Genomic DNA, 48,483 nt, shown 5'->3' on the forward strand with positions numbered 1-48,483 from the left:
GGCGGTGACCATCGCCGTTGACCTCGTCGCCGCACAGCTGGTGATGACCTGGTGGTTCCCGGACACGCCAGGCTGGATCTGGAGCGCCCTGTTCCTGGCGGTCATCTTCCTGCTGAACTACATCTCCGTGCGCGGCTTTGGCGAAGCGGAATACTGGTTCTCTTTGATTAAAGTGGCAACCGTCATCATCTTTATCGTCGTCGGTGTGGCGATGATCGTTGGTATTTTCAAAGGGGCCGAACCGGCGGGCTGGAGTAACTGGACAATAGGCGATGCGCCGTTTGCCGGGGGCTTCTCGGCGATGATTGGCGTGGCGATGATTGTCGGCTTCTCCTTCCAGGGCACCGAACTGATTGGCATTGCGGCCGGTGAATCCGAAAACCCGGAGAAGACCATCCCGCGCGCGGTGCGTCAGGTGTTCTGGCGTATCCTGCTGTTCTACGTGTTCGCGATCCTGATTATCAGCCTGATCATTCCGTATACCGACCCAAGCCTGCTGCGTAACGATGTGAAAGACATCAGCGTCAGCCCGTTCACCCTGGTCTTCCAGCACGCGGGTCTGCTCTCTGCGGCGGCGGTGATGAACGCGGTGATCCTGACGGCGGTACTGTCTGCGGGTAACTCCGGGATGTACGCCTCTACCCGCATGCTCTACACCCTGGCCTGCGACGGTAAAGCGCCGCGTATTTTCTCGAAACTGTCTCGCGGTGGCGTGCCACGCAACGCGCTGTATGCGACCACGGTGATTGCGGGTCTCTGTTTCCTGACCTCCATGTTCGGCAACCAGACGGTCTACCTGTGGCTGCTTAACACCTCTGGTATGACGGGCTTCATTGCCTGGCTGGGCATTGCCATCAGCCACTACCGTTTCCGTCGCGGGTACGTCAAGCAGGGTCATGATCTGAATAATCTGCCGTACCGGTCAGGGTTCTTCCCGCTGGGGCCGATCTTCGCCTTCGTTCTGTGCCTGATCATTACCCTGGGCCAGAACTATGAGGCCTTCCTTGCGGACACCATTGACTGGGGCGCCGTCACGGCCACCTATATCGGCATTCCGCTGTTCCTGATCATCTGGTTTGGCTACAAACTGACGAAAGGAACGCGCTTCGTTCGCTACAGTGAAATGGATTTCCCGGAACGATTCAAACAATAACCGCACTTCCTCTCTTTTAGCCCGCTCAATCGAGCGGGCTTTTTTATGGGCAGATCAGAAGCTGTAAGTCATGCCAACGGTATAGCGACGGCCATCCAGCACGGTGTCATACGTATCGTAATCAATCTGCTTATCGAGCACGTTATACACACCGGCAGTAACCAGCAGGTTTTTGTTGGCGTTGTAGCGCATACCGACATCAACCTGAGTGTAGGACGGTGTGCCCTGAGACATAGACGTGCGGCTCAGGTACTCAGACGTTTTACCGCGCAGGTTCAGACGGCTCCAGAAGCCGACGTCGGGCGTCGCCTGCCAGTCCAGGGTGGTGTTGAACATGTGTTTTGGCATTTTGTTCAGTGGCTTGCCGGAGAACTGGCCGCTCTTCTGCTCGGATTCCGTATAGGTGTAGTTTGCAGTCCAGTTCACATCGCGCGTGATTTTCCAGCCGAACGAGGACTCCACACCGCGCATATTGGCTTTGTCCACGTTGACGCGATCGCTGACGAAATCATAGCTATGATCGCCAATCGTACAGGCGGGATCGGCGCTGCTGTTACAGCGGCGAACTTCCGTAATCTTGTCCTTGAAGTCGGTATTAAACAGCGTTACGCCGGCATTCAGGTTATCGTTGTTATCCCAGAGCAGGGCGAGCTCTTCGCTCAGGCTCTTCTCTGGTTTCAGATCCGGGTTGCCAACGATGATACCGTCAAGACGGCCGCCACCCGTTACCTGGCCCCAGCTGGCAGACGACTGACGCAGATCCGGCGCACGATAGCCAGCAGAAACCCCGCCTTTCAACGTCCACTGATCGGCCAGGTGCCATACGCCGTAACCGCGAGGCGTCCAGTTCGTCCCGTAGTTTTGGTCTTTATCCATACGCAGGCCGCCGGTCAACGTAAAGCTTTCCGTCATTGACCATTCATCTTCGGCAAACAGGGCCCAGCTCCAGCGCGTCAGTTTGTTCAGGCCGTCAGCAGCTTCCAGCTGATTACCCTTGTCGCGCAGTTTCTCATAGCGGTACTGCCCGCCGAGGGTCAACGTATGATCGCCGAGGAAGATCTGGTTCTGGTTGTTAAAGGTGGTGTTGTAGGAACGCATTTTGCGACCTGGATTATTGGTCTCTTCCTGCTGGATATAGCTGGTGGTATTGAAGTCGTCGTAATAACCACTGTGGGTTAACGAGTAGGTCGTGTGCTCATAGCGCGAGTCGCTTTTGGTATTTGGCGTACAGGTTGTTCCCCGGCAGGTTTCAGCTGCTTTCGACATCCCCGGGGTGCTGTTTCTGTCCTGAAGCTCGCGAGCAAAGTCGAGATCGAAATCGTTCTTCTCGTCCGGCGTGAAGTTCAGCGTAATGCCACCGTTACGCATTTTCTGCTCGTTATAGCCGTTCACGATTTTATCTTCTGCGCGGCGTGACAACAGCCCCGTCACTTTTGCACCCAGCAGCCCGTCAATCAGGGGACCAGAAGCGTAGGCGTTGGTCTGGAAGATATCGCCGGAATCATGGTTTTCCTGGAAGGTTGCATCGCCATGCAACGAACCGGTCCAGGCTTTGGTGTTCGAGACTTTTTTGGTAATGACGTTAATGACGCCACCCATAGCATCGGAGCCGTAAAGCGAGGACATCGGGCCGCGGATGACCTCGATGCGCTCAATGGACTCCAGCGGCGGCAGCCAGCCTTGTTCAATACCCGAGTTGTCGCTGTTGGGGCGGGTGCTTCGCGTACTGACGCGTTTGCCGTTCACCAGGAACAGGGTGTACTGAGAGGCCATGCCGCGAATACTGATATCACTGCTACTTCCACCGCCGGTGACGACGACGCCCGGGACATCTCTCAGGGCATCGGTAACATCACGGTAGGCTTTATCTTCAATCTGCTGTTTTGAAATCACAGAGATGGAGGCGGGGGCATTCTGGATCTTTTGTTCAAAACCCGTCGCGGTAACGACAACGGTATCCTGATCGGCTGCGTGAACGAAGGGGGAACATGTGGCAGCGCCAATGGCGACGGCCAGGAGCTTAATGCGTGGTATTGTCATTTGTACATTCCGTATAAAAATGAAAAAAACTCCATCGGGATAACCCTGAGAACTGTATGTTTTTGTCTTGTAAGAACTCTTTGAGATGGAGAAGAGCCTGGAATTGTACAAAAGAATGTAGAATTGTAAACACAAATGATAATTGAAATCATTTGTGTTTGAGTGAGGGCGACGGAAAACAGGCTGGATTCAAGCGGATAGGATTATGTAAATGAGGGGAAAGGCCCGACAGGCGAGAGGCTATCGGGAAAAAGCTGTATTTACGCGAACAAATGTGTCGCATGGAAGCGAAGATGATCTTCAATAAAGGACGCCATAAAGTAATAGCTGTGATCGTATCCCGGCTGTATGCGCAGAGTCAGCGGCCAGTCCTTCTGGCGCGCGGCTTCCGCCAGCAACGCAGGCTGTAACTGCCCGGCGAGGAACTGATCGGCATCACCCTGATCCACCAGCATCGGGATAGCGTCTTCTGGCTGGCTTGCCAGCAACAGCGCACAGCTGTCCCATTCCTGCCATTTCTCTGCATCCTCACCCAGATAGTGCGTGAAGGCTTTTTGCCCCCACGGCACCTGCGTTGGGTTCACAATCGGCGCAAATGCGGACACGCTGGTGTATTTCCCCGGATTTTTCAGCGCCATTATCAGCGCCCCGTGGCCACCCATCGAATGTCCGCTTATCGCGCAGCGCTCGCTGACCGCGAACTGAGAATGCACCAGGGCAGGCAGTTCATCGCGAATGTAGTCATACATGCGGTAATGGCTCGCCCAGGGTTGTTCCGTGGCGTTGAGATAGAACCCGGCGCCTTTACCCAAATCGTATCCGGCATCGTCGGCCACGTCATCGCCACGCGGGCTGGTATCTGGCATCACCAGCGCAATGCCCAGTTCGGCAGCAATACGCTGGGCACCCGCTTTGGTGGTGAAATTTTCGTCGTTGCAGGTCAGGCCTGAAAGCCAGTACAACACCGGTGGATTGTCCGCAGGGGGCAGGAAAATGCTGAACGTCATAGCACAGTTCAGCGTGGTGGAGTCGTGCCGCCAGCGCTGCTGTCGACCTTCAAAACAACGATGCTCTTCGAGCAGTTCCATGCAGGGCTCCTTATCCGAAAGACTATTCATAAAACGCATAATACAGAGTTTTCATTGACCTGTGAGCAACTTTCACTTTCGCAGGACGGCGAGATGTTGCATCATAAATTTACTTTTCTTTAACAATTGGAGCGATCATGGCGCTGCGTATCGCGCTCAGCGGATTTGTGGTTCTGGTCGTGGCGATGGGGATAGGGCGCTTCGCCTTCACGCCTCAGGTGCCGCTGATGATTGCCGCCGGGCAACTCACGCTTACCAGCGCGGGGCTGGTGGCGGCAATGAACTACCTGGGCTATCTGGTGGGGGCATGGGATGCTATGCGCGCTCATCGCTTCGTTGAAACGCGTCTCTGGCTTGGCATCACTGGCGCGGTGGCGCTGACGCTGCTCTCTGCGGCGGCAGATAATGCTGTCGTTCACGGTCTGCTGCGCTTTGTGATCGGCTGCATGAGCGGCTGGTCGATGGTGCTGATTGCCGCCTGGACCAACGAGCGGCTGGGGCAGCTGGGCAAGCCGGGGCTTAGTGCAGCCGTCTTTGCCGGACCCGGGGCCGGCATCGCCCTGAGTGGCCTGCTGGCGGTCTATATTCAGGCGAGATCCCTGTCTGCCGGCGCGGCATGGCAAATCTACGGCGTACTGGCGTTGGTGCTGATTGCGCTGGTGGCGCGCTACCTGCCGCGCGCGGGCCAGCTTCATCGCCCCGGTACCGCGCCTGAGCCGTTGCTGCTGACTGCAGATCTCAGGCGTCTGGTCTGGAGCTACAGCCTGGCAGGGTTCGGCTATATCCTCCCTGCGACCTTCCTGTCGCAAATGGCGGCGGTGCGTTTCCCGGGCAGCCTGTTTGCCCAGTTTGTCTGGCCAATATTTGGCGCCGCCTCGGTGGTGGGGATTGCGCTCAGTATTGCCCTGCGGCATACATCAAGCGCTAACCGCAGGCTGGCGATTGTTCTCTGGTTACAGGGGATAGGCGTGCTGGCGGCCTGGCTGCTGCCGGGCATTGGCGGCTTGCTGACGGGTGGGCTGCTGGTGGGCGGCGGGTTCCTCTGCGCCGTGCAGCTCTCTCTTCTGTACGGTCGCGAGCTGGCGCCAGATCATACGCGTTATATGGCGGGACTGCTCACCACCGGGTATGCCATTGGTCAGCTGATTGGTCCGGTCACGTCGGCACTCTCGACCTGGCTCACGCACCGGCTGGAACCTGCGCTGGGGCTGGCGGGGATCGCGCTGTTCGCTGGCGGAGCGTTAGTCTGGAACCGTCAGGCTGAAAGGCAACAGCAATTGCAATAATTATCGACGTGAATACTGGATTATGTGCGTCGCCTCACGCACAATGAGCGCACACTTTTGCCACAACGAGGGCAAAAGACGCCACACCTGCAGGAGAAAAGAATGTCATCACTCAGTAAAGAAGCAGCCCTTGTCCATGAAGCGCTGGTTGCGCGCGGTCTTGAAACGCCACTGCGCCCGCCCGTGCAGGAGCTGGACAATGTTACCCGCAAGAGTCTGATCGCCGGCCATATGACGGAGATCATGCAACTGCTGAATCTCGATCTGAGCGACGACAGCCTGATGGAGACGCCGCACCGCATCGCGAAAATGTACGTCGACGAAATTTTCTCCGGCCTGGATTACGCGAACTTCCCGAAAATCACCGTCATTGAAAACAAGATGAAGGTCGATGAGATGGTGACGGTACGCGATATCACGCTGACCAGCACCTGCGAGCATCACTTTGTGACCATCGATGGTAAAGCGACGGTGGCCTATATTCCAAAAGATACGGTCATTGGCCTGTCCAAGATCAACCGCATCGTGCAGTTCTTTGCCCAGCGTCCTCAGGTGCAGGAGCGTCTGACGCAGCAGATCCTGACCGCACTGCAAACCCTGTTGGGGACTAACAACGTGGCGGTGTCTATCGACGCGGTTCACTACTGCGTGAAAGCGCGTGGCGTGCGTGATGCAACCAGCGCGACTACCACCACCTCGCTGGGCGGCCTGTTCAAATCGAGCCAGAACACTCGCCAGGAGTTTCTGCGCGCCGTGCGCCACCACAACTAATCAGACAGGGCAGGGACCATGGAGCGAAACGTCACGCTCGATTTTGTTCGCGGCGTCGCCATTCTCGGTATCCTGCTGCTGAATATCAGCGCCTTCGGTCTGCCGAAGGCCGCCTATCTGAACCCTGCGTGGTATGGCGACATCACGCGCAGCGACGCCTGGACGTGGGCAATCCTTGATCTCTTCGCACAGGTTAAATTTCTGACCCTCTTTGCGCTTCTGTTTGGCGCGGGACTTCAGCTTCTCCTCAAACGCGGTACGCGCTGGATCCAGTCGCGTTTAACGCTGCTGGTTATCCTCGGTTTTATTCACGGGCTGCTTTTCTGGGACGGCGATATTCTGCTCGCGTATGGTCTGGTGGGCCTGATTTGCTGGCGGCTGATCCGCGACGCGCCCGGTGTAAAAAGCCTCTTTAACACTGGCGTGATGCTCTATGTCATGGGACTGGCCGTGTTATTGCTGCTTGGCATGATCGCTGATGCTTCCACCAGTCGTTCGTGGATCCCGGATGCGGCCAATCTGCAATATGAGCAGTTCTGGAAGCTGAAAGGCGGCATAGAAGCGATCGGCAACCGGGCCGATATGCTCGGCGATAACCTGCTGGCGCTGGGGGCGCAATACGGCTGGCAGCTGGCGGGGATGATGCTGATGGGCGCAGCCCTGATGCGCACCGGCTGGCTGAAAGGAGAATTTAGCCTGCGACACTATCGTCTCACAGGCGCTGGCCTGGTACTGCTCGGCGTGATGATTAACCTTCCGGCGGTGATCTTACAGTGGCATCTTCAGTGGGATTACCGCTGGTGCGCGTTCCTGTTACAGCTCCCGCGAGAGCTGAGCGCGCCGTTCCAGACCATTGGCTATGCGGCGCTGATCTATGGCTTCTGGCCCCGGCTTTCTCGCCTGTGGATTGTCAGTGCGGTGGCCTGCGTTGGACGGATGGCGTTAAGCAATTACATCCTGCAAACGCTGATATGCACCACGCTTTTCTACCGATTCGGCCTGTTTATGAAATTCGACCGCCTGACGCTGCTGGCGTTTGTTATTCCGGTCTGGATTGTTAACGTGGTGTTTTCAGTTATCTGGCTGCGTTTTTTCCGCCAGGGCCCGCTGGAGTGGGTATGGCGACGGTTAACCGCCCTTGCGTCGGGCGTGTCATTGCGTAATACATCCAGATAACGATCTGGATCACAATCATTAACAAAACGGATGTAAGCGTTTTCATCTGTGTGAGCTTCTTCACGTAGTCTCCTCTCTCTCGCTGCCAGAATAGCCACCTTGCTAAACACAGGGGGTGTCTGTGAGTTGCTGCAATCCTTTTAAGGGTGGTGAATATGATCACCATTCGTGACGTCGCCCGCCAGGCGGGTGTTTCTGTTGCTACTGTCTCCCGCGTGCTGAACAACAGTGCGCTGGTCAGCCCTGAAACGCGTGAAACCGTAATGAAAGCCGTGACCCAGCTGGGGTACCGGCCAAACGCCAATGCTCAGGCGCTGGCGACGCAGGTCAGCGATACCATTGGTGTCGTGGTGATGGACGTGTCGGACGCCTTCTTCGGCGCGCTGGTCAAAGCGGTGGACGTCGTTGCCCAGCAGCACCAGAAATATGTGCTGATTGGCAACAGCTATCACGAGGCTGAAAAAGAGCGTTATGCCATTGAGGTACTGATCCGCCAGCGCTGTAACGCCCTGATCGTGCACTCTAAAGCCCTGAGCGATGAAGAGCTGGCCGGGTTTATGGAGCAGATCCCCGGCATGGTACTGATCAACCGTATCGTCCCCGGCTACGCGCACCGCTGCGTCGGTCTGGATAACATCAGCGGCGCGATGATGGCGACGCGGATGCTCATCAGCAACAGCCATCAGCGCATTGGTTATCTGGCCTCCAGCCACGGTATTGAAGACGACATGATGCGCCGCGAGGGCTGGCAAAACGCCCTGAAAGAGCAGGGCATTGCGCCGCTGGAAAGCTGGGTAGGTACCGGTTCGCCGGACATGCAGGGCGGTGAAGCAGCAATGGTGGAACTGCTGGGGCGTAATCTTCAGCTGACGGCCGTGTTTGCCTATAACGACAGTATGGCGGCAGGTGCGCTTACCGCGCTGAAAGATAATGGCATTGCGGTGCCGCAGCATTTATCGCTGATCGGCTTTGACGATATCCCGATTGCCCGTTACACCGATCCGCAGCTGACAACGGTGCGTTACCCCATTGCGTCGATGGCGAAACTGGCGACAGAGCTGGCGTTACAGGGGGCGGCAGGGCTGTTAGATCCTGACGCAACGCATTGTTTTATGCCGACTTTAGTACGCCGCCATTCGGTCGCTATCCGACAAACTGTGGCTCCGATCACTAACTGATAACATCACGTGATGTAACCGTTTTCAATCTGTGAGTAAATTCACAGTATCTTAACAAGCCGCTGTCTATGATGTCAGCGTTTTAGGGGCTGAAACACAATGTAACGGTGATTATTCACTTTTACCGTTACCAGCATGCCTCAAACAACGAATAAAACGCATTTCTGGAGCGTTACCGAACACGGAAGCTGGACATTTTATAAGTGAACTTCGGCGATCAGTAACGTTTTATTAACATCTGCCCGCCGACCGTTTTTCACAAGAACTACCCTGCATAAAAAAAACCGGAGATACCATGAATAAGAAGGTGTTGACTCTGTCTGCTGTCATGGCAAGCATGCTTTTTGGCGCAGCAGCACACGCAGCGGATACCCGTATTGGCGTGACTATCTATAAATACGACGACAACTTCATGTCCGTTGTGCGTAAAGCAATTGAAAAAGATGCTAAATCAGCGCCAGACGTGCAGCTGCTGATGAATGACTCCCAGAATGACCAGTCTAAACAGAACGATCAGATTGACGTTCTTCTGGCAAAAGGCGTGAAAGCGCTGGCTATTAACCTGGTTGACCCGGCTGCGGCAGGTACGGTGATCGAGAAAGCACGCGGCCAGAACGTGCCGATTGTCTTCTTCAACAAAGAGCCTTCCCGTAAAGCGCTGGACAGCTACGATAAAGCGTATTACGTGGGTACTGACTCCAAAGAGTCCGGGATTATCCAGGGCGATCTGATTGCGAAACACTGGGCGGCGAACCCAAACTGGGATATGAACAAAGATGGTCAGATTCAGTTCGTTCTGCTGAAAGGCGAACCGGGCCATCCGGATGCTGAAGCACGTACCACCTACGTTATTAAAGAGCTGAACGACAAGGGCCTGAAAACCCAGCAGCTGGCGTTAGACACCGCAATGTGGGACACCGCTCAGGCGAAAGATAAGATGGATGCGTGGCTCTCTGGCCCGAACGCCAACAAAATTGAAGTGGTCATCGCCAACAACGATGCAATGGCAATGGGTGCTGTTGAAGCGCTGAAAGCACACAACAAATCCGCCATTCCTGTATTCGGTGTGGATGCTCTGCCAGAAGCGCTGGCGCTGGTGAAATCTGGCGCAATGGCCGGTACCGTGCTGAACGATGCTAACAACCAGGCGAAAGCCACCTTCGATCTGGCGAAAAACCTCGCTGATGGTAAAGGCGCTGCTGACGGCACCAGCTGGAAAATTGAAAACAAAATCGTTCGCGTTCCTTACGTGGGCGTAGACCAGTCCAACCTGGCTGAGTTTATCGGTAAATAAGTTATCTGAATTGTCTTCACTGGGCGCAATTCGTTGCGCCCTTTTATAACGCGATATGCGAGGCCAACAAGGTATAATTATGGTCAGCACAACTACTCAGTCGTCCGGTGAATACTTGTTGGAAATGACCGGTGTTAACAAGTCATTCCCCGGTGTTAAGGCGCTCGATAATGTTAATTTAAAAGTTCGTCCTCACTCTATTCATGCGTTAATGGGTGAAAACGGTGCGGGTAAATCAACATTATTAAAATGCCTTTTTGGGATCTATCAAAAAGATTCTGGCAGCATTCTTTTTCAGGGAAAAGAGATCGACTTCCATTCAGCGAAAGAAGCGCTGGAGAACGGTATCTCGATGGTACACCAGGAATTAAACCTGGTTCTGCAACGTTCAGTTATGGATAATATGTGGTTGGGCCGCTATCCAACCAAAGGTGTCTTTGTCGATCAGGATAAAATGTATCGCGACACCAAAGCCATTTTCGATGAGCTGGATATTGATATTGACCCGCGCGCACGCGTCGGGACATTATCCGTTTCCCAGATGCAGATGATCGAAATTGCCAAAGCGTTCTCCTATGATGCGAAAATCGTGATCATGGATGAACCGACATCGTCATTGACGGAAAAAGAGGTTAACCACCTTTTTACCATCATCCGTAAGCTGAAAGATCGCGGCTGCGGCATTGTCTATATCTCACATAAAATGGAAGAGATCTTCCAGCTGTGCGATGAAATTACCATCCTGCGCGATGGCCAGTGGATTGCCACCCAGCCGCTGGAAGGGCTGGACATGGACAAGATCATCGCCATGATGGTTGGCCGTTCATTGAACCAGCGCTTCCCGGATAAAGAAAACAAGCCGGGCGAAGTGATTCTGGAGGTGCGTAACCTGACCTCACTGCGTCAGCCGTCCATCCGCGATGTCTCTTTCGATTTGCACAAGGGCGAGATCCTTGGTATCGCAGGGCTGGTGGGCGCTAAGCGCACCGATATCGTGGAAACCCTGTTTGGTATCCGTGAGAAAGCCGAAGGCACCATTACCCTGCACGGTAAGAAAATCAACAACCATAATGCCAACGAAGCCATTAATAATGGTTTTGCGCTGGTGACGGAAGAGCGGCGTTCCACCGGTATTTACGCTTATCTTGATATTAACTTTAACTCGTTAATTTCTAATATTCGCAATTACAAAAACAAGGTCGGGTTGCTGGATAATTCCCGCATGAAGAGCGATACCCAATGGGTGATTGACTCCATGCGCGTGAAAACGCCGGGCCACCGCACGCAAATTGGCTCACTCTCGGGAGGGAACCAGCAGAAAGTCATTATTGGTCGCTGGCTGTTAACCCAGCCTGAAATACTGATGCTGGATGAACCTACGCGCGGTATCGACGTGGGTGCAAAATTCGAGATTTACCAGCTGATCGCAGAGCTGGCGAAAAAAGATAAAGGGATCATTATTATTTCTTCCGAAATGCCGGAATTGTTAGGGATCACAGACCGTATTCTGGTTATGAGCAATGGTCTCGTTGCCGGTATTGTTGAAACCAAAACGACAACGCAAAACGAAATTTTGCGTCTTGCGTCTTTGCACCTTTAAGATCAGGGGCTCCTCATGAGTGCGTTAAATAAAAAAAGTTTTCTCACTTATCTGAAAGAAGGCGGTATTTACGTTGTTCTTTTAGTCTTGCTGGCGATAATTATTTTCCAGGACCCAACGTTCTTAAGTCTGCTGAACTTAAGTAATATTCTGACCCAGTCTTCCGTACGTATTATCATCGCACTGGGCGTGGCAGGGCTCATCGTTACCCAGGGGACAGACCTTTCGGCAGGGCGCCAGGTGGGTCTGGCGGCGGTTATTGCGGCAACCCTGTTGCAGTCGATGGAAAACGCCAACAAGGTGTTCCCGGAGATGGCGACCATGCCGATTTTCGTGGTTATCCTGATCGTATGCGCCATCGGCGCGGTAATTGGCCTGATTAACGGCATCATCATTGCTTACCTGAACGTGACGCCATTCATCACCACGCTTGGCACGATGATCATCGTTTATGGTATCAACTCCCTGTACTACGATTTCGTCGGCGCGTCTCCAATCTCTGGCTTCGAAAGCGGCTTCTCGACCTTCACGCAGGGGTTTGTTGCGCTGGGCAGCTTCCGTCTCTCCTATATCACCTTCTATGCGCTGATTGCGGTGGCGTTCGTCTGGATCCTGTGGAACAAAACCCGCTTCGGTAAAAACATCTTTGCTATCGGGGGTAACCCGGAAGCGGCGAAAGTCTCCGGCGTCAACGTGGCTCTGAACCTGCTGATGATTTATGCCCTGTCCGGTGTGTTCTACGCCTTCGGCGGGATGCTGGAAGCAGGCCGTATCGGCTCTGCCACCAACAACCTCGGTTTTATGTACGAGCTGGATGCGATTGCGGCCTGCGTGGTCGGCGGCGTCTCCTTCAGCGGCGGCGTGGGTACCGTGCTGGGCGTGGTGACCGGTGTGATCATCTTCACCGTGATCAACTACGGCCTGACCTACATCGGCGTGAACCCGTACTGGCAGTACATCATCAAGGGCGCGATCATTATCTTCGCGGTTGCCCTGGATTCACTGAAGCACGCGCGTAAGAAATAAGTTCTTCAGAATGGAAAGGCCCGCTCACGTAGCGGGCCTTTTTTTGCCCGGTGGCGCGACGCTTACCGGGCCTACAAAATCGCGATCGTAGGTCGGGTAAGGCGAAGCCGCCACCCGACATCAGTTATTACTTCTTCTGCATTTCCAGCAGCTGCTCCGGCGTAACCGCCGGATAGCCTTGCGCATTTTCAGGCACTTCGTGCATCGTTGGGATCGGCACCAGCGGGCCTAAAAAGCGCGGTTCACGTTTGAACAGATACAGGTCAGCCAGCGCGCCAAAACGGGCGCCAAACTCGCGTACGCGCACGCTCAACATATCCTTTGGCGACGGCACGGCGTAGCACTGGGCCTGGATCCCCATATGAAGGGCGATAAACAACGCCCGCTCGCAGTGGAAACGCTGGGTGATGATGATGAAATCGTTGGTGTCGAACACCTTGCGGGTACGCACGATGGAATCAAGCGTGCGGAACCCGGCGTAGTCGAGCACGATATCGGCCGGGTCGACGCCTGCGGCAATCAAATCTTTGCGCATCGTCACCGGCTCGTTATAGCTTTGCAGGGCGTTATCGCCGCTCAGCAGCAGATAGTTCACCTTGCCGCTGTTATAGGCGTTCAACGCGCCCTGAATACGATATCGGTAATACTGATTGATGACGCCGGTGCGGTAATACTTGGCGGTGCCAAGCACCACGCCAACCTGGCGGTAGGGGAGGTCCTGTAGGTCATCAAAAATGTAGGGAGCTGTTTTCCAGCTCATCCAGCGGTCGAGACCCAGCACGATCAACAGCAGTATGCCGACCAGGACAGACAGGCTGTAAAACACGCGCTTTAACATGCAGATGGCTCGTACCGATGATGAAATTTCCCTCAGGCTACTGTACCCGCCTGGTTAGCGCAAGAAACAGCGATTCAACTGAGGGGTTTTTCGTCAGACTGGCGGGCAAATTTGCCCGCCGAACAGATTATGCCAGCAGCACGCGGTCGATGGTTGAACAGCCCAGCGCTTTCAGCGTGGCTGCGGTCGCGTCCCACTGGATCAGCGGTGCATCGGCCTTTTCAGCGAGGATCGCGCGCTGAATATCCGGGTAGTCATACCCGTTCAGGCTGAGCAGGTTCAGGGCGCCCTGGAGCGGAGGCAGCGTCGGGTTAAACGCGGCGTTCTCTGCATAGCTGCCGGTGAAGATGCGGCCGTCGCGGCACTGAAGGGCGACGCCGCTTGGTGATTTGCTGTATGGCGTGTGGCTTTTATTGGCGGCGGCAATGGCCGCTTCGCTGAGCGCATCCCCTGAGAGCGCGTAACCGTGGTCCTGCTCGTCCATCAGCAGGGTTTTGATCTCAAGATCTTTAGGGCCAAAAGCATCCGGCAGGTAATCACCCAGCGTATGCGGCGCGCGTCCCGGCAGGTTGATACGCAGTTCAAGACCGCTGTTCAGCTCATTCATAAACTGGCGGCAGTGGCCGCAAGGGGTATAGTTGACGGTGATGGCGCGCAGGGCCTTTTCGCCGCGCAGCCAGGCGTGACTGATGGCACTCTGCTCCGCATGAACGGTTTGCTGCATGGTCGCACCGAGAAACTCCATGTTCCCGCCGAAGTACCAGGTCCCGCTCACGCCGCGCGCAATTGCGCCTACGTTAAAATGGGAAAGGTCAGCGCGGGCGCAAGCAGCCGCCAGCGGCAGCAGGGCGAAAGCCAGCGCGTCTTCGTCCAGCCCCGTTGCCTGTTTAAGCGTCGTGACCTGATCTGCCGTCAGCAGGGCGGGGAAATGCGCATCCGCCAGAACCGGAGCCAGGGCTGATTGCAAATTCTCTGCAAGCTGAGAGAAAGCAGCTTGAAAACGTGGATGCATGACGTTGCCTCATCAAGGTTAATGGATCGGTAGTGTACGGAGCCGTACGGCCTTTATATGTGATCCAAATCTCATTATGTATGCAACTTATGAAATGAAAATGAAATTTGCGCGACGCATCGCAAATTTTAGCCCATTACTGCCAGAATAATCGGGAAGATAAACGGCGCGAGCAGGGAGGTTATAATCCCGCAGATCACCAGTGCCAGCGAGCTGAATGCCCCTTCCTGATAATCCAGCTCCGCGCAGCGTGCGGTGCCCAGCGCGTGCGAGGCGGTACCCATCGCCAGACCGCGCGCCGCTTTGGTCCGGATTTTCATGATATTCAGCAGCGTATGACCAAACACCGCGCCCAGGATACCGACGAAGATCACGCACACGGCGCTGATGGCCGGAATGCCGCCGATGCTGCCGCCCACGGCCATGGCAATCGGCGTAGTAACGGATTTAGGCAGGATAGAGGCGGCGATCTGCGGCGATGCGCCCATCAGTAAGGCCACCGAGGTACCGGTGATCATCGCAACAAGGCTACCCACAAAGCAGATGGTTATGATGGATTTCCAGCGCGCGCGGATCTGATGCAGTTGCTCATATAAAGGAAACGCCAGCGCCACCACGGCAGGCTGCAACAAATCGTTGAGGATCTTGCTCCCGGCGAAGTAACGTTCATAAGAAATGCCGGTGAGCAGCAGAAAAGGAATAATCACCACCATGGCGACCAGCAGCGGGTTGAGCAACGGCATTTTGAAACGAACCGCAAGCTTACGCGCAGCAAAGAACACCACCAGGGTTAACGGCAGGGACCACCAGATATTCGCCATCATTTTTTTGTTTTCTCCCCAATGACCTTACGTTCGCCATGCACAATGTGTGAGCTCCAGCTGACGACCAGGAAAACCACCAGCGTACTGATGGCGCAGGAGACCACTATCGGGCCAAACTGCGCCTTAAGCACATCGTAATACTGCATAACCCCAACGCCGATAGGCACAAAAAGCAGGGCCATATAGCGAATGAGAACGAAGCACCCCGGGTTGACCCATTTCGCGGGCAGCACCTGTAATGCCAGCAGCACAAACAGGATCAACATGCCGATAATGCTACCGGGGATGGTAATAGGCAGCAGCGACGCGATAAAAATGCCGGCGTACAGGCAGGCATAAATCAGGACGAAGGCGCGAAGGTATTGCCAGATAGTATTCAGTGATTTGCTCATGGTGAAAGTCCTTGCTGAGACGTATTCATCATACAATTAAACCTGAAAATGTGCCACGGATCACATCATGAATTTTGGGCATACCAGACATTCCAGAATGGAACGCCGGGCTTTCAACATACATAGAGAGCAGCTACTATAGCGCGTCTTTTTTCACAGGTACTCAGAATGCGTGTTTTACTGGCCCCGATGGAAGGCGTGCTCGACTCTCTTGTGCGCGAGCTGCTTACCGAGGTGAACGATTACGATCTCTGCGTGACGGAGTTTTTGCGCGTGGTCGATATGTTGCTGCCAGAAAAATCATTTTATCGTCTCTGTCCGGAACTGCATCGTCAGAGCCGCACCCCCTCCGGTACGCTGGTGCGCGTCCAGCTGCTCGGCCAGTATCCTGAGTGGCTGGCGGAAAACGCCGCCCGCGCGGTAGCGCTTGGCTCGTACGGTGTCGATCTTAACTGCGGCTGTCCGTCAAAGCTGGTCAACGGCAGCGGCGGCGGGGCGACGTTACTCAAAGATCCGGAATTGATTTATCGCGGCGCAAAGGCCATGCGTGAGGCGGTGCCATCGCATCTACCGGTGACGGTCAAAGTGCGTCTGGGATGGGACAGCGGCGACAGGCAGTTTGAAATTGCCGACGCGGTGCAGCAGGCGGGCGCCACCGAGCTGGTGGTGCACGGGCGAACCAAAGAGGATGGTTATAAAGCCGAGCGCATTAACTGGCAGGCGATTGGCGAGATCCGCAGACGGCTTACTATTCCGGTGATTGCTAACGGCGAAATCTGGGATTATGAGAGCGCGCAGGCCTGCCTCAAAGAGACCGGCTGTAATGCCGTGATGATTGGCCGCGGTGCGCTGAACGTGCCGAACCTCAGCCGGGTGGTGAAATACAATGAGCCGCGGATGCCGTGGGCGGACGTGGTGAAACTCCTGCAAAAATACACGCGGCTGGAAAAGCAGGGCGATACCGGGTTGTATCACGTCGCGCGCATTAAGCAGTGGCTGAGTTATTTACGGAAAGAGTACGACGACGCGCTGGGATTATTTCAGGAGATCCGTACGCTACAGACGTCGGCGGATATTGCCCGTGTGATCCAGTCGAAGCACTGAGTGAAGTGTGAATACGTTTGCCCGGCGCGGAGCCGGGCAAACGTATCAGAAAATCATTTTGAATACGCCGGTTACCACCAGCAGCCCTATCAGAAATATAATCAAAATAGCCCACAATAATATTTTCATTCGCCTCTCCTGCGTATGTCTGTCGTCAGTAAGTGTAGCAGTCAATTCATAATTGGTATGAATAGGTGAAATTAAATCATTCGCTTGGGGAATAAATTTCCGGATATGAAAATGTATAACAATATGCGGATTGCCACGCGTTACTAAAAAACGGAACGTCAGTAAGCGTAAGTTGCGCCTTTATTTTTTTTGAGTTTATGGCGTAATGAAACGTTCTCTTACTTTATCTCTGAGTGCTCCCCTTATTTTTATGCTGTCCGCCTGCGCGCCGGAACATGCCACGGTGTCTCCAGTGAAAACGCAAGCCGCCGCCGCTGCTGTAAATACCCAACTAAGTCATGCCGACTGGCCAAAAAACGAATGGTGGAAAGATTTTAATGACCCTCAGCTTAACGCGCTGATTGCTAAAGCGCTGGCGGATGCACCGGATATGCAAATTGCCCGGCAGCGCATCACCCTGGCAGAAGCACAGGCGAAAGCCGCTGTCGCTGCTGATGGTCCACAAATGGATTTTTCCGCAGATGTGGAACGGCAAAAGATGTCGGCAGAGGGGCTGATGGGGCCATTCGCCCTGACTGACCCGGCGGCGGGGACAACCGGACCCTGGTACACCAACGGCACCTTTGGTCTGACGGCCGGATGGGATCTGGATTTATGGGGTAAAAACCGCGCCCAAATTGAGGCCCGCATCGGTAAAGTGAATGCGCAAAAAGCGGAGCTGGAGCAGACCCGACAGCTGCTCGCCAGCAGCGTCGCGCGGCTGTACTGGGACTGGCAGACCGAGGCCGCGGTGGGTGACGTGCTCGCGCAGATCAAACGGGAGCAGGAAAATATCATCGGTGCCGATCGTGAGCTTTATCAGCACGGCATTACCTCCTCGGTGGAAGGCGTTGAAACAGATATCAATGCCAGCAAAACCGATGAACAGCTCGCTGACGTGCACGGCAAAATGAAGGCCATTGAGGCGCGTCTGAATGCATTGACCAATACCCCTTCAGTCACGCTCGCCCGGCATGCCTTACCTGACGCAGAGGCGTCGCTGCCGTCAATGCTCGGTTATGAGCTGCTGGCTCGCCGCCCGGATTTGCAGGAGGCGCACTGGTATATCGAAGCGTCCATGAGCGAAGTGGATGCCGCCAGAGCCGCGTTCTACCCTGACATCAATTTGATGGCGTTCTTGCAGCAGGATGCATTGCACCTTAGCGACCTGTTCCGCTCATCTGCTCAGCAAATGGGCGTAACCGCGGGTCTGACGCTGCCAATTTTTGACAGCGGTCGGTTGAATGCGAACCTGGATATCGCCCAGGCGCAAAACAACCTTTCCGTGGCGAACTACAACAAGGCCGTAGTGGACGCCGTAAACCAGGTTGCCCGGACGGCCAGCGAAGTGGAAACCCTGACCGCCAAAAATCAGCACCAGCAGCAGATCGAAAAAGATGCGGCGCGCGTCGTTGCGCTGGCACAGGCGCGCTTCAGCGCGGGGATCATTGCCGGCTCGCGGGTGAGTGAAGCAAAAATTCCGGCGCTCAAAGAGCGTATTGCCGGGTTGATGCTGAAAGGTCAGTACGTGGATGCTACGCTCCAGCTCACCTCCGCGCTGGGTGGCGGATATCATCACAGCTAAAATCGCGCATTATCTATACTTACCTCTTTGCAGATTTTCAGGAGGTGAGTATGACGCGAGTCGCAATTGTTACCGCATCGGATTCAGGAATTGGCAAAACGACGGCCCTGATGCTGGCCGAACGCGGGTTTGATATCGGGGTGACCTGGCATTCAGATGAGGAAGGGGCGCTGGCAACCTGCCGTGAAATTGAAGCGCGCGGGCAGCGTGCCGAGGCCATCCAGCTCGACTTAAGCAATTTGCCGGAAGGCGCAAAGCCCATTGAAACCCTGATTACGCGTTTCGGGCGGCTGAATGTGCTGGTTAACAATGCCGGGGCGATGAACAAAGCGCCATTTCTGGACCTGTCGTTTGACGACTGGCGGCACATATTCACCGTTGACGTGGACGGCGCGTTTCTCTGCTCGCAAATCGCGGCGCGTCAGATGGTGAAGCAGGGAGAAGGGGGGCGGATCGTGAACATCACCTCGGTGCATGAACATACACCATTGCCGGACGCCAGCGCCTATACGGCGGCCAAACATGCCCTGGGCGGGTTAACAAAATCGATGGCGCTGGAGCTGGTTAAACATAAGATTCTGGTGAACGCCGTTGCGCCTGGTGCGATCGCCACGCCGATGAATGATATGGACGACAGCGAAGTGAAAGAAGGCTCAATGCCGGAAATCCCGCTGGCACGGCCAGGGCATACGAAAGAAATAGCCAGCCTGGTGGCGTGGCTGTGTGACAGCGACGCCAGCTACACCACCGGGCAGTCGTTTATCGTCGACGGTGGTTTTATGCTGGCGAATCCGCAGTTTAAGCCAGCATAATAAACATTCCCCTCACCCCAGCCCTCTCCCCAAAGGGGAGAGGGTGTATAGAGTTCCCTCTCCCCTTTGGGGAGAGGGGTAGGTTGAGGGGCAGCAGGCCGCACTCACTCTTCATCCCGCCGCTTTTCACGATGCTTGAGCCACAGCCGTACCCCAATCACCACCGCAACAACCAGGATCAACCAGGCCCAGTGTTTAAGATGCTGATCGAGATTATGCAGCCACGGGCCTATCACTTCGCCACCCACGTAGCCAAGCGTGGTAAAAATCAGCGCCCAGGCAATCGCCCCGATAATGTTCAGCGGCAGGAAAATTTTCGGCGGTAAGCGGCTCGCGCCAATCAGTATTGGCCCAATGATGCGAAAGCCATACATAAAGCGGGTGCCAATCACAAACATATAGGGATGCCGCTGGATAAGCCGCTGAGCACGACGAATTTTCTTTTGATGCTTAGCAAAACGTTGTAAAAGCGTCGGACCAAAGCGCAGACCCAGAAAGTAGAGCAGCTGGTCGCCAATCATACCGCCCAGTGCGACGGCGGCGACCACCAGCGGGAATTTCAGCAATCCCTGATGTGCGGCCACTCCGCCCAGCAGCGTGATGGTTTCACCCTCTGCCACGCTGCCGATGACCAGCGCGGCGTATCCATATTGTTCAATAAGACCGTTGATATCCATTAAGTAAATGTCGTCTCCCTTACTGTGCCTGCGTTAATCATATACCCCATCCATCAACCACGCGGCAATCAACGGAAATTTCCCACTGTACATAAAATAATCTAAAGCCTGCATTATACTTTAGCTATCGCTGACGGGCCGACAACAAGGGGGCGTTATGAACCATGTCTGGGGACTTTTCTCCCATCCCGATCGTGAAATGCAGGTCATCCGTAACGAGAACGAAACGGTCGCGCATCACTACACCCACCACGTCCTGCTGATGGCAGCGGTGCCGGTGGTCTGCGCGTTTATTGGTACTACGCAAATAGGCTGGAACTTTGGTGACGGCACCGTGGTTCAGCTTTCCTGGTTTACCGGACTGTACCTGGCCATTCTGTTTTATGGCCTGATGCTGGCCGGGGTGGCGGTAATGGGGCGGGTCATCCACTGGATGGCGCGCAACTATCCGCAGCGCCCGTCGCTGGCACACTGTATGGTCTTCGCCGGATACGTCGCGACCCCGCTGTTCTTAAGCGGTATTGTTGCGCTCTATCCACTGGTCTGGCTGTGCGCGCTGATCGGTACGGTTGCCCTCTTTTACACCGGTTATCTGCTGTATGTAGGAGTGCCAACCTTCCTCAACATCAATAAAGAAGAGGGCCTGAGCTTCTCCAGCTCTACGCTTGCCATCGGCGTGCTGGTCCTTGAGGCGCTACTGGCCCTGACAGTTATTCTTTGGGGTTATGGATACCGTCTCTTTTAAGTCCCCTGCATTGCTGGCGTAAATGCCAGCAATGCAGCATCTGGTTATGATTCTCCGCTGGCGACAACGCACGGTGACCGCTATGATGCCGAAGCCAGCCTGTGTTTATCCGTCGACACAGGCGGTGTACGTCATAACGTGCGTGAATCATTATCAGAAGTCTCATCATGCTGAAATTTCGAGTGTCACTCCTTAGTCTTGCGCTACTGTTGGGCGTCTCCGCTACCGCGCCAGCCATCGCCAAAACGCCCGCAGTTGCCACCGCTGCTGCGCAACCCCAGATTGCGTCCGGCAGCGCGATGATCGTTGACCTGAATACCAACAAGGTGATCTACGCCAGTCACCCGGATCTGGTGCGCCCGATCGCTTCCATAACCAAAGTCATGACCGCGATGGTGGTGCTTGATGCACGACTGCCGCTGGACGAAAAGCTAAAAGTGGATATCAGCCACACGCCAGAGATGAAAGGGATCTACTCTCGCGTGCGTCTGAACAGTGAAATCAGCCGTAAAAATATGCTGCTGTTGGCGCTGATGTCCTCAGAGAACCGCGCGGCGGCGAGCCTTGCCCACCATTATCCTGGCGGTTACGACGCGTTTATCCGCGCGATGAATGCCAAAGCCAAAGCGCTGGGGATGAAAAATACCCATTTCGTGGAGCCAACCGGTCTGTCGATCCATAACGTCTCGACGGCGCGTGATTTAACCAAGCTGCTGATCGCCAGTAAGCAATACCCGCTGATTGGTCAGCTCAGCACCACGCGTGAGGAGATGGCGACATTCTCGAACCCGGCGTATACGCTGCCGTTCCGCAACACTAACCATCTGGTGTATCGCGATAACTGGAATATTCAGTTAACCAAGACCGGATTCACCAATGCGGCAGGGCACTGCCTGGTGATGCGCACCGTGTTTAACGGTAAACCAGTGGCGCTGGTGGTGATGGATGCCTTCGGCAAATATACCCACTTTGCGGATGCCAGCCGCCTGCGCACCTGGATTGAAACCGGGAAAGTGCAGCCGGTGCCGGCTTCAGCGCTGGCGTATAAAAAGCAGAAAGCGGAACAGATGGCGACGGCGCAGAACGACTGAGTCGCCTGTCTGTGCCGGGTGGCGGCTTCGCCTTACCCGGCCTACGGCCCTAAAGCGGCCCCGATACGTAGGCCCGGTAAGCGGAGCGCCACCGGGCGAAAGCGCCTACTCCGGCAGCGTCCAGTCACCATCGTTGAGTGGACGCTGCATGATCAACGTATCCCGCCAGTCGCCCTTCTTATACCCTACGCTGCGCAGTTGACCGACAACCTCGAAGCCATGTTTTTTATGCAGCCGTAACGATCCCGCATTATTGTTTCCGTCACCGACCACAGCAATCATCTGCCGCCAGGGACCTTGCTCACACCGTGCAATCAGGGCATCCATCAGCGCCGTACCAAACCCGCGCCCGGTGGTGCTGGCATCCACATAGATGGATTCCTCAAGGGTGTACCGGTAGGCCTGGCGTGGACGATAAAACGTGGCGTAGCAATAGCCGACGACAATGCCGCGATACAGCGCAACCAGCCACGGTAAACCGCTGTCGGTCACACTCTTCATCCGCTGACGCATCTCATCGACGGTGGGGGGAACTTCCTCGAAGGACGCACGGCCATGAAGCACATGCCAGGCGTATATCGCCGAGATGGCATGTGCATCGTCAGGAAGGGCGTCGCGCACCTCGATTTCAGTTTCGGGTAAAATCTCTACAGCCGACATGTTCTGCCCGCTCCTTGTTTGGAAAGCCAGAGAAACGTTTCTCTGGCAACAGGCAGATACTCTAGTACGATTGAGGAGAGCTTAACAATCTCTTAAATTTGGCTATAGGCGTTCATCAGAGGCTTGCGTATTGTGCTCCTCTGTTTCGGCACTCTCTTTCCAGTATTTCTTCCGCGTTGTCTTACCAATGCCGGGGTTCATACTGTTTGTAGGGTCATTTTTGCGATAAAACTGTTTAAGCGTCTCCGGCGCTTTGTACAAATGCCCCACGTTATGCTCGGCAGGATATTGCGCGCCACGCTCGTGCAGCAACGCCAGCATCTGCTCTTTCAACGCATGCGCATCCACCCCTTTTTTGACGATGTAATCCTGGTGGAAGACATAGCACATGAAGTGGCCGTAATAGAGCTTGTGCACCAGCTTGCTGTCAATCTCCGGCGGCAGATGTTCAAACCACTCGGTATCGTTGCGACGCAGGGCAATATCCAGCGCCAGAATATCCTCTACCTCTTCGGAATGCACAGCCTGATAACGGATAGCCGCACCCGCCGCGGCGAAGCGGTGCAGGAAGGCTTTGCTGCCTTCTTCCGGCGTGCAGGCGAAGAAATCCCCGTCGGCAGTTTTGAAGAACTCGGTGAGCCAGCTCTGCGCTTCGGCAATTCCGTCCCCGGCCATTTTCAGCAGCAGGTGGTGCTCATACTTATCGCGCCAGGTCTTCATCCGCTCCGGTAAATGCGCCGGGAAGGCGTTGCCCAGTTTCTGCATAAAGCGGTCGGTGAAGTGCGGTTTGAACAGCGACACTTTCTCCAGCATCGCGTCGGTGCGGCCCTTCATGGTGAAGAAGAACGGCATTTTGTCGGTGCCGAGCTTGTCGATCATCAGGAAGGTATCTTTGCCGTAGCGCTCAGCGATGTCATAAATGTCCCGGTGCATATACTCGCCCGCCACCGGCAGGTGAGTGAACTCGGCCAGAATATGACGGCGGATCTCCGTCAGCACCTCCGGCTGATTGGTGCCAATGTAAAACACCTGCTGCTTTTTCTCTGCCGGGAAGGTATCGAGGCGCACCGCAAAAACGGCCAGCTTGCCCGCGCAGCCGGAGGATTCAAACAGGCGATCCGGATCGGCGTTATAGCGCGCTGGCGTATCGGCATTGATATCGCGCACGCGGGTGATGTAATCGTGGTCATGCGCGTGACGGCCATCGTGCTGAACGTCTTCGTCCTTCACGCGGTCATCGTCAAGTTTGCTGAGGATCTGCTCTGGCGTTACACCCAGATCGATCCCCAAATGGTTAACCAGCGTCAGCTTGCCGTTTTCATCGATACGGGCAAACAGCGACATCTCCGTGTAGGCCGGGCCGCGCTGCACCAGCGAGCCGCCGGAGTTATTGCAGATCCCGCCGATCACCGAGGCACCAATGCACGAAGAGCCGATCACCGAGTGCGGTTCGCGACCCAGCGGCTTAAGCGCCTTTTCCAGCGAGTAGAGCGTGGTGCCGGGGAAGGCGAGTACCTGTTCACCCTTGTCCAGCAGGTGCAGTTTGTCGAGGCGCAGGGTGCTGATAATCACGATGTCACGATCGTAATCGTTGCCGTTCGGCGTGGAGCCTTCAGTCAGGCCGGTGTTAGCAGCCTGCATTAAAATAATCTTGTCTGCCGCAACGCAGGCGCTGAGCACGCGCCACAGTTCGAGCAACGTACCGGGGAAGACCACCGCCAGCGCGTCGCCCTGGCCGGAGCGAAAGCCCTTACGGTAGCGGGCGGTTTTGGCCGGGTCGGTAAGCAGGTGAGAGTGACCAACCAGGCGCGACAGTTCGTTAATAAAAGTAGTGTTATCGTTAGTTCGAACAGAAGACATCTTCCACTCCTTGTGGTGGGGCAAATTTCTCGCTGTAAAGCATAGCGCGATTAGACGTTGAGCGGTCGGGTATTCATGAGAAAAATCAGAGAATAACCCTGCAAGGTTTTCAGGCTTTGTGGCACACTGCGCTTTTCGCACGGTCTGGCCGGGTGCTTCCCGCGGTTATTGATGAGAGAGAATAACAACATGAAATGGCTATGTTATGTAGGTGTCGCCGTCAGCCTGGCGCTGCAACCTGCGCTGGCAGAGGATTTGTTTGGTAATCACCCGCTCACGCCTGAAGCCCGCGACGCCTTTGTCACGGATTTACTCAAAAAGATGACGGTCGATGAGAAAATCGGCCAGCTGCGCCTGATCAGCGTCGGCCCGGATAACCCGAAAGAAGCCATTCGCGAGATGATCAAAGATGGGCAGGTAGGAGCCATTTTTAACACCGTTACCCGCCAGGATATCCGCAAAATGCAGGATCAGGTGATGGAACTGAGCCGCCTGAAAATTCCGCTGTTCTTCGCCTACGACGTGGTGCACGGCCAGCGTACCGTCTTCCCGATTAGCCTCGGCTTAGCCTCCTCCTTTAACCTCGATGCGGTGAAAACCGTCGGGCGCGTATCGGCATATGAAGCCGCAGACGACGGCCTGAACATGACCTGGGCGCCGATGGTAGACGTCTCCCGCGATCCGCGCTGGGGCCGTGCTTCGGAGGGCTTTGGGGAAGATACTTATTTAACCGCCACGATGGGCAAAACCATGGTGGAAGCGATGCAGGGCAAAAGTCCGGCAGATCGTTACTCGGTGATGACCAGCGTCAAGCACTTCGCCGCCTATGGCGCGGTGGAAGGCGGCAAAGAGTACAACACCGTGGACATGAGTCCGCAGCGCCTGTTTAACGACTATATGCCGCCGTACAAAGCGGGGCTGGACGCGGGCAGCGGCGCGGTGATGGTGGCATTGAACTCTCTCAACGGCACGCCTGCCACCTCCGATTCGTGGCTGCTGAAAGATGTGCTGCGCGACCAGTGGGGCTTCAAGGGCATCACCGTTTCGGATCACGGGGCGATTAAAGAGCTGATCAAGCACGGCACAGCGTCTGACCCGGAAGATGCGGTACGCGTGGCACTCAAGTCCGGCATCAACATGAGCATGAGCGACGAATACTACAGCAAATACCTGCCGGGGCTGGTGAAGAGCGGCAAGGTGACGATGGCGGAGCTGGACGATGCCGCTCGCCACGTGCTGAACGTGAAATATGACATGGGGCTGTTTAACGATCCTTACAGCCATCTGGGGCCGAAGGAGTCTGATCCGGCGGACACCAATGCTGAAAGCCGCCTGCACCGCAAAGAAGCCCGCGAAGTGGCGCGCGAAAGCCTGGTGCTGCTGAAAAACCGTCTCGACACGCTGCCGCTGAAAAAATCCGGCACCATTGCCGTGGTCGGTCCGCTGGCCGACAGCAAGCGTGACGTCATGGGCAGCTGGTCCGCCGCAGGCGTGGCGGATCAGTCCGTTACCGTGCTGACAGGCATTAAGAGCGCTGTGGGTGATAATGCAAAAGTGGTTTACGCCAAAGGCGCAAACGTCACCGACGATAAAGACATCGTGACCTTCCTCAACCAGTACGAGGAAGCGGTGAAGGTGGATCCACGCACGCCGAAAGAGATGATCGACGAAGCGGTTAACGCCGCGAAGCAGTCCGACGTGGTGGTCGCCGTGGTAGGTGAAGCGCAGGGGATGGCGCACGAAGCCTCCAGCCGGACCGACATCACGATCCCGCAAAGCCAGCGTGACCTGATCGCGGCCCTGAAAGCCACCGGCAAGCCGCTGGTGCTGGTGCTGATGAACGGGCGTCCGCTGGCGCTGGTGAAAGAAGACCAGCAGGCTGACGCCATTCTGGAAACCTGGTTCGCCGGTACCGAAGGCGGTAACGCCATTGCCGACGTGCTGTTTGGCGATTACAACCCGTCCGGCAAGCTGCCGATGTCCTTCCCGCGCTCCGTCGGGCAGATCCCGGTTTACTACAGCCACCTGAACACCGGTCGTCCGTACAACGCCGACAAGCCGAACAAGTACACGTCCCGTTACTTCGACGAGGCTAACGGCCCGCTCTATCCGTTTGGCTATGGCCTGAGCTACACCACGTTTAAGGTCTCTGACGTGAAAATGTCGGCGTCGACCCTGAAGCGTGACGGCAAAGTGACCGCCAGCGTGGAAGTGACCAACAGCGGCAAACGCGAAGGCGCGACGGTGATCCAGATGTACGTTCAGGATGTCACGGCCTCCATGAGCCGTCCGGTGAAACAGCTGCGCGGCTTCGAAAAGGTCAACCTGAAACCGGGCGAAACCAAAACGGTCAGCTTCCCGATTGACGTAAATGCGCTGAAGTTCTGGAATCAGCAGATGAAATACGATGCCGAGCCTGGCAAATTCAACGTCTTCATCGGCGTGGATTCCGCCCGGGTGAACAAAGCCGAGTTTGAACTGCAATAATCTTACCTTTCTCCCTATCCCCCGCCTGGCGGGGGATGCCTCTCATCTGGTACGAAAAACGGTTAAATTCACTGTTTTAAGCTACGCTTTTCTCTCAAGCCTATGAAAAAGGCCACAAAATAATGAGGAAAGTAGAATGACGATTATTAAGGGGATAACAGGGTCGGCGGTGCTTCTGGCGGCGCTGAGCCTGCCGTTACAGGCCGCAGAGCCGGTTAAGGTGGGTTCCAAAATTGATACCGAGGGCGCGTTGCTCGGCAATATCATTTTGCAGGTGCTCGAAAGCCACGGCGTGAAAACGGTCAATAAAGTGCAGCTTGGCACTACGCCTGTCGTGCGCGGTGCTATCACTTCCGGCGAGCTGGATATCTACCCGGAATACACCGGCAACGGGGCATTCTTCTTCAAGGATGAAAACGATCCGGCCTGGAAAAATGCCAAAGCCGGGTACGAAAAAGTCAAAAAGCTGGACGCGGAAAAAAATAAGCTGGTCTGGCTTACACCGGCACCGGCCAACAACACCTGGACCATCGCGGTGCGCAAAGATATCGCCGAGAAAGGCAAGCTCACCTCGCTTGACGATCTCAGCCGCTACCTGAAAGAGAAGGGCGAGTTTAAGCTCGCGGCCTCGGCAGAGTTTATCGAGCGCGCTGATGCCCTGCCAGCGTTTGAAAAAGCTTATGATTTCAAGCTCGATCAGGCACAGCTACTTTCTCTGGCGGGCGGCGACACGGCGGTGACCATTAAGGCGGCGGCGCAGAAAACCTCCGGCGTCAACGCGGCGATGGCTTACGGCACCGACGGCCCGGTCGCGGCGCTTGGTCTGCAAACCCTGACCGACCCGAAAGGCGTTCAGCCAATTTACGCCCCAACCCCGGTCGTGCGCGAGGCGGTGCTGAAAGCCTACCCGGATATCGACGATTGGCTCAAACCGGTGTTTGAAAAACTGGATGCGAAAACGCTGCAACAGCTGAATGCCAGCATTGCCGTAGAGGGGCTGGATGCCAAAAAAGTGGCTGCCGACTTCCTGAAACAACAAGGGCTTGTGAAGTAACGGGATAAGGCTGTGCCAATAAAATGTCATAACCGCGTCCTGCTGCTGTTGGTCTGTGTGGCCATCGTGGCGGTCGCGTTACCTTTTGTGAATGTCGCGCCAAACCGTCTGGTGTCGGGCGAACCGCGCGCGCTGTGGCAGATCTGGGCATTTACGCCGCTGCTGCTGGGCGCGGCGCTGGCGAGTACCGTAGTCTTAGCCTTCTGGCCGGGGCGAACCGCGCTGTGGCTGACGCTTCTGCTCAGCGAAGCGCTGTTTATCGTACTGTTCTGGAGCGCGGGACAGGCGGCAACGCAGATGGCCTCGGTTGAAAGCCCTCTGGCGCGCACGTCGATTGGCAGCGGCCTGTGGCTGTGGCTGGCACTCTGCCTGCTGGCCTGTAGCGATGCCATTCGCCGCCTGACGCCGATACCTGTGTGGCGCTGGCTGCTGAACGCGCAATTCTGGGTTATTCCCCTGCTGATCCTCTTCAGCGGCGATCTGAATCAACTCTCGCTGTTAAAAGAGTACGTCAACCGCCAGGAGGTGTTTGACAACGCGCTGGCGCAACATCTGACGATCCTGTTCGGGACGCTGGTCCCGGCGCTGCTGCTGGGCGTGCCGCTGGGCATGTGGTGCTACCGACATCCCAGCCGCCAGGGTGCCGTCTTTACCGTGCTCAACGTTATTCAGACCATCCCCTCCGTTGCCCTGTTTGGCCTGCTGATTGCCCCCCTCGCCGGTCTGGTTAAATCCTTCCCTGCGTTGGCCGCGGCAGGCATTGCCGGAACCGGGCTGACCCCGGCGTTGATTGCCCTTGTGCTGTATGCGCTGCTGCCACTGGTGCGCGGCGTGGTGGCGGGGTTAAGCCAGGTTCCGCCCGACGTGCTGGAAAGCGCCCATGCGATGGGGATGAGTGCGCGCCAGTGTTTCTGGAAAATACAGCTGCCGCTTGCGCTTCCGCTGCTGGTTCGCAGCCTGCGGGTGGTGACGGTGCAAACCGTTGGGATGGCGGTAATTGCCGCGCTGATCGGGGCGGGCGGCTTTGGGGCGCTGGTGTTCCAGGGGCTGCTCAGCAGCGCGCTGGATCTGGTGTTGCTGGGCGTTGTGCCCACGATTGCGCTGGCGGTCGTTCTGGATGCCCTGTTTGCCCTGTGGCTCGCGCTGCTCAGGAGAAGAGCCAATGATTGAATTTCATGATGTGAGTAAAACCTTTGCGGGCCGTCCGGCGGCAAGCCATCTCAATCTGCATTTTGCCGAGGGGGCGTTCTCGGTATTGATCGGGACGTCGGGGTCGGGAAAATCGACGACGCTGAAGATGATCAATCGGCTGGTGGAGCACGACAGCGGGACGATTCGCTTTGCCGGAGAGGAGATCCGCAGCCTGCCGGTGCTGGAGCTGCGGCGGCGTATGGGCTACGCCATTCAGTCCATCGGCCTGTTTCCCCACTGGACGGTGGCGCAGAACATTGCCACCGTGCCACAGCTGGAAAAATGGTCCCGGGGGAAGATCAATGAGCGTGTCGACGAGTTGATGGCGCTGCTGGGCCTGGACGCGTCGCTTCGTAACCGCTATCCGCACCAGCTTTCCGGCGGACAGCAGCAGCGGGTCGGGGTGGCGCGCGCGCTGGCCGCTAACCCGCAGGTACTGCTGATGGATGAGCCCTTCGGCGCGCTGGATCCGGTCACCCGCGGCGCACTTCAGGCCGAGATGAGCCGCATCCACCGTATTCTCGGGCGCACCATCGTGCTGGTGACGCATGATATCGACGAAGCACTGCGGCTGGCCGATCGTCTGGTACTGATGGATCACGGCGAAGTCGTCCAGCAGGGTACGCCGCTTGAGCTGTTAACGTCGCCGGCAAACGATTTTGTGCGTGAATTCTTTGGCCGCAGCGAGCTGGGCGTCAGGCTGCTCTCGCTGCGCACCGTCAGGGACTATCTGCGTCCGCAGGATGCGCAAATCGGTGGTGAACCGCTGCATGACGGGATGAGCCTGCGCGATGCCCTTTCGGCGTTTGTCGCCCGGCAGTGTGAGGTGTTACCCGTTGCGGACGGGCAGGGGACACCATGCGGGACGATCCATTTTCGCGATCTGCTGGCGGGGGAGGTGACGCGTGAAGTGGGTCCGTGATCCGTTACTCTGGCTGACAGGGCTGTTTATCGCCTTACTCTACCTGATGCCGCACAGCGCGGCGCTGTTTAATGCGCTTATTCCCGGGCTGCCGCGCCCGGTGTACCAGCAGGAGAGCTTTGTTAATCTCGCCCTGGCGCACTTCTGGCTGGTAGCGGCGTCAAGCGTGATTTCCATCGTGCTGGGCACAGGTGCCGGTATTGCGGTGACGCGGCCTGCGGGCAGGGAGTTCCGTCCGTTGGTGGAGACCATCGCCGCAACGGGGCAGACCTTCCCGCCGGTGGCCGTGCTGGCGATTGCCGTGCCGGCGATCGGTTTTGGGCAGGAGCCTGCCATCATTGCGCTGATCTTGTACGGCGTGTTGCCCATTCTGCAAGGGACGCTGGCGGGCATTGCGGCGGTGCCTGCATCGGTGCTGAGCGTAGCGGAAGGGATGGGAATGAGCGCCTGGCAGCGGCTACTGAAGGTTGAACTGCCGCTGGCAGCACCGGTGATTATTGCCGGTGTGCGGACGTCCGTGATCATCAACATTGGTACGGCAACCATCGCGTCGACGGTCGGGGTCAATACGCTGGGGACGCCAATCATTATTGGGTTAAGCGGGTTTAACACGGCTTATATTATTCAGGGGGCGGTTCTGGTTGCGCTGGCGGCGATTGTGGTGGATCGCCTGTTTGAACGCCTGGCCGGATACCTCAGCCAACACCGCCGCGAACAATAAACGAGTAACCTGCAAGCATAACGCCACCGATACCGCTGACGGCCATCAGTGCAAAAAGGGTAATTACGGCCAGTTTCGTTGCCTTCATCATGTGCTCCTGTTGTTAACGGAACAATTATACGGTGAAGCGCAGCTGTTAATGAACCATTAAATGCGTTACAACGCATTTGGCCCCAGCGAGTAAACGGGATAACCATGTTCGCGCCATTCCGTCAGGAGCTGCTGCTGGGAAGCGGAGGGGACTTCGCCACACCAGACCAGCAGCGTCTGCCCCTCAAACAGTTCCGGCCTGAGCTGTGCCAGGGAGTGTGCAAGCACGTCAACGCGCCAGCCCTGCTGGGTGGCAATCCAGGCTTCGAGCCACAGCCGGGTGGTATCGTGGACGTTCCAGCCGATCACCAGCGCATCTTTGCTGTTTTTATTCCGCGCTGAGGCAAGACAGACGGAAATATAGTTAATCAGCACGCCATCAAGCATACTGAGCAGTGCCTGTAAGGTGGTTTGCTGACACTGAAGCCGACGCCGTAGGGGAATAAAAAGATGGGTGATCAGGGTTTGCGCGGGGTAGTCTCGACCCTGTTCTTTGATCCAGCCGCGCAGACGCTGCAAATTGCCGGTCTGCAACAGCCTCAGCAGCGTTTCCTGCTGCTCGCGCCAGAGATGCTGCGTATCAGGATCGTCCTGGCTCAGAAGCGACTTCACCTTGCCTACCTGTACGCCATTGTCGATCCAGCTTTTGATCTCGCGGATCCGGTCAATATCCGCATCGTTAAACAGGCGGTGCCCGCCGTCCGTTCTTTGCGGCTTAAGCAATCCATACCGTCGCTGCCACGCCCGTAGCGTAACGGGATTGATATCACACAGGAGTGCCACTTCACCTATCGTGTAAAGCGCCATTTTCGCCCCCAGGCTTGCGCGTCCCCAGCTTAACTGTAGACCCACTTTGCGGAACCAGGAAGATTTGATTCTTTTTTGTACAAATTATACGAAAGACAGGTTATCTCCGGCAAAAGGTGTGATGACGGACACGATTTATCGCTTTTTTGGCACGTTTCAAAGAAAGTTAACCGCCATCAGTGTATGTTACGCGTTTTTAGAATGTGCGGTTTGTGAGTATGTACGAGTTTAATCTGGTGCTGCTGTTGCTTCAGCAGATGTGCGTGTTTCTTGTCATCGCCTGGTTGATGAGCAAAACGCGCCTGTTCATTCCGCTGATGCAGGTCACCGTCCGTCTGCCGCACAAATTCCTCTGCTACGTCGTATTTTCCATATTCTGCATTATGGGGACCTGGTTTGGTCTCCATATTGAAGATTCCATCGCCAATACGCGCGCCATTGGCGCGGTAATGGGCGGGCTGCTCGGAGGCCCGGTCGTGGGCGGTCTGGTGGGGTTAACCGGCGGCCTGCACCGCTATTCGATGGGCGGTATGACGGCACTAAGCTGCATGATCTCCACCATTGTCGAAGGGCTGCTCGGTGGTCTCGTCCACAGCTATATGATTAAGCGCGGACGGCCGGATAAAGTGTTCAGTCCCCTTACCGCCGGGGCGATCACCTTCGTGGCGGAAATGGCGCAGATGGCGATCATCCTGCTGATCGCGCGCCCGTTTGACGATGCGTTACATCTGGTCAGCAGCATTGCCGCACCGATGATGGTCACCAATACCGTTGGTGCGGCGCTGTTTATGCGCATTCTGCTCGACAAACGCGCCATGTTCGAAAAATACACCTCGGCATTTTCTGCCACCGCATTAAAAGTTGCGGCGTCGACGGAAGGGATCCTGCGGCAGGGATTCAACGAGGAGAACAGCATGAAGGTGGCGCAGGTGCTGTATAAAGAGCTGGATATCGGGGCCGTGGCGATTACCGATCGCGAAAAGTTGCTGGCGTTTACCGGTACCGGGGACGACCACCATCTTCCAGGTAAGCCGATCTCCTCGGCCTACACTTTGCGCGCTATTGAAACGGGTGAAGTGGTGTATGCCGACGGGAATGAAGTGCCGTACCGCTGTTCCCTGCATCCGCAGTGCAAACTTGGCTCTACGCTGGTCATTCCCCTGCGGGGCGAAAACCAGCGCGTCATGGGCACCATTAAGCTTTACGAAGCCAAAAATCGCCTGTTCAGCTCCATCAACCGCACGCTGGGGGAGGGGATCGCCCAGCTGCTTTCGGCGCAAATCCTGGCGGGGCAGTATGAACGGCAAAAAGCGCTGCTGACGCAGTCAGAAATTAAGCTCCTGCACGCTCAGGTGAATCCGCATTTCCTGTTTAACGCGCTCAACACGCTGAAGGCGGTGATCCGCCGCGACAGCGATCAGGCCGCGCAGCTGGTGCAATTTCTGTCGACATTTTTCCGCAAAAACCTGAAGCGTCCCTCGGAGATCGTCACCCTCGCGGACGAGATTGAGCATGTAAACGCCTATCTGCAAATTGAAAAAGCGCGCTTCCAGTCACGATTACAGGTGTCGTTATCCGTCCCGGATGAGCTGGCGTATCAGCATCTTCCGGCCTTTACCCTGCAACCGATTGTGGAGAACGCCATTAAGCATGGGACGTCGCAGCTGCTGGGAACCGGAGAAATCATGATTTCCGCTTCCCGTTTTAACCACCATCTGGTGCTGGATATTGAAGATAACGCGGGGCTGTATGAAGCCTCCGCGTCAGGCGGTCTGGGCATGAGCCTGGTGGATAAGCGCCTGCGCGCACATTTTGGTGATGACTGCGGTATCACCGTCGCCTGTGAGCCAGACCGCTATACCCGAATTACCTTACGATTGCCGCTGGAGGAGAACGCATGTTAAGAGTGCTGATTGTTGATGATGAGCCGTTAGCACGGGAAAACCTGCGTGTTCTGTTGCAGGAGCAGAGTGATATCGAGGTTGTGGGGGAATGTGCCAATGCGATTGAAGGCATCGGTGCGGTGCATAAACTGCGCCCGGACGTGCTGTTCCTCGATATTCAGATGCCGCGCATCAGCGGTCTGGAGATGGTCGGCATGCTCGACCCGGAGCACCGTCCCTATATCGTCTTTCTGACGGCCTTTGATGAGTACGCGGTAAAGGCGTTTGAAGAGCACGCGTTTGATTATCTGCTGAAACCGATTGAAGAGAAACGCCTTGAAAAGACCCTGACCCGTCTGCGCCAGGAGCGTACCGCGCAGGACGTGACGCTGCTGCCGGAGCATCAGCAGCCCCTGAAGTTTATCCCCTGTACCGGGCACAGCCGGATTTACCTCCTGCAAATGGACGACGTTGCCTTTGTCAGCAGTCGTCTGAGCGGGGTATACGTCACCAGCGCTGAAGGCAACGAAGGCTTTACCGAGCTTACGTTACGCACGCTGGAGAGCCGCACGCCGCTGATCCGCTGTCATCGACAGTATCTGGTGAACATGGCGCACCTGAAGGAGATCCGCCTGGAAGATAACGGCCAGGCCGAACTGGTGCTACGTGCAGGGCAAACCGTGCCCGTCAGTCGTCGCTATCTGAAAAGTTTGAAAGAGGCGATAGGGCTGTAAAACTGGTACACTGCGCGCCATTGCATCATCGACATTCGAAGGCTCTATGCTAAGTAACGATATTCTTCGTAGCCTGCGCTACACCCTGAAAGCGAACAATAATGACATGATGCGCATTCTTGCGCTCTCCGACATGGAATCCACGTCCGCCGGGTTCGACACCTGGATGACTAAAGAAGATGAAGAGGGTTTTGTTCGCTGCCCGGACATCATTCTGTCGGGCTTCCTGAACGGCCTGATCTACGACAAGCGCGGCAAAGATGAATCTGCGCCTGAGCTGGCGCTGGAGCGTCGGGTGAATAACAACACGGTGCTGAAAAAGCTGCGTATTGCGTTCTCCCTGAAAACTGACGACATTCTGGCGATCATGACCGAGCAGAAATTTCGCGTGTCGATGCCGGAAATCACCGCCATGATGCGCGCGCCGGATCATAAAAATTACCGCGAGTGTGGGGATCAGTTTCTGCGTTATTTCCTGCGTGGGTTGACGCAGCGGGTGCATAACCAGAAGGGGTGATTTTTAGCCGGGTGGCGGCCTCGCCTTACCCGGCTAAAAACTCGTTGGCCCGTGCAAGCGTAGCGCCGCCGGGCAAAAAAAAGCCGGATTCTCATCCGGCTTATTTATTACTTCACCTGCTGACCCGGCTTCGCGCCTTCGTCAGGGCTTAACAGGAAGATGTCTTTTCCGCCCGGGCCTGCGGCCATCACCATCCCTTCAGAGATGCCGAAGCGCATTTTACGCGGCGCCAGGTTTGCCACCATCACGGTCTGACGACCGATCAGCACCTGCGGATCAGGGTACGCGGAACGAATGCCGGAGAAGACGTTACGTTTCTCGCCGCCCAGATCCAGCGTCAGACGCAGCAGTTTGTCAGAACCTTCCACGAACTCCGCGTTTTCGATCAGCGCCACGCGCAGGTCGACTTTGGCGAAATCATCAAAGGTGATGGTCTTCTGAATCGGATCGTCCGCCAGCGGGCCGGTCACCGGCGCGGCAGCCGCTTTCACCTCTTCTTTTGATGCTTCCACCAGCGCGTCAACCTGTTTCATCTCGATGCGGTTATACAGCGCCTTGAAGGTGTTCACCTTGTGGCCGAGCAGCGGCTGCTGGATGGCATCCCAGGTCAGTTCGGTGTTCAGGAATGCTTCCGCGCGGGCTGCCAGCTGCGGCAGAACCGGCTTCAGCCAGGTCATCAGCACGCGGAACATGTTCAGACCCATGGTGCAGATCGCCTGCAAGTCGGCGTCGCGGCCTTCCTGTTTCGCCACCACCCATGGTGCCTGCTCGTCGACATAGCGGTTGGCCACGTCTGCCAGCGCCATGATTTCGCGAATGGCTTTACCAAATTCACGGCTTTCCCAAGCTTCGCCAACCGCAGCGGCGGCGTCGGTGAAGGTTTTATACAGCTCAGGATCGGCCAGTTCGGCAGAGAGCACGCCGTCAAAGCGTTTAGCGATAAAACCTGCGTTACGGGACGCCAGGTTCACCACCTTGTTGACGATGTCCGCGTTCACGCGCTGCACGAAATCTTCCAGATTCAGGTCGATATCGTCGATGCGGGAAGAGAGCTTCGCGGTGTAGTAGTAGCGCAGGCTATCCGCATCGAAGTGGTTCAGCCAGGTGCTGGCCTTAATAAACGTCCCGCGAGATTTGGACATCTTCGCGCCGTTGACCGTTACGTAGCCGTGTACGAACAGGTTAGTCGGCTTGCGGAAATTGCTGCCTTCAAGCATCGCTGGCCAGAACAGGCTGTGGAAGTAAACGATGTCTTTGCCGATGAAGTGGTACAGCTCGGCGGTGGAATCTTTCTTCCAGTACTCGTCGAAGCTTAGGGTATCGCCGCGCTTGTCACACAGGTTCTTGAAGGAGCCCATGTAGCCGATTGGCGCATCCAGCCAGACGTAGAAATATTTGCCCGGCGCGTTCGGGATTTCGAAGCCGAAGTATGGCGCATCGCGGGAGATATCCCACTGCTGCAGACCGGATTCAAACCACTCCTGCATCTTGTTCGCCACCTGCTCCTGCAGCGCGCCGCTGCGGGTCCACGCCTGCAGCATTTCGCTGAACGACGGCAGGTCGAAGAAGAAGTGCTCGGAGTCACGCATTACCGGCGTGGCGCCGGAAACCACGGATTTCGGCTCGATAAGCTCGGTCGGGCTGTAGGTCGCGCCACACACTTCGCAGTTATCGCCGTACTGGTCCGGGGATTTACATTTCGGACAGGTGCCTTTGACGAAACGGTCCGGCAGGAACATGCCTTTTTCCGGATCGTACAGCTGAGAGATGGTGCGGTTTTTAATGAAACCGTTCTCTTTCAGACGGGTGTAGATCAGCTCTGACAGCTCGCGGTTCTCGTCGCTGTGCGTGGAGTGATAGTTGTCATAGCTGATGTCAAAGCCAGCAAAATCGGTCTGATGCTCCTGACTCATTTCGGCGATCATCTGTTCCGGGGAAATTCCCAGCTGCTGCGCTTTCAGCATGATTGGGGTGCCGTGGGCATCGTCCGCACAGATGAAATTAACCTCGTGGCCGCGCATTCGCTGGTAACGGACCCAGACATCAGCCTGGATATGCTCCAGCATGTGGCCGAGGTGGATTGAGCCGTTGGCGTACGGCAGGGCGCACGTTACCAGAATTTTTTTCGCGACTTGAGTCATAGTAGGCATTACTTCTTTTAACTGTGAAAAGGGTTTTCGATATTACCAAAAGGGGCATTATTAAGTAAGCACAAACCACGGCCTTTCAGGTAAACTTGTTCATCTAAGGTCTTATTCACAAGAACAAAGGAGTCGGGATGAGTTCTCAATCCCAGGCCAAATCACCGGAAGCCTTACGAGCAATGGTCGCCGGGACGCTGGCTAATTTTCAGCATCCAACCCTGAAGCACAATCTCACGACGCTGAAAGCGCTTCATCATGTCGCATGGCTGGACGATACGCTGCACATTGAGCTGCAGATGCCGTTCGTCTGGACCAGCGCCTTTGATGCCCTGAAAGAGCAAACCAGTTCTGAGCTGCTGCGCATTACTGGCGCAAAAGCAATTGACTGGAAGCTAAGCCACAGCATCGCCACGCTCAAGCGCGTGAAAAATCAGCCGGGCGTTAACGGCGTGAAGAACATCATCGCCGTCAGTTCTGGCAAGGGTGGGGTGGGTAAATCGTCGACCGCCGTGAACCTGGCGCTTGCTCTGGCGGCAGAAGGGGCGAAAGTCGGCATTCTGGATGCGGATATTTATGGCCCGTCCATTCCGAACATGCTGGGTGCTGAAAACCAGCGTCCAACTTCGCCGGACGGTACCCACATGGCGCCGATCGTGGCGCACGGTCTGGCGACCAACTCCATTGGTTACCTGGTCACGGACGATAACGCAATGGTCTGGCGCGGCCCGATGGCCAGCAAAGCGTTGCTGCAAATGTTGCAGGAGACAATGTGGCCTGACCTCGATTATCTGGTGCTGGACATGCCGCCGGGCACCGGTGATATCCAGCTGACGCTGGCGCAGAACATTCCGGTCACCGGCGCCGTCGTGGTCACCACGCCGCAGGATATCGCGCTGATCGACGCCAAAAAAGGCATCGTGATGTTCGAGAAGGTGGAGGTGCCGGTACTCGGCATCGTCGAAAATATGAGCATGCACATTTGCAGCAACTGTGGACACCATGAGCCGATCTTCGGTACCGGCGGTGCGGAGAAGCTGGCGGCGCAATATCACACCCAGCTGCTGGGGCAACTGCCGCTGCATATCACACTGCGTGAAGATCTGGATAGCGGTAAGCCGACGGTGGTCAGCCGTCCTGATAGCGAATTCACGGAAATCTATCGTCAGCTGGCGGGGCGCGTTGCGGCGCAACTGTACTGGCAGGGGGAAGTGATCCCGAGCGAGATCGCCTTCCGCGCGGTGTAACGCCTCTGCGCGTCAGTGCCGGGTGGCGGCTTCGCCTTACCCGGCCTACCTCGATTTTGTAGGTCAGGTAAGCGTAGCGCCACCTGACTTTACCCAAGCCGATAGTGCATCAAATAATACTCTCCTTCCGGAGAATCCCCCGTCGCCTCAATGTGCCAGCCGTGGCGCTGGTAAAACGCAACCGCCCGCTCATTCTTCACCAGACACTTCAGCGCGCCTGTACTGGTAAACGTCCTCTGTACTTGTTCCAGTAACAAACGGCCAACTCCCAGACGCTGATACTGCGGGTCGACAAACAGATTGTGCAAAAAGTTATCATTTTCCCAGACGGAGGCAAACCCTACCCGGTGACCGTCGTGAATCGCAACCCAGATCTGCTCGTCACGCGTTGCGGCGTCAAAATCCTCAAGCTGCCATTCAGAATTGTCCAGCCATGGCCAGGCCACGCGTCGTTCATGCAGGTACAGCGTGCGCAGAAATGGCCGGTCGTCCTCCTGCCAGGGCCGGATCATCGTATCAGCGGTGATAGAAAATATCTCCGTTATAGGCTTTGTAGATTTTGCCATCAGCATCGCCAATCAGAACGTAATTTTCACCCATGTAGGTCCAGTGCGTACCGGCATCGGGCGCGGGAAGGTTACGTAGCTGGTACTGTTTGATGGTGTACTCTGGCGTCTGATACTGCGCGGGCGCGGTATCGCCAATCTTAAATTTGGTGAAGTCGGCGATGAACTCCTGCTCTTCATAAGCCTTAATGCCGGAAGGCGCGGCGGCCGTTTGCGGGGCTGCGAATGCGGAGCCCGCCAGAGACAGTAATACACCCAGAAGCACCAATTTACGCTTAGCCATTTTTTCTCCAGTGATATCGTTACGGATACGCTTGTCTGCGGGGGACAGTGCCGCAGACAGCCCATTTTAAGTATCAAAACAGGGTGTGTTTGAAAAAAAATGTAACAAAAGTGAACGGTTTTGTGTAGTGCCAGCGGTTGTGAGTATTTTTGATATGAATGCGTGCTGACGGGAATAATTCATTGTAACTATCGTTTTGCTGAATTAATTCTGAAAATACATTGTTGCCGTAATTTTATAAACTGTAGATCGTGCTTTTTTTTGCCACAGGCTTTAAGATTTTCAGGAAGATTATATTTTAATTAATTGCCCGTCACAGATCGGGCAATTCGTGTCTTCACTTTTAGATTACGTTTTAGTATTCCCTTGAAAAGAAACTTATTTCAAGCGTGGGTTAGCGCAGGGCTGCGCCCCGTCGGGCGTTCGCTACGAGCAGGGATGATAAGTATATATAAATGAAAAACACAACAGCATTATCTGTAATATTCTTAGCAATAAGTCAGTTGGCGGGGTGCGTAATTTCTCCCGGCCAAACGTTAAGTTCCGCAGGCAAAAAAATAATTGCGCCGGCTGATCTCAATAATAGTTTAGATAAACAAATCGAAATTTATCCACTTACGCCCGGATTAATTGAGAAACTACGTCCCGCAGCAGCTAAATCTCAGGCAAATCCTAATCTTGATGAGCAGGTCAAAAACTGGGAATACCGTATTGGAATCGGTGACATCCTGACGGTCACCGTCTGGGATCACCCGGAGCTGACTACGCCCGCGGGACAGTATCGTAGCGCAAGCGATACGGGAAACTGGGTCAATGCCGATGGCACGCTCTTTTATCCTTACGTGGGTAAACTGCACGTGGCGGGAAAAACGGTTTCCAGAGTGCGCGAGGAGATCACCGCGCGGCTGGATAACGTCATTGAAAGCCCTCAGGTCGACGTCAGCGTTGCCGCTTTCCGTTCGCAAAAAGCCTACGTTACGGGAGAAGTGGCGAAATCTGGCCAGCAGGCCATCACCAACATTCCGCTGACGGTTATGGATGCCGTTAATGCCGCAGGTGGGCTTACTGCTGATGCGGACTGGCGGAACGTGGTGCTGACTCACAACGGTCAGGATTCCCGAATTTCCCTTTATGCCCTGATGCAGCATGGCGATTTAACCCAGAATAAGCTGCTCAACCCTGGCGACATCTTGTTTATTCCCCGCAACGATGCGCTGAAAGTATTCGTGATGGGCGAAGTTGTTAAACAGAGCACGCTGAAGATGGATCGCAGCGGCATGACGTTGGCCGAAGCGCTCGGCAATGCCGGTGGCCTGGACCAGAATATGGCTGATGCGACGGGTATTTTTGTTATCCGCTCGGTACGCGAGTCCGGGAAAATTGCGAATATCTATCAACTGAATGCAAAAGACGCTTCGGCCATGGTGCTGGGCACCGAGTTTCAGCTTGAGCCTTACGACATTGTCTATGTCACCACTGCTCCACTCTCCCGCTGGAATCGCGTAATAACACAGCTTGTTCCGACAATCAGCGGGGTGCATGACCTCACCGAAACGGTTCGTTATATCAGATCGTGGCCGCAATAATGTTCGAATCAATACTCGTGGTATGTACCGGAAATGTCTGCCGTTCTCCGATTGGAGAACGGCTTTTGCGCCAGCACTTGCCCGACAGACACATCACCTCGGCGGGAATACACGGCCTTGAGGGGTATCCGGCGGATGAGTGCGCCCAGGACGTGGCCTGGCGGCATGGGATCTCCCTCGACGGTCATGTGGCGCGCAGGCTGACACGCAGGCTGATGCAGGGATCCGATCTCATCCTGGTTATGGAGCCGGAACATCTTCGCTTCATTGCAGCCATGGCACCGGAAAACAGGGGGAAGTCGCTGCTTTTTGGGCAGTGGCTGGAGCCGCAGGATATCCCAGACCCCTATCGTAAAAGCCGTGAAGCGTTTGAATATGTGTTCGGGCTATTGGGTAAAGCCAGCCAGGAATGGGCACGTCGTTTAGGACAGAAAGGAATAAAGCATTAATGTCGTCTTACACAACAGACAGTTATGGTGCAGGGGCACCCGAACAAAATGAAATCGATCTCGTTCGTTTGCTCGGCGAAATGATCGACCACCGCACGATGATATTGTGCGTGACTTTCCTTTTCACTTTATGCGCGGGCCTCTATGCCTGGGTTACGCCACCTGTTTATCAGGCGGATGCTATGGTGCAAATAGAAAGCAAACAGGATAACGGCCTGCTCAAAGGCTTGAGCCAGCTGGGCACCGATATTTCGCCGGATGTTGCCCCTGAAATTTTACTGTTGAAATCTCGCATGATCCTCGGCGAGACCGTCGACAAATTAGATCTGACATATCAGGCAAAGCAGCGCGTTTTGCCTGTGGTGGGGCGTCTCTGGCAGCGTCTGCAAGGGCGTGGCCAGGGCAACATAACGTTAGGCGAACTCCAGATCCCGCAGGTGGAGGGCAAAGCGCAAGAACTCACGCTGACCGTACAGGAAGCGGGAAGGTATCACCTGACGGGCGAAAACATTGAGGCAGACGGCCAGGTTGGTAAAACGCTGGTTACGCAAGGGATCGTGCTGCGGGTGACCTCGATTGAGGCGACGCCAGGCACACAGTTTTCGCTTAAGTCGTTGACGCGCCTGGAGACGATCAATGCACTGAAGAAGCGTCTGACGGTCGTGGAATCGGAGAAACAGAGCGGTATTGTGACCTTAACCCTGACGGGTGAAGATCCTGACAAAATCGCCCGGGTGCTGAATGCGATTGCTGAAAATTATCTTCAGCAAAATATCGCGCGCCAGGAGGCTCAGGATTCGCGTAGTCTGAATTTTTTACAGGAGCAGTTACCGAAAATCAGAGCGGACCTGGATCAGGCTGAAGCGCGGCTGAATGCCTACCGGGCGCAGCGCGACTCTGTGGATCTGTCTTTAGAGGCAAAATCCGTCCTGGATCAGGTTGTGAACGTTGAGAATCAGCTAAATGAGCTGACGTTCCGGGAGGCAGAAATTTCCCAGCTCTTTAAAAAGAGTCACCCTACCTACCGTGCATTGCATGAAAAAAGACAAACCCTTGTGCGGGAACGGGATCGTCTGAATAACCGTGTGTCCTCGATGCCCTCCACGCAGCAGGAGATTTTACGCCTGAGCCGCGATGTTGAGTCGGGCCGCACGATTTATTTACAGCTTTTGACGCGTCAGCAGGAGCTGAATATTTCCCGCTCCAGCGCTGTCGGGAACGTGAGGATCATTGATGAGGCGGTTACACTCCCGGATCCGATAAAACCGCGAAAAGCGCTAATCATTGCGCTTGGCGCGCTGTTCGGGCTCATCCTTTCAATGGGGACCGTACTGGTACGTCAAGCGTTCAAACGTGGGATCACGCTTTCCGAACAGCTGGAAGCGCAGGGGATGCCGGTTCTGGCGACGTTACCACGTTCACAGTGGCTGTGGAGTAAAACGCATTTGCGCAGAAAAAATCCGTTTTCTCGTCGCTGGACACACAAAACCTCGGATGTACCTTTCCTGCCAGTCGATCGACCTGCTGATATGTTTGTTGAAGCGGTACGCGGGCTGCGAACCAGTCTGCATTTCACCATGATGGAGGCTGAGAATCGCATTGTGATGATTTCTGGCCCCACGCAGGACTGCGGAAAAACGCTGGTGGCGACGAACCTGGCGGCCATTGCCGGGCAGAGCGGTCAGCGGGCGCTGTTTATTGATGCGGATATGCGCCAGGGTTATGTGCATAATATTTTTGGCCTGGAGAACCGCCACGGATTATCCTGCCTGCTGGAAGGGAAGCGCGACTTTGGGGAGGTCATTCAGCATGCTGAAAAAGGGGGAATTGACGTCATCACCTGCGGCCCGGAACCCCTGCGTCCGTTAGAAATGCTGTTAAGCGAACGGTTCATTGACATCATGTCCTGGGTTAACGAGCAATATGACATTGTCATCATCGATACACCCCCAGTTCTTGCCGTCAATGATGCCGCGCTGGTTGCCAGAGCAGCCGGAACAACGCTAATGGTTGCCCGTTACGATAAAACCAGCGTGAAAGAGATGGAGAATACCGTTAAACGTCTACAGCACGTTGGCGTGAAGGTCAGCGGCACAATCCTCAACGATATTGTTAAATCCGCAGCGCTGTTTTACAGCTCGGGGTACAGCCAGTATGACTACGGTTATGCTTCGAGGAAAAAAGGATAGGGGCGTCAGGACGGGAAAATAAACCCTCTCCCGGATGGGAGAGGGAAAAGCATTACTTCGCCATCACTTCCTGCGCGGTACGCTCAACCAGAGACAGCAGGACTTTAACGTCCTCCAGCGTCACGGTTGGGTTCAGCAGGGTCAGCTTCAGGCAGGTGACGCCGTTATGCTCGGTCACCCCGACGTTTGCGCGGCCGGATTCCAGCAGTGCATCGCCAATTTTCTGGTTCAGCAGGGCGATACCGGCGTCAGCCATCTGGGTCTGCGGACGGAAGCGGAACAGCACGCTTGCCAGCTGGGGTTGCATAACCAGTTCCAGAGCAGACTGCTCTTTTACGTAAGCCGCAACCTGCTGTGCCAGCGTCACGCCGTGATCGATAATTGCCGCATATTGCTCCTGACCCAGCGCTTCCAGGCTCATCCACAGTTTCAGCGCGTCGAAACGACGGGTGGTTTGCAGAGATTTGGAAACCAGGTTAGGCACGCCCGCTTCTTCATCGAACTCAGAGTTCAGGTAAGCCGCCTGATAGCGCATCAGCTCATAATGACGTGCTTCTTTTAGCAAGAAGGCACCGCAGCTGATGGTCTGGAAGAACTGCTTGTGGAAGTCCAGCGTTACGGAGTCCACAAGTTCAATACCGTCCAGATAGTGACGATACTGCTCAGACATCAGCAGCGCGCCGCCCCAGGCCGCATCAACGTGTACCCAGATATTCTGTTTCGCAGCCAGCTCAGCAATAGCACGCAGCGGATCGATAGCACCCGCATCCGTCGTGCCGGCCGTGGCCACAATCGCCAGAATCTGTTCGCCGTTCGCGTTGCACTGTTCGATTTTCGCCGCCAGATCGGTGAGATCCATGCGGGAGAATTCATCAGTTTTCACCTGCACCACGGACTGGTAGCCCAGGCCCATCAGCGCCATGTTTTTCTGCACGGAGAAGTGGGCGTTTTCAGAGCACAGCACGCGAATTTTGCGCAGATCGCCCACCAGACCGTCCTGCTGTACCGAGTGGCCCTGACGCGCGAAGAACGCATCACGCGCCAGCATCAGGCCCATCAGGTTACTCTGGGTGCCGCCGCTGGTGAAGACGCCTGCGTCGCCAGCCTGATAACCCACGCGGGTACGCAGCCATTCGATCAGCTTGATCTCAATAATGGTTGCGGACGGGCTTTGATCCCAGGAGTCCATACTCTGGTTGGTGGCGTTAATCAGCACTTCCGCCGCCTGGCTAACCACCAGGCTTGGACAGTGCAGGTGCGCCACGCACTGCGGGTGATGAACGGACAAACTGTCTTTCAGGAAGAACTCCACGGCGCGTTCAATCGCCGCTTCGTTGCCCAGCCCTTTCGGGTTGAAATCCAGCTTAATACGGTCGCGCAGCTCCGCGACCGTTTTGCCCTGGTACATCTCAGGTTGTTTCAGCCACTGCATCACAGCCTGAGTGCTTTGTTCAATCGCCTGCTGGTAAGCTTCAATGCTCTGGGCAGAGGAGAACAAAATTGGGTTTGAATCAGACATCGTAATCAACAACTCCGGTTACGCCGGGCGAACGCCCGCAGCAAGCAGTGCCTGCTCGAATTTATCCAGGAAGACTTTCAGCTCGTCATCGCTGATCAGCAGTGACGGCAGCAGACGCAGAACGATACCGTTACGGCCGCCACGCTCCAGAATCAGGCCTGCTTCGAAGCACTTCTTCTGGATCAGTGCAGACAGCTCGCCATCGCCCGGGAAGCAACCCATGTGGTCGGCGGCTTCATGTGGCTTAACGATTTCAATACCGATCATCATGCCCAGACCGCGAACGTGGCCGATAACCGGATAGCGTTTCGCCATCTCTTTCAGCTGGCCTTTCAGCCATTCGCCCTGTGCGGCCACTTTGCCCGCGATATTCTGGTCTTTCAGGATCTTCAGCGTCGTCAGACCGGTTGCCATCGCCAGCTGGTTGCCGCGGAAGGTACCGGTGTGGTGACCAGGCGCCCACGCATCGAACTGCTTCTTGATACCGAGCACAGCCAGTGGCAGACCGCCGCCAACTGCTTTGGACATCACGATGATGTCAGGCTCAATGCCTGCGTGTTCGAAGGCAAAGAATTTACCGGTACGGGCAAAGCCAGCCTGAACTTCGTCGAGGATCAGCAGAATGCCGTGTTCCTGAGTCACTTTACGGATGCGCTGCAACCACTCAGCCGGAGCCGGGTTCACGCCGCCTTCGCCCTGAACAGCTTCCAGGATCACCGCGGCAGGTTTACGCACGCCGCTTTCAACGTCGTTGATCAGGTTATCGAAGTAGTAGGTCAGCGCCTTCACGCCCGCTTCACCACCGATACCCAGTGGGCAGCGGTACTCGTGTGGGTAAGGCATGAACTGGACTTCTGGCATCATACCGTCAACCGCTTCTTTCGGAGACAGGTTACCGGTGACGGACAGTGCACCGTGGGTCATACCGTGGTAACCACCAGAGAAACTGATGATACCGCTGCGACCGGTTACTTTTTTCGCCAGCTTCAGCGCCGCTTCAACGGCGTCAGCCCCGGACGGGCCAGTGAATTGCAGACAGTACTCTTTGCCCTGACCAGGCAACAGAGAGAGGAGGTATTCTGAAAACGCGTCTTTCAACGGCGTAGTCAGATCCAGGGTATGTAACGGCAAGCCGCTGGTAATGACATTTTGGATGCTTTTCAGCACATCAGGATGATTGTGGCCAAGCGCGAGGGTGCCTGCGCCTGCTAAACAGTCAAGGTATTCTTTATTATCTGCATCGGTGATCCACACGCCTTCTGCTTTCGTGATCGCTAAAGGCAGTTTGCGCGGATAACTCCTGACGTTAGATTCAAACTCGGCCTGACGGGCCAGATAGGTTTCGTTGCTTTTGTGGGCATCTACGGTGTCAATACGGACTTTATCCGTCATCATATCACTCCTACAACCGCCGCTTCGTTATGAGCAACGATTGAATAAAAAGTTAAAAAACAGATGGGGCCTGAAAAAAACGCCGCCAATATAGAGCCTTTTGTCACCGGGCTCAATGGTTAATTTGTTTACTGTTTTGTGACACAGGGCACAGGGGAGGGGATAACCTCATTTTCCCGCAAAAATATGCAGTTTATTCTCAATAAAAACAGTGGTTTATATATGGATTGTCAGCATTGTAAAATCAGATGAAAGAGTGTGGCAAATTGTGCGCCTGGCAGGCTAAAAGGAGGCGGAGAGCCTCCTTAGACTGTTTATTTTTGGGTAACGCGTAAAACGCCGTGTTCACGTCCCTTTGTTTTATTCCATGACGCGTCCGTAATACCGTTTTCATCCAGGCTTATCGATATCACAAAACCGTTACCATGGATCTCATAGAAATTCGCATTCAGACGTTTAACGCTGGCTTTTTTGCCGTTCACGGTAGCGCTAAAAAAGCCGTTAGAAAGGGTAGCGTTAACCGTATCCGACGAGAACGAGGCTTCGCGAAGGGGATCGTGAACGGATGCCGTTGGTTCGTGTTGTGCCGCGTTTTCCGCTTTGGTTTTGCTGATATCGCAAGATCCATCGCCAGCGCTAATTTGCGTGCATCCCGAGCGCTCTAACTGAGCACGATAGTGTGCGCTAATGGCGTGTGCAGGCGAAATACACCCAGCAAGTACGGCAGCGCTTAACACTAGCATCATTGATTTTTTCATTTTATCACCTTAAAAACGACACAAATAATAAGAAACGTACATAATGCCGATCCAGACCCCGACCGAAATAAGCAATAGATACAGGGCAGCTGAAATAAAAATGTGTTTGAGCATGTTATTGGCCATCATCATACTTTCCATCAGCGAAGTACTGTCGCCCTGAAAAGCTTCCTCTATTATGAATGTAGTCGAGTTACGTGTTTTTCTTAAAAGCCAATCCCGATGCCTGCGCCCATAGCAAGATCATTATTTGTAGAATCGCTTACGCCAGCTTTAACGATGGTGTTGCTACCAACGTGGAAGGATGCACCCACACTAACAGCTTGCTCGTCTTTAAAGCTACCTACACCAGCAGAGAACATGACAGCCTGTTCTTTCTCTACTTGAGGCATAGAGGCGATAGCTACAGCGCTAGCAGCACCTGAACGGGCTTCTTTCTTATTGCTATCAACTTCATCTTGTAGTGGTTTACTGAATTTGGCCACCTGAACTGTAGTGGTAGATGAGATACCTGATGGTTGGTTTGGAGCAGAAGCGACGATCCGCCATGCTGACAGGACAGCAGAAAACTTCCCATTCTTGGAATGGCTGGAAGAGCGAAACGGGCTGCTGTACCTGCGCGAAGAGCACTACGACAATCTGTACAAGTATTACCATGAGAAGCACGCTAACAGTGACAATCTTAAGAAAGTGCTATACGTGGCCCTCGACGGTGGTGGCGTGATGCATACCGAGTGTGATTCTTCATACAGCTTTTTTGCGTACACTTTTAATCCGATACTGAAGGCCGCAACGTGGGCGAAGAACTTCACTGTGCTTGGCGCTGGTGTAGATCGCAGTGGGTTTGTATGGATGGCTGAGAACGTCGCACAGATCGCTGTTCAGGAAGCGGGTGAACACCTTCAGCCTGATCCCGACAGACGCAAACATAAAAATGTGCCTATCAAGATCGTGGTTGTCCTCTCAGAAGATATCAAAAGAGCGGGGCAGTCAGAGCTGGCTAATGTCTTTAACAATCATCTGAACGAGATAAAGCAGATTGTTGGAAAGGATTTTATCTTCGCCACTAACAAGGACAAAACCATCTGCGACTTCCAGACCATCGGACTCACTGAGCTTGGTGATCGCATGGGTGGTGTTGACGTTTCAATGTCCAGCTACGGGATGAACAGCTATCAGAGCATTCATTGTGCCGTGTTCCTCGGATGTGCAAATCTGGGCGATAAAGACCGTAAGCGATGGGCAGACTATTGCGAACGTATCGGTTGGGATTTTGAAATCGTGATGGAGAAGAAGCGTCAGGCTATGTATTTTGAGCGGTGCTACCAGTTTCTTAGCCGAACATCTATTCGCAACGCTGATACCGATCACCCTCTGGTGTTTGTCGTTCCCGACATTGCGGCAGCGGAATACCTCAAAACCCATTACTTCCCTGGCTCAACCATCGAATGCCTTGGAATTGTAGTGGTCAACTAAAACTGGCCACGGCTTTAGATTTTTTCCAGTATCGGTTTTCCGATTCGTTTGGCGGTAACCCACCGTTATAGTCATGCGGCCTGAGCGAGCT

Annotated in this window: 45 protein-coding genes (1 of these 45 cut by a window edge); 26 read left to right on the forward strand and 19 right to left on the reverse strand. The window is 55.2% G+C overall.

Annotated elements, in window-relative coordinates; all coding sequences use genetic code 11:
• Positions 1–1,153, forward strand: the 3' portion of a protein-coding gene (locus ACOTZP_RS15090) for an amino acid permease (protein ID WP_022648700.1). 317 nt of this gene lie to the left of the window's left edge; 1,153 of the gene's 1,470 nt are visible here — the last part of the coding sequence; the start codon falls outside the window, past its left edge; its stop codon occupies positions 1,151–1,153.
• Between the two features lie 54 nt (positions 1,154–1,207).
• Here the strand turns inward: ACOTZP_RS15090 and ACOTZP_RS15095 are convergent, their stop codons facing one another.
• Together ACOTZP_RS15095 and fghA are read right to left on the reverse strand one after the other, a co-directional pair.
• On the reverse strand, positions 1,208–3,193 hold the full coding sequence (locus ACOTZP_RS15095; protein WP_271074992.1) for a ligand-gated channel protein: 1,986 nt from the start codon (positions 3,191–3,193) through the stop codon (positions 1,208–1,210).
• Between the two features lie 260 nt (positions 3,194–3,453).
• Positions 3,454–4,281 (reverse strand): S-formylglutathione hydrolase, encoded by an 828-nt coding sequence (gene fghA / locus ACOTZP_RS15100; RefSeq protein ID WP_032623907.1) that lies wholly within the window; start codon positions 4,279–4,281, stop codon positions 3,454–3,456.
• Positions 4,282–4,418: 137 nt separating this feature from the next.
• Between fghA and ACOTZP_RS15105 the strand changes: the two genes are divergently transcribed.
• The 7 genes from ACOTZP_RS15105 (at position 4,419) to mglC (ending at position 12,612) form a co-directional block, all read left to right on the forward strand.
• Positions 4,419–5,567, forward strand: coding sequence for a YbfB/YjiJ family MFS transporter (locus tag ACOTZP_RS15105; protein ID WP_022648697.1), 1,149 nt, complete (start codon positions 4,419–4,421; stop codon positions 5,565–5,567).
• Between the two features lie 102 nt (positions 5,568–5,669).
• Complete coding sequence (folE, locus tag ACOTZP_RS15110) at positions 5,670–6,338, forward strand: GTP cyclohydrolase I FolE (protein WP_017383384.1); 669 nt, start codon at positions 5,670–5,672, stop codon at positions 6,336–6,338.
• Positions 6,339–6,356: 18 nt separating this feature from the next.
• Positions 6,357–7,514 carry a DUF418 domain-containing protein YeiB gene (gene yeiB, locus ACOTZP_RS15115; RefSeq protein ID WP_271074991.1) on the forward strand — a complete coding sequence of 386 codons (1,158 nt, stop codon included), beginning with the start codon at positions 6,357–6,359 and terminating at the stop codon, positions 7,512–7,514.
• Positions 7,515–7,669: 155 nt separating this feature from the next.
• Positions 7,670–8,692, forward strand: a complete 1,023-nt coding sequence (gene galS, locus ACOTZP_RS15120; protein ID WP_271074990.1) for an HTH-type transcriptional regulator GalS — start codon at positions 7,670–7,672, stop codon at positions 8,690–8,692.
• Between the two features lie 295 nt (positions 8,693–8,987).
• Positions 8,988–9,986 (forward strand): galactose/glucose ABC transporter substrate-binding protein MglB, encoded by a 999-nt coding sequence (gene mglB, locus ACOTZP_RS15125; RefSeq protein ID WP_022648695.1) that lies wholly within the window; start codon positions 8,988–8,990, stop codon positions 9,984–9,986.
• Between the two features lie 79 nt (positions 9,987–10,065).
• Positions 10,066–11,586: a galactose/methyl galactoside ABC transporter ATP-binding protein MglA gene (gene mglA / locus ACOTZP_RS15130; protein ID WP_003859320.1), complete on the forward strand. Its 1,521-nt coding sequence runs from the start codon at positions 10,066–10,068 to the stop codon at positions 11,584–11,586.
• A gap of 15 nt (positions 11,587–11,601) precedes the next feature.
• Positions 11,602–12,612, forward strand: a complete 1,011-nt coding sequence (gene mglC, locus ACOTZP_RS15135) for a galactose/methyl galactoside ABC transporter permease MglC (protein WP_271074989.1) — start codon at positions 11,602–11,604, stop codon at positions 12,610–12,612.
• A 127-nt stretch (positions 12,613–12,739) separates the two neighbouring features.
• On the opposite strand, the gene sanA is transcribed toward mglC, so the two are convergent.
• The 4 genes from sanA to ACOTZP_RS15155 form a co-directional block, all read right to left on the reverse strand.
• Entirely contained in the window at positions 12,740–13,450 is a 711-nt protein-coding gene (gene sanA / locus ACOTZP_RS15140) for an outer membrane permeability protein SanA (protein WP_022648693.1), read from the reverse strand.
• A gap of 127 nt (positions 13,451–13,577) precedes the next feature.
• Entirely contained in the window at positions 13,578–14,462 is an 885-nt protein-coding gene (gene cdd, locus ACOTZP_RS15145) for a cytidine deaminase (RefSeq protein WP_022648692.1), read from the reverse strand.
• A 128-nt stretch (positions 14,463–14,590) separates the two neighbouring features.
• Positions 14,591–15,286, reverse strand: coding sequence for a CidB/LrgB family autolysis modulator (locus ACOTZP_RS15150; RefSeq protein ID WP_022648691.1), 696 nt, complete (start codon positions 15,284–15,286; stop codon positions 14,591–14,593).
• Positions 15,283–15,678 carry a CidA/LrgA family protein gene (locus ACOTZP_RS15155; protein WP_022648690.1) on the reverse strand — a complete coding sequence of 132 codons (396 nt, stop codon included), beginning with the start codon at positions 15,676–15,678 and terminating at the stop codon, positions 15,283–15,285. Before ACOTZP_RS15155 ends, ACOTZP_RS15150 begins: the two co-directional genes overlap by 4 nt.
• 168 nt (positions 15,679–15,846) lie before the next feature.
• Between ACOTZP_RS15155 and dusC the strand changes: the two genes are divergently transcribed.
• Positions 15,847–16,782, forward strand: a complete 936-nt coding sequence (gene dusC, locus ACOTZP_RS15160; protein WP_058646980.1) for a tRNA dihydrouridine(16) synthase DusC — start codon at positions 15,847–15,849, stop codon at positions 16,780–16,782.
• Positions 16,783–16,827: 45 nt separating this feature from the next.
• Here dusC and yohP read toward each other — a convergent pair whose 3' ends face one another.
• Positions 16,828–16,911 carry a small membrane protein YohP gene (gene yohP, locus ACOTZP_RS15165; protein WP_000698460.1) on the reverse strand — a complete coding sequence of 28 codons (84 nt, stop codon included), beginning with the start codon at positions 16,909–16,911 and terminating at the stop codon, positions 16,828–16,830.
• Positions 16,912–17,116: 205 nt separating this feature from the next.
• Here yohP and mdtQ point away from each other — a divergent pair, with 205 nt between their 5' ends.
• Together mdtQ and ACOTZP_RS15175 are read left to right on the forward strand one after the other, a co-directional pair.
• Positions 17,117–18,535, forward strand: coding sequence for a multidrug resistance outer membrane protein MdtQ (gene mdtQ / locus ACOTZP_RS15170; RefSeq protein ID WP_023300583.1), 1,419 nt, complete (start codon positions 17,117–17,119; stop codon positions 18,533–18,535).
• A gap of 50 nt (positions 18,536–18,585) precedes the next feature.
• Positions 18,586–19,347: an SDR family oxidoreductase gene (locus tag ACOTZP_RS15175; protein WP_271074988.1), complete on the forward strand. Its 762-nt coding sequence runs from the start codon at positions 18,586–18,588 to the stop codon at positions 19,345–19,347.
• Between the two features lie 104 nt (positions 19,348–19,451).
• On the opposite strand, the gene ACOTZP_RS15180 is transcribed toward ACOTZP_RS15175, so the two are convergent.
• Positions 19,452–20,024 (reverse strand): DedA family protein, encoded by a 573-nt coding sequence (locus tag ACOTZP_RS15180; protein WP_022648686.1) that lies wholly within the window; start codon positions 20,022–20,024, stop codon positions 19,452–19,454.
• A 157-nt stretch (positions 20,025–20,181) separates the two neighbouring features.
• Here ACOTZP_RS15180 and ACOTZP_RS15185 point away from each other — a divergent pair, with 157 nt between their 5' ends.
• Both ACOTZP_RS15185 and pbpG read left to right on the forward strand, forming a co-directional pair.
• The gene (locus ACOTZP_RS15185) at positions 20,182–20,769 is read left to right on the forward strand and encodes a Yip1 family protein (protein WP_003859296.1); all 588 of its coding nucleotides are present in this window, start codon (positions 20,182–20,184) and stop codon (positions 20,767–20,769) included.
• Between the two features lie 167 nt (positions 20,770–20,936).
• Positions 20,937–21,860 (forward strand): D-alanyl-D-alanine endopeptidase, encoded by a 924-nt coding sequence (gene pbpG / locus ACOTZP_RS15190; protein ID WP_006811291.1) that lies wholly within the window; start codon positions 20,937–20,939, stop codon positions 21,858–21,860.
• A 105-nt stretch (positions 21,861–21,965) separates the two neighbouring features.
• On the opposite strand, the gene ACOTZP_RS15195 is transcribed toward pbpG, so the two are convergent.
• On the reverse strand, positions 21,966–22,520 hold the full coding sequence (locus ACOTZP_RS15195) for a GNAT family N-acetyltransferase (protein ID WP_058646977.1): 555 nt from the start codon (positions 22,518–22,520) through the stop codon (positions 21,966–21,968).
• A gap of 102 nt (positions 22,521–22,622) precedes the next feature.
• Positions 22,623–24,380: a D-lactate dehydrogenase gene (gene dld, locus ACOTZP_RS15200; protein ID WP_023330164.1), complete on the reverse strand. Its 1,758-nt coding sequence runs from the start codon at positions 24,378–24,380 to the stop codon at positions 22,623–22,625.
• 189 nt (positions 24,381–24,569) lie between these two features.
• On the opposite strand from dld, the gene bglX reads away from it, so the two are divergent.
• The 5 genes from bglX to ACOTZP_RS15225 all read left to right on the forward strand — a co-directional run bounded on the left by bglX (position 24,570) and on the right by ACOTZP_RS15225 (position 30,755).
• Positions 24,570–26,867 carry a beta-glucosidase BglX gene (gene bglX, locus ACOTZP_RS15205; protein ID WP_271074987.1) on the forward strand — a complete coding sequence of 766 codons (2,298 nt, stop codon included), beginning with the start codon at positions 24,570–24,572 and terminating at the stop codon, positions 26,865–26,867.
• Between the two features lie 136 nt (positions 26,868–27,003).
• Positions 27,004–27,921: a glycine betaine ABC transporter substrate-binding protein OsmF gene (osmF, locus tag ACOTZP_RS15210; protein WP_022648682.1), complete on the forward strand. Its 918-nt coding sequence runs from the start codon at positions 27,004–27,006 to the stop codon at positions 27,919–27,921.
• Positions 27,922–27,933: 12 nt separating this feature from the next.
• Positions 27,934–29,091 (forward strand): ABC transporter permease, encoded by a 1,158-nt coding sequence (locus tag ACOTZP_RS15215; protein WP_023300579.1) that lies wholly within the window; start codon positions 27,934–27,936, stop codon positions 29,089–29,091.
• Positions 29,084–30,034 (forward strand): ABC transporter ATP-binding protein, encoded by a 951-nt coding sequence (locus tag ACOTZP_RS15220; protein ID WP_022651508.1) that lies wholly within the window; start codon positions 29,084–29,086, stop codon positions 30,032–30,034. Before ACOTZP_RS15215 ends, ACOTZP_RS15220 begins: the two co-directional genes overlap by 8 nt.
• Positions 30,018–30,755: an ABC transporter permease gene (locus tag ACOTZP_RS15225; RefSeq protein ID WP_023306597.1), complete on the forward strand. Its 738-nt coding sequence runs from the start codon at positions 30,018–30,020 to the stop codon at positions 30,753–30,755. Before ACOTZP_RS15220 ends, ACOTZP_RS15225 begins: the two co-directional genes overlap by 17 nt.
• Here the strand turns inward: ACOTZP_RS15225 and ACOTZP_RS15230 are convergent.
• Entirely contained in the window at positions 30,730–30,843 is a 114-nt protein-coding gene (locus ACOTZP_RS15230) for a protein YohO (protein WP_022648678.1), read from the reverse strand. The two genes, ACOTZP_RS15225 and ACOTZP_RS15230, sit on opposite strands and share 26 nt — an antisense overlap.
• A gap of 68 nt (positions 30,844–30,911) precedes the next feature.
• Positions 30,912–31,652, reverse strand: a complete 741-nt coding sequence (mlrA, locus tag ACOTZP_RS15235) for an HTH-type transcriptional regulator MlrA (protein ID WP_022648677.1) — start codon at positions 31,650–31,652, stop codon at positions 30,912–30,914.
• Positions 31,653–31,870: 218 nt separating this feature from the next.
• On the opposite strand from mlrA, the gene ACOTZP_RS15240 reads away from it, so the two are divergent.
• The 3 genes from ACOTZP_RS15240 to ACOTZP_RS15250 are packed head-to-tail and all read left to right on the forward strand — an operon-like array spanning position 31,871 to position 34,786.
• Positions 31,871–33,556, forward strand: a complete 1,686-nt coding sequence (locus ACOTZP_RS15240; RefSeq protein ID WP_003859271.1) for a sensor histidine kinase — start codon at positions 31,871–31,873, stop codon at positions 33,554–33,556.
• The gene (gene btsR / locus ACOTZP_RS15245; RefSeq protein WP_022648676.1) at positions 33,550–34,269 is read left to right on the forward strand and encodes a two-component system response regulator BtsR; all 720 of its coding nucleotides are present in this window, start codon (positions 33,550–33,552) and stop codon (positions 34,267–34,269) included. Before ACOTZP_RS15240 ends, btsR begins: the two co-directional genes overlap by 7 nt.
• A 46-nt stretch (positions 34,270–34,315) precedes the next feature.
• On the forward strand, positions 34,316–34,786 hold the full coding sequence (locus ACOTZP_RS15250) for a DUF1456 family protein (RefSeq protein WP_063659546.1): 471 nt from the start codon (positions 34,316–34,318) through the stop codon (positions 34,784–34,786).
• A gap of 107 nt (positions 34,787–34,893) precedes the next feature.
• On the opposite strand, the gene metG is transcribed toward ACOTZP_RS15250, so the two are convergent.
• Positions 34,894–36,927, reverse strand: a complete 2,034-nt coding sequence (gene metG / locus ACOTZP_RS15255; protein ID WP_271074986.1) for a methionine--tRNA ligase — start codon at positions 36,925–36,927, stop codon at positions 34,894–34,896.
• Between the two features lie 137 nt (positions 36,928–37,064).
• Between metG and apbC the strand changes: the two genes are divergently transcribed.
• Entirely contained in the window at positions 37,065–38,174 is a 1,110-nt protein-coding gene (apbC, locus tag ACOTZP_RS15260; RefSeq protein ID WP_022648674.1) for an iron-sulfur cluster carrier protein ApbC, read from the forward strand.
• Between the two features lie 89 nt (positions 38,175–38,263).
• Here the strand turns inward: apbC and ACOTZP_RS15265 are convergent, their stop codons facing one another.
• Both ACOTZP_RS15265 and ACOTZP_RS15270 read right to left on the reverse strand, forming a co-directional pair.
• Complete coding sequence (locus ACOTZP_RS15265; protein WP_271074985.1) at positions 38,264–38,740, reverse strand: GNAT family N-acetyltransferase; 477 nt, start codon at positions 38,738–38,740, stop codon at positions 38,264–38,266.
• Positions 38,691–39,023: an RcnB family protein gene (locus ACOTZP_RS15270; protein WP_022648672.1), complete on the reverse strand. Its 333-nt coding sequence runs from the start codon at positions 39,021–39,023 to the stop codon at positions 38,691–38,693. Before ACOTZP_RS15270 ends, ACOTZP_RS15265 begins: the two co-directional genes overlap by 50 nt.
• A 455-nt stretch (positions 39,024–39,478) precedes the next feature.
• Here ACOTZP_RS15270 and ACOTZP_RS15275 point away from each other — a divergent pair, with 455 nt between their 5' ends.
• The 3 genes from ACOTZP_RS15275 to ACOTZP_RS15285 are packed head-to-tail and all read left to right on the forward strand — an operon-like array spanning position 39,479 to position 43,247.
• The gene (locus ACOTZP_RS15275; RefSeq protein ID WP_022648671.1) at positions 39,479–40,609 is read left to right on the forward strand and encodes a polysaccharide export protein; all 1,131 of its coding nucleotides are present in this window, start codon (positions 39,479–39,481) and stop codon (positions 40,607–40,609) included.
• Positions 40,609–41,058, forward strand: coding sequence for a protein tyrosine phosphatase (locus tag ACOTZP_RS15280; protein WP_063199060.1), 450 nt, complete (start codon positions 40,609–40,611; stop codon positions 41,056–41,058). Before ACOTZP_RS15275 ends, ACOTZP_RS15280 begins: the two co-directional genes overlap by 1 nt.
• Positions 41,058–43,247 carry a polysaccharide biosynthesis tyrosine autokinase gene (locus ACOTZP_RS15285; RefSeq protein ID WP_271074984.1) on the forward strand — a complete coding sequence of 730 codons (2,190 nt, stop codon included), beginning with the start codon at positions 41,058–41,060 and terminating at the stop codon, positions 43,245–43,247. Before ACOTZP_RS15280 ends, ACOTZP_RS15285 begins: the two co-directional genes overlap by 1 nt.
• A 52-nt stretch (positions 43,248–43,299) precedes the next feature.
• Here ACOTZP_RS15285 and ACOTZP_RS15290 read toward each other — a convergent pair whose 3' ends face one another.
• The 4 genes from ACOTZP_RS15290 to ACOTZP_RS15305 all read right to left on the reverse strand — a co-directional run bounded on the left by ACOTZP_RS15290 (position 43,300) and on the right by ACOTZP_RS15305 (position 47,401).
• Entirely contained in the window at positions 43,300–44,766 is a 1,467-nt protein-coding gene (locus tag ACOTZP_RS15290; protein WP_022648668.1) for a pyridoxal phosphate-dependent decarboxylase family protein, read from the reverse strand.
• A gap of 18 nt (positions 44,767–44,784) precedes the next feature.
• Complete coding sequence (locus tag ACOTZP_RS15295) at positions 44,785–46,161, reverse strand: diaminobutyrate--2-oxoglutarate transaminase (protein ID WP_032623920.1); 1,377 nt, start codon at positions 46,159–46,161, stop codon at positions 44,785–44,787.
• A gap of 311 nt (positions 46,162–46,472) precedes the next feature.
• The gene (locus ACOTZP_RS15300; RefSeq protein WP_022648666.1) at positions 46,473–46,916 is read right to left on the reverse strand and encodes a hypothetical protein; all 444 of its coding nucleotides are present in this window, start codon (positions 46,914–46,916) and stop codon (positions 46,473–46,475) included.
• 206 nt (positions 46,917–47,122) lie between these two features.
• Positions 47,123–47,401 carry a YadA C-terminal domain-containing protein gene (locus ACOTZP_RS15305; protein WP_421633748.1) on the reverse strand — a complete coding sequence of 93 codons (279 nt, stop codon included), beginning with the start codon at positions 47,399–47,401 and terminating at the stop codon, positions 47,123–47,125.
• Between the two features lie 10 nt (positions 47,402–47,411).
• On the opposite strand from ACOTZP_RS15305, the gene ACOTZP_RS15310 reads away from it, so the two are divergent.
• On the forward strand, positions 47,412–48,392 hold the full coding sequence (locus ACOTZP_RS15310) for a hypothetical protein (protein ID WP_421633749.1): 981 nt from the start codon (positions 47,412–47,414) through the stop codon (positions 48,390–48,392).
• Positions 48,393–48,483: the final 91 nt, after the last annotated feature.

The sequence above is a fragment of the Enterobacter cloacae complex sp. SYL001 genome (assembly GCF_049237025.1).
In the GTDB taxonomy this organism is placed as follows: domain Bacteria; phylum Pseudomonadota; class Gammaproteobacteria; order Enterobacterales; family Enterobacteriaceae; genus Enterobacter; species Enterobacter intestinihominis.

What these genes read in the sequence shown, in the direction of transcription:
- ACOTZP_RS15095 (WP_271074992.1), bottom strand. Translation starts at nt 3,193, where the DNA reads ATGACAATACCACGCATTAAGCTCCTGGCCGTCGCCATTGGCGCTGCC.
- fghA (WP_032623907.1), bottom strand. Translation starts at nt 4,281, where the DNA reads ATGGAACTGCTCGAAGAGCATCGTTGTTTTGAAGGTCGACAGCAGCGC.
- ACOTZP_RS15105 (WP_022648697.1), top strand. Translation starts at nt 4,419, where the DNA reads ATGGCGCTGCGTATCGCGCTCAGCGGATTTGTGGTTCTGGTCGTGGCG.
- folE (WP_017383384.1), top strand. Translation starts at nt 5,670, where the DNA reads ATGTCATCACTCAGTAAAGAAGCAGCCCTTGTCCATGAAGCGCTGGTT.
- yeiB (WP_271074991.1), top strand. Translation starts at nt 6,357, where the DNA reads ATGGAGCGAAACGTCACGCTCGATTTTGTTCGCGGCGTCGCCATTCTC.
- galS (WP_271074990.1), top strand. Translation starts at nt 7,670, where the DNA reads ATGATCACCATTCGTGACGTCGCCCGCCAGGCGGGTGTTTCTGTTGCT.
- mglB (WP_022648695.1), top strand. Translation starts at nt 8,988, where the DNA reads ATGAATAAGAAGGTGTTGACTCTGTCTGCTGTCATGGCAAGCATGCTT.
- mglA (WP_003859320.1), top strand. Translation starts at nt 10,066, where the DNA reads ATGGTCAGCACAACTACTCAGTCGTCCGGTGAATACTTGTTGGAAATG.
- mglC (WP_271074989.1), top strand. Translation starts at nt 11,602, where the DNA reads ATGAGTGCGTTAAATAAAAAAAGTTTTCTCACTTATCTGAAAGAAGGC.
- sanA (WP_022648693.1), bottom strand. Translation starts at nt 13,450, where the DNA reads ATGTTAAAGCGCGTGTTTTACAGCCTGTCTGTCCTGGTCGGCATACTG.
- cdd (WP_022648692.1), bottom strand. Translation starts at nt 14,462, where the DNA reads ATGCATCCACGTTTTCAAGCTGCTTTCTCTCAGCTTGCAGAGAATTTG.
- ACOTZP_RS15150 (WP_022648691.1), bottom strand. Translation starts at nt 15,286, where the DNA reads ATGATGGCGAATATCTGGTGGTCCCTGCCGTTAACCCTGGTGGTGTTC.
- ACOTZP_RS15155 (WP_022648690.1), bottom strand. Translation starts at nt 15,678, where the DNA reads ATGAGCAAATCACTGAATACTATCTGGCAATACCTTCGCGCCTTCGTC.
- dusC (WP_058646980.1), top strand. Translation starts at nt 15,847, where the DNA reads ATGCGTGTTTTACTGGCCCCGATGGAAGGCGTGCTCGACTCTCTTGTG.
- yohP (WP_000698460.1), bottom strand. Translation starts at nt 16,911, where the DNA reads ATGAAAATATTATTGTGGGCTATTTTGATTATATTTCTGATAGGGCTG.
- mdtQ (WP_023300583.1), top strand. Translation starts at nt 17,117, where the DNA reads ATGAAACGTTCTCTTACTTTATCTCTGAGTGCTCCCCTTATTTTTATG.
- ACOTZP_RS15175 (WP_271074988.1), top strand. Translation starts at nt 18,586, where the DNA reads ATGACGCGAGTCGCAATTGTTACCGCATCGGATTCAGGAATTGGCAAA.
- ACOTZP_RS15180 (WP_022648686.1), bottom strand. Translation starts at nt 20,024, where the DNA reads ATGGATATCAACGGTCTTATTGAACAATATGGATACGCCGCGCTGGTC.
- ACOTZP_RS15185 (WP_003859296.1), top strand. Translation starts at nt 20,182, where the DNA reads ATGAACCATGTCTGGGGACTTTTCTCCCATCCCGATCGTGAAATGCAG.
- pbpG (WP_006811291.1), top strand. Translation starts at nt 20,937, where the DNA reads ATGCTGAAATTTCGAGTGTCACTCCTTAGTCTTGCGCTACTGTTGGGC.
- ACOTZP_RS15195 (WP_058646977.1), bottom strand. Translation starts at nt 22,520, where the DNA reads ATGTCGGCTGTAGAGATTTTACCCGAAACTGAAATCGAGGTGCGCGAC.
- dld (WP_023330164.1), bottom strand. Translation starts at nt 24,380, where the DNA reads ATGTCTTCTGTTCGAACTAACGATAACACTACTTTTATTAACGAACTG.
- bglX (WP_271074987.1), top strand. Translation starts at nt 24,570, where the DNA reads ATGAAATGGCTATGTTATGTAGGTGTCGCCGTCAGCCTGGCGCTGCAA.
- osmF (WP_022648682.1), top strand. Translation starts at nt 27,004, where the DNA reads ATGACGATTATTAAGGGGATAACAGGGTCGGCGGTGCTTCTGGCGGCG.
- ACOTZP_RS15220 (WP_022651508.1), top strand. Translation starts at nt 29,084, where the DNA reads ATGATTGAATTTCATGATGTGAGTAAAACCTTTGCGGGCCGTCCGGCG.
- ACOTZP_RS15230 (WP_022648678.1), bottom strand. Translation starts at nt 30,843, where the DNA reads ATGAAGGCAACGAAACTGGCCGTAATTACCCTTTTTGCACTGATGGCC.
- mlrA (WP_022648677.1), bottom strand. Translation starts at nt 31,652, where the DNA reads ATGGCGCTTTACACGATAGGTGAAGTGGCACTCCTGTGTGATATCAAT.
- ACOTZP_RS15240 (WP_003859271.1), top strand. Translation starts at nt 31,871, where the DNA reads ATGTACGAGTTTAATCTGGTGCTGCTGTTGCTTCAGCAGATGTGCGTG.
- btsR (WP_022648676.1), top strand. Translation starts at nt 33,550, where the DNA reads ATGTTAAGAGTGCTGATTGTTGATGATGAGCCGTTAGCACGGGAAAAC.
- ACOTZP_RS15250 (WP_063659546.1), top strand. Translation starts at nt 34,316, where the DNA reads ATGCTAAGTAACGATATTCTTCGTAGCCTGCGCTACACCCTGAAAGCG.
- metG (WP_271074986.1), bottom strand. Translation starts at nt 36,927, where the DNA reads ATGACTCAAGTCGCGAAAAAAATTCTGGTAACGTGCGCCCTGCCGTAC.
- apbC (WP_022648674.1), top strand. Translation starts at nt 37,065, where the DNA reads ATGAGTTCTCAATCCCAGGCCAAATCACCGGAAGCCTTACGAGCAATG.
- ACOTZP_RS15265 (WP_271074985.1), bottom strand. Translation starts at nt 38,740, where the DNA reads ATGGCAAAATCTACAAAGCCTATAACGGAGATATTTTCTATCACCGCT.
- ACOTZP_RS15270 (WP_022648672.1), bottom strand. Translation starts at nt 39,023, where the DNA reads ATGGCTAAGCGTAAATTGGTGCTTCTGGGTGTATTACTGTCTCTGGCG.
- ACOTZP_RS15275 (WP_022648671.1), top strand. Translation starts at nt 39,479, where the DNA reads ATGAAAAACACAACAGCATTATCTGTAATATTCTTAGCAATAAGTCAG.
- ACOTZP_RS15280 (WP_063199060.1), top strand. Translation starts at nt 40,609, where the DNA reads ATGTTCGAATCAATACTCGTGGTATGTACCGGAAATGTCTGCCGTTCT.
- ACOTZP_RS15285 (WP_271074984.1), top strand. Translation starts at nt 41,058, where the DNA reads ATGTCGTCTTACACAACAGACAGTTATGGTGCAGGGGCACCCGAACAA.
- ACOTZP_RS15290 (WP_022648668.1), bottom strand. Translation starts at nt 44,766, where the DNA reads ATGTCTGATTCAAACCCAATTTTGTTCTCCTCTGCCCAGAGCATTGAA.
- ACOTZP_RS15295 (WP_032623920.1), bottom strand. Translation starts at nt 46,161, where the DNA reads ATGATGACGGATAAAGTCCGTATTGACACCGTAGATGCCCACAAAAGC.
- ACOTZP_RS15300 (WP_022648666.1), bottom strand. Translation starts at nt 46,916, where the DNA reads ATGAAAAAATCAATGATGCTAGTGTTAAGCGCTGCCGTACTTGCTGGG.